At 40.8% G+C, this 57,671-nt stretch carries 55 protein-coding genes, 1 pseudogene and 3 riboswitches (1 of these 59 running past the window's edge); of the genes and pseudogenes, 49 read left to right on the forward strand and 7 right to left on the reverse strand.

Features of this window, described 5'->3' with window-relative positions:
* The 3 genes from AB8E63_RS04870 to AB8E63_RS04880 all read left to right on the forward strand — a co-directional run.
* On the forward strand, positions 1-1,471 hold a 1,471-nt coding region (locus tag AB8E63_RS04870; RefSeq protein ID WP_368910242.1), incomplete at its 5' end, for an Ltp family lipoprotein.
* Positions 1,472-1,602: 131 nt separating this feature from the next.
* Positions 1,603-2,562, forward strand: coding sequence for an ROK family glucokinase (locus AB8E63_RS04875; protein ID WP_368910243.1), 960 nt, complete (start codon positions 1,603-1,605; stop codon positions 2,560-2,562).
* A gap of 102 nt (positions 2,563-2,664) precedes the next feature.
* Positions 2,665-3,504: a thymidylate synthase gene (locus AB8E63_RS04880; protein WP_254724410.1), complete on the forward strand. Its 840-nt coding sequence runs from the start codon at positions 2,665-2,667 to the stop codon at positions 3,502-3,504.
* A 200-nt stretch (positions 3,505-3,704) separates the two neighbouring features.
* On the opposite strand, the gene AB8E63_RS04885 is transcribed toward AB8E63_RS04880, so the two are convergent.
* Complete coding sequence (locus AB8E63_RS04885; protein ID WP_001051780.1) at positions 3,705-3,875, reverse strand: DUF3042 family protein; 171 nt, start codon at positions 3,873-3,875, stop codon at positions 3,705-3,707.
* Between the two features lie 122 nt (positions 3,876-3,997).
* Here AB8E63_RS04885 and miaA point away from each other — a divergent pair, with 122 nt between their 5' ends.
* From miaA to thiE, 21 genes are all read left to right on the forward strand, one after another.
* On the forward strand, positions 3,998-4,882 hold the full coding sequence (miaA, locus tag AB8E63_RS04890; RefSeq protein WP_368910244.1) for a tRNA (adenosine(37)-N6)-dimethylallyltransferase MiaA: 885 nt from the start codon (positions 3,998-4,000) through the stop codon (positions 4,880-4,882).
* Positions 4,875-6,113, forward strand: a complete 1,239-nt coding sequence (gene hflX, locus AB8E63_RS04895) for a GTPase HflX (protein WP_368910245.1) — start codon at positions 4,875-4,877, stop codon at positions 6,111-6,113. Before miaA ends, hflX begins: the two co-directional genes overlap by 8 nt.
* Positions 6,106-6,729, forward strand: a complete 624-nt coding sequence (locus AB8E63_RS04900) for a cystathionine beta-lyase (RefSeq protein ID WP_368910246.1) — start codon at positions 6,106-6,108, stop codon at positions 6,727-6,729. The genes hflX and AB8E63_RS04900 overlap by 8 nt, the downstream gene beginning before the upstream one ends.
* 14 nt (positions 6,730-6,743) lie before the next feature.
* A complete protein-coding gene (gene rnz / locus AB8E63_RS04905) occupies positions 6,744-7,673 on the forward strand; it encodes a ribonuclease Z (RefSeq protein ID WP_368910247.1) in 930 nt (309 codons plus the stop codon).
* 20 nt (positions 7,674-7,693) lie between these two features.
* Positions 7,694-8,449, forward strand: a complete 756-nt coding sequence (locus AB8E63_RS04910) for an SDR family NAD(P)-dependent oxidoreductase (protein ID WP_368910248.1) — start codon at positions 7,694-7,696, stop codon at positions 8,447-8,449.
* A gap of 166 nt (positions 8,450-8,615) precedes the next feature.
* Positions 8,616-10,364, forward strand: a complete 1,749-nt coding sequence (locus AB8E63_RS04915; RefSeq protein ID WP_368910331.1) for a glycoside hydrolase family 13 protein — start codon at positions 8,616-8,618, stop codon at positions 10,362-10,364.
* A gap of 296 nt (positions 10,365-10,660) precedes the next feature.
* Entirely contained in the window at positions 10,661-17,584 is a 6,924-nt protein-coding gene (bgaA, locus tag AB8E63_RS04920; RefSeq protein ID WP_368910249.1) for an LPXTG-anchored adhesin/beta-galactosidase BgaA, read from the forward strand.
* Between the two features lie 260 nt (positions 17,585-17,844).
* Positions 17,845-19,197 carry a UDP-N-acetylmuramoyl-L-alanine--D-glutamate ligase gene (gene murD / locus AB8E63_RS04925; protein ID WP_368910250.1) on the forward strand — a complete coding sequence of 451 codons (1,353 nt, stop codon included), beginning with the start codon at positions 17,845-17,847 and terminating at the stop codon, positions 19,195-19,197.
* 1 nt (position 19,198) lies between these two features.
* Positions 19,199-20,257 (forward strand): UDP-N-acetylglucosamine--N-acetylmuramyl-(pentapeptide) pyrophosphoryl-undecaprenol N-acetylglucosamine transferase, encoded by a 1,059-nt coding sequence (locus AB8E63_RS04930; RefSeq protein WP_368910251.1) that lies wholly within the window; start codon positions 19,199-19,201, stop codon positions 20,255-20,257.
* A gap of 9 nt (positions 20,258-20,266) precedes the next feature.
* Positions 20,267-21,535 carry a cell division protein FtsQ/DivIB gene (locus AB8E63_RS04935; RefSeq protein WP_368910252.1) on the forward strand — a complete coding sequence of 423 codons (1,269 nt, stop codon included), beginning with the start codon at positions 20,267-20,269 and terminating at the stop codon, positions 21,533-21,535.
* Positions 21,536-21,742: 207 nt separating this feature from the next.
* On the forward strand, positions 21,743-22,444 hold the full coding sequence (gene pyrF, locus AB8E63_RS04940; RefSeq protein ID WP_368910253.1) for an orotidine-5'-phosphate decarboxylase: 702 nt from the start codon (positions 21,743-21,745) through the stop codon (positions 22,442-22,444).
* 31 nt (positions 22,445-22,475) lie between these two features.
* Positions 22,476-23,108, forward strand: a complete 633-nt coding sequence (gene pyrE, locus AB8E63_RS04945; RefSeq protein WP_036755409.1) for an orotate phosphoribosyltransferase — start codon at positions 22,476-22,478, stop codon at positions 23,106-23,108.
* A 125-nt stretch (positions 23,109-23,233) separates the two neighbouring features.
* Entirely contained in the window at positions 23,234-24,370 is a 1,137-nt protein-coding gene (gene lctO, locus AB8E63_RS04950) for an L-lactate oxidase (RefSeq protein ID WP_368910254.1), read from the forward strand.
* Between the two features lie 152 nt (positions 24,371-24,522).
* Positions 24,523-24,611, forward strand: a riboswitch (TPP riboswitch).
* A gap of 218 nt (positions 24,612-24,829) precedes the next feature.
* Positions 24,830-25,498, forward strand: a complete 669-nt coding sequence (locus tag AB8E63_RS04955; protein WP_368910255.1) for a TenA family protein — start codon at positions 24,830-24,832, stop codon at positions 25,496-25,498.
* Positions 25,499-25,621: 123 nt separating this feature from the next.
* A riboswitch (TPP riboswitch) is annotated at positions 25,622-25,710 on the forward strand.
* A 157-nt stretch (positions 25,711-25,867) separates the two neighbouring features.
* On the forward strand, positions 25,868-26,428 hold the full coding sequence (locus AB8E63_RS04960; protein WP_368910256.1) for an ECF transporter S component: 561 nt from the start codon (positions 25,868-25,870) through the stop codon (positions 26,426-26,428).
* Positions 26,429-27,814, forward strand: a complete 1,386-nt coding sequence (locus AB8E63_RS04965; protein ID WP_368910257.1) for an ATP-binding cassette domain-containing protein — start codon at positions 26,429-26,431, stop codon at positions 27,812-27,814.
* A 1-nt stretch (position 27,815) separates the two neighbouring features.
* On the forward strand, positions 27,816-28,466 hold the full coding sequence (locus tag AB8E63_RS04970; protein WP_368910258.1) for an energy-coupling factor transporter transmembrane component T: 651 nt from the start codon (positions 27,816-27,818) through the stop codon (positions 28,464-28,466).
* Between the two features lie 10 nt (positions 28,467-28,476).
* Positions 28,477-29,169 carry a thiaminase II gene (tenA, locus tag AB8E63_RS04975; protein ID WP_368910259.1) on the forward strand — a complete coding sequence of 231 codons (693 nt, stop codon included), beginning with the start codon at positions 28,477-28,479 and terminating at the stop codon, positions 29,167-29,169.
* Between the two features lie 3 nt (positions 29,170-29,172).
* Positions 29,173-29,682, forward strand: coding sequence for an energy coupling factor transporter S component ThiW (thiW, locus tag AB8E63_RS04980; protein WP_223333325.1), 510 nt, complete (start codon positions 29,173-29,175; stop codon positions 29,680-29,682).
* Between the two features lie 14 nt (positions 29,683-29,696).
* Entirely contained in the window at positions 29,697-30,500 is an 804-nt protein-coding gene (locus tag AB8E63_RS04985; protein WP_223333323.1) for a hydroxyethylthiazole kinase, read from the forward strand.
* Entirely contained in the window at positions 30,493-31,125 is a 633-nt protein-coding gene (thiE, locus tag AB8E63_RS04990; protein ID WP_223333321.1) for a thiamine phosphate synthase, read from the forward strand. Before AB8E63_RS04985 ends, thiE begins: the two co-directional genes overlap by 8 nt.
* 46 nt (positions 31,126-31,171) lie before the next feature.
* On the opposite strand, the gene thiD is transcribed toward thiE, so the two are convergent.
* On the reverse strand, positions 31,172-31,963 hold the full coding sequence (thiD, locus tag AB8E63_RS04995) for a bifunctional hydroxymethylpyrimidine kinase/phosphomethylpyrimidine kinase (RefSeq protein ID WP_223333319.1): 792 nt from the start codon (positions 31,961-31,963) through the stop codon (positions 31,172-31,174).
* An 83-nt stretch (positions 31,964-32,046) separates the two neighbouring features.
* Positions 32,047-32,145, reverse strand: a riboswitch (TPP riboswitch).
* Positions 32,146-32,328: 183 nt separating this feature from the next.
* On the opposite strand from thiD, the gene AB8E63_RS05000 reads away from it, so the two are divergent.
* The 6 genes from AB8E63_RS05000 (at position 32,329) to manA (ending at position 39,107) form a co-directional block, all read left to right on the forward strand.
* Positions 32,329-32,724, forward strand: a complete 396-nt coding sequence (locus AB8E63_RS05000) for a CopY/TcrY family copper transport repressor (protein WP_368910260.1) — start codon at positions 32,329-32,331, stop codon at positions 32,722-32,724.
* Between the two features lie 10 nt (positions 32,725-32,734).
* Positions 32,735-33,106, forward strand: coding sequence for a cupredoxin domain-containing protein (locus tag AB8E63_RS05005; protein WP_368910261.1), 372 nt, complete (start codon positions 32,735-32,737; stop codon positions 33,104-33,106).
* A gap of 9 nt (positions 33,107-33,115) precedes the next feature.
* Complete coding sequence (locus AB8E63_RS05010) at positions 33,116-35,338, forward strand: heavy metal translocating P-type ATPase (RefSeq protein WP_368910262.1); 2,223 nt, start codon at positions 33,116-33,118, stop codon at positions 35,336-35,338.
* A gap of 217 nt (positions 35,339-35,555) precedes the next feature.
* Entirely contained in the window at positions 35,556-37,331 is a 1,776-nt protein-coding gene (spxB, locus tag AB8E63_RS05015; RefSeq protein WP_368910263.1) for a pyruvate oxidase, read from the forward strand.
* Positions 37,332-37,433: 102 nt separating this feature from the next.
* Positions 37,434-38,012 (forward strand): DUF3592 domain-containing protein, encoded by a 579-nt coding sequence (locus AB8E63_RS05020; protein WP_368910264.1) that lies wholly within the window; start codon positions 37,434-37,436, stop codon positions 38,010-38,012.
* Between the two features lie 150 nt (positions 38,013-38,162).
* The gene (gene manA / locus AB8E63_RS05025) at positions 38,163-39,107 is read left to right on the forward strand and encodes a mannose-6-phosphate isomerase, class I (RefSeq protein ID WP_368910265.1); all 945 of its coding nucleotides are present in this window, start codon (positions 38,163-38,165) and stop codon (positions 39,105-39,107) included.
* Between the two features lie 192 nt (positions 39,108-39,299).
* On the opposite strand, the gene AB8E63_RS05030 is transcribed toward manA, so the two are convergent.
* Positions 39,300-40,640: a sodium-dependent transporter gene (locus tag AB8E63_RS05030; RefSeq protein WP_368910266.1), complete on the reverse strand. Its 1,341-nt coding sequence runs from the start codon at positions 40,638-40,640 to the stop codon at positions 39,300-39,302.
* Between the two features lie 231 nt (positions 40,641-40,871).
* On the opposite strand from AB8E63_RS05030, the gene AB8E63_RS05035 reads away from it, so the two are divergent.
* The gene (locus tag AB8E63_RS05035; protein WP_368910267.1) at positions 40,872-41,612 is read left to right on the forward strand and encodes a MerR family transcriptional regulator; all 741 of its coding nucleotides are present in this window, start codon (positions 40,872-40,874) and stop codon (positions 41,610-41,612) included.
* 115 nt (positions 41,613-41,727) lie between these two features.
* On the opposite strand, the pseudogene AB8E63_RS05040 reads toward AB8E63_RS05035, so the two are convergent.
* From AB8E63_RS05040 to AB8E63_RS05055, 4 genes and pseudogenes are all read right to left on the reverse strand, one after another.
* Positions 41,728-42,182 (reverse strand): annotated as a pseudogene (locus AB8E63_RS05040) (8-oxo-dGTP diphosphatase).
* Between the two features lie 10 nt (positions 42,183-42,192).
* Entirely contained in the window at positions 42,193-42,714 is a 522-nt protein-coding gene (locus AB8E63_RS05045) for a DUF1697 domain-containing protein (RefSeq protein WP_368910332.1), read from the reverse strand.
* A gap of 38 nt (positions 42,715-42,752) precedes the next feature.
* Positions 42,753-43,931 (reverse strand): NAD(P)/FAD-dependent oxidoreductase, encoded by a 1,179-nt coding sequence (locus AB8E63_RS05050; protein WP_368910268.1) that lies wholly within the window; start codon positions 43,929-43,931, stop codon positions 42,753-42,755.
* Positions 43,932-43,987: 56 nt separating this feature from the next.
* Complete coding sequence (locus AB8E63_RS05055; RefSeq protein WP_368910269.1) at positions 43,988-44,833, reverse strand: DegV family protein; 846 nt, start codon at positions 44,831-44,833, stop codon at positions 43,988-43,990.
* Between the two features lie 124 nt (positions 44,834-44,957).
* Between AB8E63_RS05055 and AB8E63_RS05060 the strand changes: the two genes are divergently transcribed.
* From AB8E63_RS05060 to AB8E63_RS05145, 18 genes are all read left to right on the forward strand, one after another.
* Positions 44,958-45,515, forward strand: a complete 558-nt coding sequence (locus AB8E63_RS05060) for a TetR/AcrR family transcriptional regulator (RefSeq protein ID WP_004252362.1) — start codon at positions 44,958-44,960, stop codon at positions 45,513-45,515.
* Between the two features lie 18 nt (positions 45,516-45,533).
* Complete coding sequence (locus AB8E63_RS05065; protein ID WP_368910270.1) at positions 45,534-46,001, forward strand: cytidine/deoxycytidylate deaminase family protein; 468 nt, start codon at positions 45,534-45,536, stop codon at positions 45,999-46,001.
* Between the two features lie 89 nt (positions 46,002-46,090).
* The gene (upp, locus tag AB8E63_RS05070; RefSeq protein ID WP_004252365.1) at positions 46,091-46,720 is read left to right on the forward strand and encodes a uracil phosphoribosyltransferase; all 630 of its coding nucleotides are present in this window, start codon (positions 46,091-46,093) and stop codon (positions 46,718-46,720) included.
* A 160-nt stretch (positions 46,721-46,880) separates the two neighbouring features.
* Complete coding sequence (clpP, locus tag AB8E63_RS05075) at positions 46,881-47,471, forward strand: ATP-dependent Clp protease proteolytic subunit ClpP (RefSeq protein WP_254733533.1); 591 nt, start codon at positions 46,881-46,883, stop codon at positions 47,469-47,471.
* A gap of 75 nt (positions 47,472-47,546) precedes the next feature.
* Complete coding sequence (locus AB8E63_RS05080; protein WP_368910271.1) at positions 47,547-47,816, forward strand: YlbG family protein; 270 nt, start codon at positions 47,547-47,549, stop codon at positions 47,814-47,816.
* Between the two features lie 89 nt (positions 47,817-47,905).
* Positions 47,906-49,066 carry an ABC transporter substrate-binding protein gene (locus AB8E63_RS05085; protein ID WP_368910272.1) on the forward strand — a complete coding sequence of 387 codons (1,161 nt, stop codon included), beginning with the start codon at positions 47,906-47,908 and terminating at the stop codon, positions 49,064-49,066.
* A 113-nt stretch (positions 49,067-49,179) separates the two neighbouring features.
* Positions 49,180-50,049, forward strand: coding sequence for a branched-chain amino acid ABC transporter permease (locus AB8E63_RS05090; RefSeq protein WP_004252371.1), 870 nt, complete (start codon positions 49,180-49,182; stop codon positions 50,047-50,049).
* Between the two features lie 3 nt (positions 50,050-50,052).
* The gene (locus AB8E63_RS05095; RefSeq protein WP_368910273.1) at positions 50,053-51,009 is read left to right on the forward strand and encodes a branched-chain amino acid ABC transporter permease; all 957 of its coding nucleotides are present in this window, start codon (positions 50,053-50,055) and stop codon (positions 51,007-51,009) included.
* Complete coding sequence (locus tag AB8E63_RS05100) at positions 51,009-51,773, forward strand: ABC transporter ATP-binding protein (RefSeq protein ID WP_368910274.1); 765 nt, start codon at positions 51,009-51,011, stop codon at positions 51,771-51,773. Before AB8E63_RS05095 ends, AB8E63_RS05100 begins: the two co-directional genes overlap by 1 nt.
* Complete coding sequence (locus AB8E63_RS05105; RefSeq protein WP_247912635.1) at positions 51,773-52,483, forward strand: ABC transporter ATP-binding protein; 711 nt, start codon at positions 51,773-51,775, stop codon at positions 52,481-52,483. The genes AB8E63_RS05100 and AB8E63_RS05105 overlap by 1 nt, the downstream gene beginning before the upstream one ends.
* Positions 52,484-52,798: 315 nt before the next feature.
* On the forward strand, positions 52,799-53,455 hold the full coding sequence (locus AB8E63_RS05110) for a CBS domain-containing protein (protein WP_006148127.1): 657 nt from the start codon (positions 52,799-52,801) through the stop codon (positions 53,453-53,455).
* Between the two features lie 129 nt (positions 53,456-53,584).
* Positions 53,585-53,875: a 30S ribosomal protein S6 gene (gene rpsF / locus AB8E63_RS05115; RefSeq protein WP_368910275.1), complete on the forward strand. Its 291-nt coding sequence runs from the start codon at positions 53,585-53,587 to the stop codon at positions 53,873-53,875.
* A gap of 11 nt (positions 53,876-53,886) precedes the next feature.
* Positions 53,887-54,357, forward strand: a complete 471-nt coding sequence (locus tag AB8E63_RS05120; protein ID WP_036755226.1) for a single-stranded DNA-binding protein — start codon at positions 53,887-53,889, stop codon at positions 54,355-54,357.
* Positions 54,358-54,388: 31 nt separating this feature from the next.
* A complete protein-coding gene (gene rpsR / locus AB8E63_RS05125) occupies positions 54,389-54,628 on the forward strand; it encodes a 30S ribosomal protein S18 (protein ID WP_000068664.1) in 240 nt (79 codons plus the stop codon).
* 175 nt (positions 54,629-54,803) lie between these two features.
* Positions 54,804-55,313 carry a GNAT family N-acetyltransferase gene (locus AB8E63_RS05130; RefSeq protein WP_368910276.1) on the forward strand — a complete coding sequence of 170 codons (510 nt, stop codon included), beginning with the start codon at positions 54,804-54,806 and terminating at the stop codon, positions 55,311-55,313.
* An 80-nt stretch (positions 55,314-55,393) separates the two neighbouring features.
* The gene (locus tag AB8E63_RS05135) at positions 55,394-56,794 is read left to right on the forward strand and encodes a bifunctional Cof-type HAD-IIB family hydrolase/peptidylprolyl isomerase (protein ID WP_368910277.1); all 1,401 of its coding nucleotides are present in this window, start codon (positions 55,394-55,396) and stop codon (positions 56,792-56,794) included.
* 1 nt (position 56,795) lies between these two features.
* The gene (locus tag AB8E63_RS05140; RefSeq protein WP_368910278.1) at positions 56,796-57,158 is read left to right on the forward strand and encodes a S1 RNA-binding domain-containing protein; all 363 of its coding nucleotides are present in this window, start codon (positions 56,796-56,798) and stop codon (positions 57,156-57,158) included.
* Positions 57,159-57,206: 48 nt separating this feature from the next.
* Positions 57,207-57,671, forward strand: partial view of a tRNA1(Val) (adenine(37)-N6)-methyltransferase gene (locus AB8E63_RS05145; protein WP_368910279.1) — the 5' portion only. It continues 285 nt past the right edge of the window; only the first 465 of its 750 coding nucleotides appear in the window; the start codon lies at positions 57,207-57,209; its stop codon lies beyond the right edge, outside the window.

Here is a 57,671-nt window from a genome sequence, read left to right on the forward strand (position 1 = left end):
GCCTAAATCTAGCGCTCCAAAACAAACAGAGAAGCCTAAATCTAGCGCTCCAAAGCAAACAGAGAAGCCTAAATCTAGCGCTCCAAAACAATCAGAAAAGCCAAAAACTAGCACTCCAAAACAAACAGAGAAGCCTAAATCTAGCACTCCAAAGCAATCAGAGAAATCCAAAGGTACTGCACCAAAGCAATCTGATAAACAAAAAAATACGACACCTAAACAGGATAAGCCAAAGTCTACAGTCCAATCTGGCTGGGTAGGGTCTTCGTACTATGAAAATGGTGTTAAAGTCACTAATAAGTGGATTTTTGATAAAAAAGCTAATTCTTATTTCTACCTAAATGCTTCGGGAAACGCTGTCCGAAATGCTTGGGTAGGGAATTACTATCTTAAATCAGATGGTAAGAGGGCAAAAAGCGATTGGATCTATGATAAAAATTCTGGTTCTTATTACTATTTGACAGCTGAAGGAAGTTCTGCCCGTAATAAATGGATAGGAAATTACTATCTAAAATCAGACGGTAAGATGGCCAAGAATGAATGGGTAGATGGTGGCCGTTACTATGTTGAATCAGATGGTAAAATGGCTAGGGATAAATGGGTAGATGGTAGCCGTTACTATGTGGGAAACAATGGTGTCCGGCAACCAAAACCAGCAGTCGGGAATCAAAACAATGCTGCTTTAACTAAAGCGAAAAGCTATAATTCGGCTTTACATATGTCAAAAAAAGCTCTTTATGAACAGTTAACATCACAAGTTACTCATGGTTTTTCAAGCTCAGCAGCACAGTATGCCATCGATCACTTGAACGCGGATTACAAAGCAAATGCCTTAGTTAAAGCAAGAGAATACCGAAAATACAGCAATTTATCAAAGAAAGAAATTTATGAGAGGCTAACTTCTCCTTGGATTGGAAAATTTACAAAAGAAGAAGCAAACTATGCCATTCAAAAACTAGATTTAACACCAGAAGGAAGCCCTGCCCGCAATAAATGGGTAGGATACTATTATTATAAATCAGATGGTAAGATGGCCAAGAATGAATGGGTAGATGGTGGCCGTTACTATGTTGAATCAGATGGTAAAATGGCTAGGGATAAATGGGTAGATGGTGGCCGTTACTATGTGGGATACAATGGTGTATGGCAACCAAAACCAGCAGTCGGGAATCAGTACAATGCTGCTTTAACTAAAGCAAAAAGCTATAATTCGGCTTTACATATGTCAAAAAAAGCTCTTTATGAACAGTTAACATCACAAGTTACACATGGTTTTTCAAGCTCAGCAGCACAGTATGCCATTGATCACTTGAACGCAGATTACAAAGCAAATGCCTTAGTTAAAGCAAGAGAATACCGAAAATACAGTAATTTATCAAAAACAGAAATTTATAACAGGCTAACTTCTCCTTGGATTGGAAAATTTACAAAAGAAGAAGCAAACTATGCCATTCAACATTTAGGTGACTAATTTTTACAAATAGTGAAGCAAATGAGATGTTTTAATATTGGCTTTTAACACGCAAACCTTTGCACAAATCTGACGATTTTGTTATACTATGTCTGTAAGCATTTCCATTAATAAATATAAAGGAGAAAAAGATGAGTCAAAAGATTATTGGGATTGACCTAGGTGGAACATCTGTCAAGTTCGCAATTTTAACTCAAGAAGGAGAAATCCAAGAAAAATGGTCTATCAAGACTAACATTTTGGATGAAGGGAGCCATATCGTAGACGATATGATTGAATCAATTCAACATCGTTTTGAATTGCTTGGATTGGCTGCGGCAGATTTCCAAGGGATTGGTATGGGTTCACCTGGTGTGGTTGATCGTGAAAATGGAACTGTTATCGGAGCCTATAATCTCAACTGGAAAACTCTTCAACCGATCAAAGAGAAAATGGAAAAAGCCTTGGGAATTCCATTCTTCATCGATAATGATGCCAACGTGGCGGCTCTTGGTGAGCGCTGGATGGGTGCTGGTGAAAACCAACCAGACGTTGTTTTTATGACTCTGGGTACAGGTGTTGGTGGCGGTATCGTGGCAGAAGGTAAATTGCTTCACGGTGTTGCTGGTGCTGCTGGTGAGCTTGGTCACATCACTGTTGACTTTGACCAACCAATCGCATGTACTTGTGGTAAAAAAGGCTGTCTTGAGACAGTAGCTTCTGCAACAGGGATTGTCAACTTGACTCGTCGTTATGCAGATGAATACGAAGGCGATGCAGCCTTGAAACGCTTGATCGACGACGGTGAAGAAGTAACAGCTAAAACTGTCTTTGACTTGGCAAAAGAAGGGGACGATCTTGCCTTGATTGTTTACCGTAACTTCTCACGTTACTTGGGTATTGCATGTGCCAACATTGGTTCTATCCTAAATCCATCAACAATCGTTATCGGTGGTGGAGTATCCGCTGCTGGGGAATTCCTTCTCCAAGGTGTGCAAAAGGTTTATGACGAAAATACCTTCCCGCAAGTTCGTACAACAACGAAATTAGCTCTTGCGACTCTAGGAAATGACGCTGGAGTTATCGGAGCAGCATCACTTGTATTGCAATAAAAAAACAAAAGAAGGAGAAAATCACTATCTCGAAGCGAGTGATTTTCCTCCTTTCTTTTTTTATGCTATACTAGTTAAGAATAAACGTTGAGGAGAGAGTAAATGACAAAAGCAGATAAGATTTTTAAAGAAAATATTGAGCGAATTCTCAATGAAGGAGTCTTTTCAGAACAAGCTCGTCCCAAGTATAAGGATGGAACAGTGGCTAACTCCAAGTACATCACAGGTACTTTTGCGGAGTATGATTTGTCCAAGGGTGAATTTCCCATCACAACCCTACGTCCAATTGCTATCAAATCAGCTATTAAGGAAGTTCTTTGGATTTACCAAGACCAGACAAATAGCCTAGAAGTTCTCAATGACAAGTACAATGTTCACTACTGGAATGACTGGGAAGTAGGAGATACAGGGACAATCGGTGAGCGTTACGGGGCTGTTGTTAAGAAGCATGACATCATTAACAAGATTCTCAAACAGTTGGAAGCTAATCCTTGGAACCGTCGCAATATCATCTCTCTCTGGGATTACCAAGCTTTTGAGGAAACAGACGGCCTTCTTCCATGTGCCTTCCAGACCATGTTTGATGTCCGTCGTGTAGATGGGGACATCTATCTGGATGCAACCTTGACCCAGCGTTCTAACGATATGCTTGTAGCTCATCACATCAATGCCATGCAGTATGTGGCGCTTCAAATGATGATTGCCAAACACTTTGGTTGGAAGGTAGGGAAATTCTTCTACTTTATCAATAACCTTCATATCTATGATAATCAATTTGAACAAGCTCGGGAATTGCTCCGTCGTGAGCCTTCAAATTGCCAACCACGTTTGGTCTTGAATGTACCAGACAAGACCAACTTCTTTGATATTAAAGCAGAAGATTTTGAGTTGGTTGACTATGATCCAGTGAAGCCGCAGTTGAAGTTTGACCTAGCTATTTAATACTCTTCGAAAATCTCTTCAAACCACGTCAGCGTCGCCTTACCGTAGATATATGTAACTGATTTCGTCAGTCATATCTACAACCTCAAAGCAGTGCTTTGAGCAACCTACGGCTAGCTTCCTAGTTTGCTCTTTGATTTTCATTGAGTATAAAAGAATAGAAAAAAAGAAGTTGGAAATTCCAACTTCTTTTTTATTAATTAGCGTGATACGCGACGGCGAGCTGCTTTTTTACGGTTTTCTTCGATGAAAGCTGCTTTTTGTTCTTCTGGTTCAATCACTTTCTTTTTGAATGCGTATACTGCACCTGCAACAGCAGCAACAGTTCCTGCAACACCTGTTACGAGACCTTTAGCAAATCCTTTAGCCATGAGTCTTCCTCCTTTTATTTATAAATCAGACGGAAATAGCTTAAGATATAGCATTTTTCTGCCTGTCTATTTTGTGATATAATAATAGTAACGAAAAAATGGGAATTTTTCAAGGAAAAACGATGAAAAGCAAAATAATTGTGATTGTTGGTCCAACTGCAGTTGGAAAGACTGCCCTAGCCATTGAAGTTGCTCAGCGATTCAATGGTGAAGTAGTCAGTGGGGATAGCCAACAAGTATACCGAGGCCTGGATATTGGAACAGCCAAGGCAAGTCCGGAGGAGCAGTCAACTGTCCCTCATCACTTGATTGATGTGAGAGATGTAACCGAGTCTTACTCGGCTTTTGATTTTGTTTCAGAAGCAAAGGCAGCCATCGAGGATATTCAAAATCGTGGTAAACTTGCTATTATCGCTGGTGGAACAGGGCTTTATATCCAGAGTCTACTAGAGGGATATCATCTAGGTGGAGAGACACCACACGAGGAGATTTTAACCTATCGAGCTAGTTTAGAACCTGTTTCGGATGAGGAGTTAGTTCATCTCGTAGAGAAAGCAGGTCTTGAAATTCCCCAATTTAATCGTCGTCGTGCTATGCGTGCCTTGGAGATTGCTCATTTTGGTCAAGATTTGGAAAATCAAGAAAGTTTATATGATCCGCTGATTATTTGCTTGGATGATGAGCGTAGTCAGCTTTATGAGCGTATCAACCACAGAGTGGACCTGATGTTTGAAGCTGGACTTCTAGACGAAGCCAAGTGGTTGTTTGACCATTATCCAGATGTGCAGGCTGCTAAAGGGATAGGTTACAAGGAACTCTTCCCCTATTTTCGTGGAGAGCAGAGTTTGGAGGAGGTTAGCGATAGTCTCAAGCAGGCGACTCGTCGATTTGCCAAGCGCCAGCTAACCTGGTTCCGCAATCGCATGCAGGTGACCTTTTATCAGATAGGAGAATCTGGTGTTAAAGAGCGTATTTTAAGTCAGATTGAGGAGTTTTTAAATGATTGAAACGGAGAAAAAAGAGGAGCGAGTCCTGCTCATTGGTGTTGAACTCCAGGGCATGGATAATTTTGACCTCTCCATGGAAGAGCTGGCTAGTCTGGCTAAGACAGCTGGAGCTGTTGTAGTTGATAGCTACAGACAGAAGCGTGAAAAATACGACTCTAAGACCTTTGTCGGTTCTGGTAAGTTGGAAGAAGTAGCGAAAATCGTGGACGCAGAAGAAATCACGACTGTCATTGTCAATAACCGTTTGACACCTCGACAAAATGTCAATTTAGAGGAAGTCTTGGGTGTCAAGGTCATTGACCGTATGCAGTTGATTTTGGATATCTTTGCCATGAGAGCTCGAAGCCATGAAGGTAAACTCCAAGTGCATCTAGCTCAGCTTAAGTACCTCTTGCCTCGTTTGGTTGGTCAAGGGATTATGCTCAGCCGTCAGGCAGGGGGAATTGGTTCCCGTGGTCCAGGTGAAAGTCAGCTGGAGCTTAACCGTCGTAGTGTTCGCAACCAGATTACAGATATCGAACGTCAACTCAAGGTGGTTGAGAAAAACCGAGCGACAGTTCGAGAAAAACGTTTGGAGTCAAGTACCTTTAAGATTGGTTTGATTGGTTACACCAATGCTGGGAAGTCAACTATTATGAATACTTTGACCAGCAAGACCCAGTATGAAGCGGATGAGCTTTTTGCAACTCTAGATGCAACAACTAAAAGCATCCATCTGGGGGGCAATCTACAGGTAACCTTGACAGATACCGTTGGGTTTATCCAAGACCTACCGACAGAGTTGGTGTCTAGTTTTAAATCAACCTTAGAAGAAAGCAAGCATGTAGATCTCCTGGTCCATGTCATCGATGCCAGCAATCCCTACCATGAGGAACATGAAAAAACGGTCCTCTCTATCATGAAAGACTTGGACATGGAGGATATTCCTCGCTTGACCCTTTATAATAAAGCAGATTTGGTGGAGGACTTTACGCCTACCCAAACGCCGTATGCACTGATTTCTGCCAAGTCTGAGAATAGTCGCGAACAGTTGCAGGTTTTATTGCTGGATAAGATTAAGGAAATTTTTGAACCCTTTACTTTGCGCGTGCCTTTTGCTAAGTCCTACAAGATTCATGATTTAGAAAGTGTTGCGGTTCTGGAAGAACGTGATTACCAAGATGACGGCGAAGTCATTACAGGTTACATTTCTGAGAAAAATAAATGGAGATTAGAGGAATTTTATGACTGATATCAAAACGTTAGCCTTCAAGTATGGTGGATATACGAGTCTAGACAAGGTCTATCTGGACCAACTTTTAGCTGGTAGGTCTGAAGAGGAGCAACTAGCCCTCATTACACCTCCACCCAGCGTAGTGAATGCCTACTTTGCCGAGCTCTACCAGAAAAAGAGTCCTCAAGCTGCGACCGATTATTTTGCAGAAGTCAGCCAAGAACTGAACCTCTATAATGCTGAGCCAAGTTTCGCTTTGGAAAGCAAGCCCTTTATTCGCCTCAATCTATCTGGTAAATCCTTTGGATTTTGCTACGAGAAAGAAGGACTAGGTCGCATTTTCTCAGAGAACGAGGAAGCAATTACGGATGAATTACTCTTTGAGATAGCGCAAATTTTTCACCATCAGCTAGTTTTTGAGGAGTCTGGGAAAATTTACATGAAGGCAATCGGAGAAGAGGAAGTTGTTAGCGTGGAAAATCTTACAGCTTTGACAGATTTGGAAACCTTAGCAGATGGAAGAAAGCGACTTAAGGGATATAGCCAAGAGGATTTACTACAAGAAGCTAGAGCTTTTTCTGGCAAGCTTTATTACCGCTCAGAAAACCGCACCGCTATGTTATATATTGATTAATTAGAAAGTAGCAAATGGATATTCAATTTTTAGGAACGGGGGCTGGTCAGCCCTCTAAAGCCCGCAACGTTTCAAGTCTCGCCCTGAAACTCTTGGACGAGATTAACGAAGTCTGGCTCTTTGACTGTGGAGAAGGAACGCAAAATCGCATTCTGGAAACTACGATTCGACCACGAAAGATCAGCAAAATCTTTATCACCCACTTGCATGGAGATCATATCTTTGGTTTGCCAGGATTCCTTTCTAGCCGCGCTTTTCAGGCCAATGAAGAGCAGACAGATTTGGAAATCTATGGTCCCCAAGGCATTAAATCTTTTGTCTTGACCAGTCTACGAGTGTCAGGTTCACGCTTGCCCTATAAGATTCATTTTCATGAGTTCGACAAAGATTCTCTAGGGAAAATTCTTGAAACTGATAAATTTACAGTTTATGCGGAAGAGTTGGATCACACTATTTTCTGTGTGGGCTACCGTGTCATGCAAAAGGATCTAGAAGGCACTCTGGATGCTGAAAAACTCAAGGCTGCCGGCGTACCATTTGGACCACTCTTTGGAAAAATCAAAAACGGGCAGGATGTAGTCCTAGAAGACGGCACCGAGATTAAGGCAGCAGACTATATCTCAGCCCCACGTCCTGGTAAGATTATCACTATCTTAGGCGACACTCGAAAAACCAATGCCAGTGCGCGTCTGGCTGTCAATGCAGATGTCCTTGTCCATGAGTCCACTTATGGCAAGGGTGATGAGAAGATTGCCCGCAATCATGGTCACTCAACCAATATGCAGGCTGCACAAGTAGCAACAGAAGCGGGAGCCAAACGACTCTTGCTCAACCATATCAGCGCCCGTTTTCTTTCAAAAGATATCAGCCAGCTTAAGAAAGATGCTGCAACGATTTTTGAAAACGTCCATGTGGTCAAAGACTTGGAAGAAGTGGAAATCTAGAAGATTGAGAAAGGAAAAGTATGTCTACTATTCTCATTACAGGTGCTAGCGGGGGTCTAGCCCAAGAAATAGTCAAACTCTTGCATCAAGACCAACTCATTTTGCTAGGTAGAAATAAGGAAAAATTAGCTCAACTATACGGAAATCATCCTCAGGCAGAATTGATTGAAATTGATATTACCGACGCTCAAGCCCTAGAAGAACTAGTTGCTGAACTCTATCAGCGTTATGGCAAGATTGATGTTTTAATTAACAACGCTGGTTACGGAATTTTTGAAGATTTTGACAAAATTTCTGATCAAGACATTCATCAAATGTTTGAGGTTAATACCTTTGCTTTGATGAATCTGTCTCGTTTGGTTGCTTCTCGTATGAAGAAAATCCGAAAAGGGCATATCATCAATATCGTCAGCATGGCAGGATTGATTGCGACTGCTAAGTCTAGTCTATACTCTGCGACCAAGTTTGCGGCTATCGGTTTTTCAAATGCTCTTCGCCTTGAGCTCATGCCCTATGGTGTCTATGTGACGACTGTTAATCCAGGACCGATTCGTACGGCATTTTTCGACCAGGCAGACCCAGATGGGACCTACCTCAAATCGGTCGACCGCTTCCTACTCGAGCCAGATGCAGTAGCTAAAAAAATTGTTAAGACCATAGGCAAAAACAAACGCGAGCTCAATCTCCCAGCCTTGCTCAATCTAGCTCATAAATTTTATACCCTCTTTCCTAAGTTAGCAGATAAGTTGGCAGGAGAAACTTTTAATTATAAGTAAAATCTTAGTCACACCTCGAAAGTTAAATCAAAAGCTTGACTTTTGGGGTGTTTTATTGTCGACTTTATTAAAGTATTGCAATTTAAGTCTTAAAATAGTATACTAGTTCTGTTAGTTATGAAAACGTTTGCGTTTTTATTGATGATGATTATTTAGGAGACAAATGATGGAATTGACAGCCATTTACCATAGACCAGAATCAGAGTATGCTTATCTTTACAAAGAAGGTCAGCTACATATCCGAATCAGAACCAAGAAAAATGATGTCCAGAAGGTTATCTTACACTATGGAGATCCTTTTATTTTCATTGAGGATAAGTATGAAGCTAAGAAAGAAATGACCAAAGTAACCTCAGATGCACTATTTGACTATTGGCAGGTTACGGTATCGGTTGATTTTGCACGGATTCAGTATCTCTTTGAGCTCCTTGATGAGGAAGGTCAGGGTGTTTTTTATGGTGATAAGGGTTGTGTAGAACATACTCAAGAAAACTTGGATGCTGATGGAAACGGCTTTAAACTTCCTTATATTCATGAAATTGACGGTTGTCAGGTTCCTGACTGGGTTTCAAATACCGTTTGGTATCAGATTTTCCCAGAACGCTTTTCCAATGGAAACCCTAATTTGACTCCAGATGGAGCTCGAGAGTGGGATGCTGCCATTGCACCTAATATTGATGATTTTTTTGGTGGAGATTTACAAGGGATTATTGACCACTTAGACTATCTTAAAGATTTGGGAATCACAGGACTTTACCTATGTCCGATTTTTGAAGCAACAACCAATCACAAGTACGATACGACGGATTATTTTGAAATTGACCGTCACTTTGGAGACAAGGAAGTCTTCGCTAATCTTGTCGAGGAAGCCCACAAATGGGGCATCAAGATTATGCTAGATGCTGTTTTCAATCATATCGGCTACCAGTCTGCCCAATGGCAGGATGTTCTAAAGAACGGCGAAAAGTCACCTTATAAAGATTGGTTCCATATCCAAGAATTTCCAGTTACTGAGGATAAACTTCAGAATCCAAGAGAACTCCCTTATCATACCTTTGCCTTTGCTAGCTATATGCCTAAGTTGAATACAGCTAATCCGGAGGTTAGGGACTATCTTCTCAGTGTTGCGACCTACTGGATTGAGAATTTTGATATCGATGCTTGGCGCTTGGACGTTGCCAATGAAATTGACCATCAGTTCTGGAAAGATTTTAGAAAGGCAGTGCTCGCTAAAAAACCTGATTTGTATATCTTAGGTGAAATCTGGCATACCTCACAACCTTGGCTACAAGGGGATGAGTTCCATGCGGTTATGAACTATCCACTCTCTGAAAGTATCAAGGATTATTTCTTGCGTCAGCGTAAAAAGACAGAGCAGTTTATTTCAGAAATCAATAGCGAGTCGATGTACTACAAGCAACAAATCTCAGAGGTGATGTTTAACCTTTTAGATTCTCATGATACAGAGCGTATCCTTACAACTGCCAAAGGAAATATCCAGCATGTCAAGGCTGCCCTAACTTTCCTCTATCTTCAAAAAGGGACCCCTTGTATCTATTATGGAACAGAGCTAGCACTAATTGGTGGACCAGACCCTGATTGCCGTCGTGTCATGCCTTGGGACCGTGTTTCTGAAGACAATGACATGCTGAATTTCATGAAGAAATTAATCAAGGTTCGTAAGGCAGTGGCAAGTATTATTCAGCATGGAAATTATTGCTTGGAAGAAGTGAAACCAGATGTCCTATCTTTGAAGTGGAACTACCAAGGGAAAGAAGTTCAAGCAATCTTTAATCAGTCTTCTGAGAATTTTATCTTAGAAAGAGACTCTGTTGATTTATCTAGTCATTGCCAGTTTGAAGATGGTCAGCAAGTCATCTTGCCAGATGGATTTATCATTACTGTTTCGAAATAAAGCAATCAACTGCAACAAGTATCTAGTTACAAAAAATGAAGGGATTATGTGACTTTAGATGCATAAAAAACAAGAAGCTGTCCTCTAGTAGGACAGTTTTTTGGTAAATTTCATTAAATGTACATTCAGGTTTTTATGATTTTCTACAAAATATAGAAAAAACAATCAAAAGTATGATTTTTACAGTCATAGTATTGAAGTTTCCTATATTATTTTATAAAATAGAAGTAATCATTACAAAAAAAGTATAGCGCTTTCAATAAAAATGGAAGCGGTTACTTAACAAGGAGAACCCTATGGGAAAAGATTATTGGAATCGCAAAAGTATCTATAGCATCCGTAAATTTACGGTCGGAACGTGCTCGGTACTTATCGGGACTTGCTCTGTTTTATTTGGAGCAAATCTAGCAGCTGTAAATTCTGTATCTGCAGATGAGACACCAGTCGCTGTTGCTACAGAAAAAGTGGAGAAAGAAACTCCTAAAGGGGAAGCTGTAGATTCAAAAGCTTCTGAACAACCTGTAACAACAGAAACTGTTAACAGTGAAGCAGTAGAAACTAAGCATGAAGTAGAGAAAAAAGTGGAAGCCCCAACTACTGAGACTACTCCTGAGAAAAAAGAAACCTCTGATGTAGAAAAGCAAGCTCCAGCTGTGACTCAGGATCAATCTGCTCAAACAGAAAAACCAGAGCTCAAACCTGCAACTAATGATGAGGTAAAACAGTTGATTGAGGATAGAAAAGTAGAATTCAACCAAAACTGGCATTTCAAGCTCAATGCCAATGCTAAAGATGCGGTCAAGCCAGATGCCGATGTTTCTAGTTGGAAGAAATTAGACCTTCCTCATGACTGGAGTATCTACAATGACTTTGACCATGACTCACCTGCCCAAAACGAAGGTGGGCAACTCAATGGTGGTGATGCTTGGTATCGTAAGACCTTTAAACTCGATGAAGAAGACCTCAATAAGAATGTTCGTATCACATTTGATGGTGTTTACATGGATTCTCAAGTTTATGTAAATGGTCAGCTAGTTGGTCACTATCCAAATGGTTACAACCAATTCTCATATGACATCACTGACTATCTCCATAAAGACGGTCGCGAGAATGTCGTAGCAGTGCATGCCATCAACAAACAACCAAGTAGCCGTTGGTACTCAGGAAGCGGGATTTACCGTGATGTTACCCTTCAAGTCACAGATAAGGTCCATACTGAGAAAAATGGAACAACTATCTTAACTCCAGACCTTGAAAAACAACAAAATGGTAAGGTAGATACTCATGTAACAAGTAAGATCGTCAATACTGATGATAAAGATCATGAAATTCTTGCTGAGTATCAAATCATTGAACGTAATGGTCAAGCTGTAACTGATCTAGTTCGTACCGCTAGTCAAGTATTGAAAGCTCATCAATCAGCCAGCTTGAATGCTATTTTACAAGTTGATAAACCAAAACTTTGGACAGTTAATAGCGACAAGCCAGCTCTTTACGAATTAGTGACTCGTGTTTATCGTGATGGTCAATTGGTCGATGCTAAGAAGGACTTGTTTGGTTACCGTTACTACAACTGGACACCAAATGAAGGCTTCTCTTTGAATGGTGAACGCATTAAATTCCATGGGGTTTCTCTTCACCATGACCATGGAGCTCTTGGAGCTGAAGAAAACTATAAGGCAGAATACCGTCGTCTGAAACAAATGAAGGATATGGGTGTGAACTCTATCCGTACAACCCACAACCCAGCTAGTGAGCAAACTTTACAAATCGCTGCTGAGCTTGGTTTGTTGGTCCAAGAAGAAGCTTTCGATACTTGGTATGGTGGTAAGAAACAGTATGACTATGGTCGCTTCTTTGATAAAGATGCTACTCACCCAGATGCTAAGAAAGGTGAAAAATGGTCTGATTTTGACCTTCGTACCATGGTTGAACGAGGAAAGAATAACCCTGCTATCGTTATGTGGTCTATCGGTAATGAAATCGGTGAAGCAGACGGAAAACCTCGTTCTTTAGCAACAGTTAAACGCTTGGTTCAAGTTATCAAAGCTGTTGATAAGACACGCTATGTCACTATGGGAGCAGATAAGTTCCGCTTTGGTGATGGTAGTGGTGACCATGAAAAGATTGCCAATGAACTTGATGCCGTTGGATTTAACTACTCAGAAGATAACTACAAGAAACTTCGTGCGAAACATCCAAATTGGTTGATTTACGGATCTGAAACTTCCTCAGCTACTCGTACACGTGGAAGTTATTTCCGTCCAGAACGTGAATTGGTCCACAGCAATCAGGCTTACCGTCATTATGAGCAATCAGACTACGGTAATGACCGTGTTGGTTGGGGTAAAACAGCTACTGCATCTTGGACTTTTGACCGTGACAATGCGGGTTACGCAGGTCAGTTCATCTGGACAGGTACGGACTATATCGGTGAACCTACTCCATGGCATAACCAAAACCACACACCGGTTAAAAGCTCGTACTTTGGTATCGTAGATACAGCTGGTATTCCAAAACATGACTACTTCTTGTATCAAAGCCAATGGGTTTCTGCTGAGAAGAAACCAATGGTTCACTTGCTTCCTCACTGGAACTGGGAAAATCCTACCCTAAAAGAAAATGTAGCGGATGCAGATGGTAATATTCCAGTCCGTGCCTATTCTAATGCGGCAAGTGTAGAACTATTCTTGAATGGTAATACTCTAGGCAAGAAGACATTTACTAAAAAACAAACAAGCGATGGCCGTACTTACCAAGAAGGTGCTAAACCAAATGAACTTTACCTTGAATGGAAGGTTGCTTTTGAACCAGGTACATTAGAAGCAGTAGCTCGTGACGAAGCTGGTAACATCGTTGCTCGTGATAAGATTGTGACCGCTGGAGAACCTGCAGGGGTTCGTTTGGTCAAAGAAGAACATGCTATCGCAGCTGACGGAAAAGACCTCACTTATATCTATTACGAAATTGTTGACAGTAAAGGTAACGTAGTTCCTACAGCCAATAATCTTGTTCGCTTCCAGTTGCATGGACAAGGTCAGATTGTCGGTGTGGATAACGGGGAACAAGCCAGCCGTGAACGTTACAAAGAACAAGCAGATGGTTCATGGATTCGCAAAGCCTTTAATGGTAAGGGTGTTGTGATTGTCAAATCAACTGAGCAAGCAGGTAAATTCACCTTGACTGCTCACTCTGATTTCTTGAAATCTGGTCAAACAACTATCTTCACAGGTAAGAAAGACCAAGAGGAAAAAACTGTTTTAGGTACAGAGGTTCCTAAAGTTCGTACAGTAATCGGTCAAGCAGCGAAAATGCCTTCAAAAGTAGGATTTATCTACAGTGATGGTAGCCGTGCAAAACTTCCAGTAGAATGGTCTGCAGTTGATGTCAACCAACCTGGTATTTTTACTATTAAAGGTGTGGCAGAAGGAAGAGATGTAGAAGCGCGTGTTGAAGTCTTGGCACTCGAAGCAGAATTACCTGTAGTTAAGAGAATTGCACCAAGTACAGATCTGAGTACGGTTGATCCATCTGTTAGCTATGTATTGTCAGATGGTACTCTAGGAAGCTATGACGTTGATAGGTGGGAAGTTGCAGCTGAAGATCAAGCTAAATTAACTATCCCAGGCTCTCGTATCCAAGCTAAAGGAATTTCAGGTGATAATGAAATCGCTGCTACATTCGTAGTCGCCGAAGGTCAAGCGGCTTCACCAGTAGTACCGACTGTAACTGTTGCAGACCAGCCTGTAGAAGGGCTCTCAACTGACCAACCGGTTCTATATCATAAACTTACTTATGGAGCTACTTTGCCTGAAGTTAAAGCTTTAGCTGAAAATGCGCAAGTTACTGTTATTCAAGCTAACGAAGCAAATGGTATGCGTGCTAGTATTTATGTTCAACCAAATGATGGTGGAGCACTTCAGACTTATGCTATCCAATTCTTACAAGAAGCTCCTCAGATTGAACGTTTAAGCCTAGAAGTTGAAAATGCAGACGCACTGAAAGAAGACCAAACAGTTGGTATCAAAGTCTTGGCTCATTATCAAGATGGAACTCAGGCCGTATTAAAAGCTGATAAGGTAACCTTCTCAACATCAGGTGAAGGAGACGTAGCTGTTCGTAAAGGTATGCTTGAATTGCATAAACCTGGTCAAGTAACTTTGAAAGCTCAATTTGAAGGAGCTGAAGGTCAGATTGACTTGAACATTCAGGCAAATACTGAAAATAAAGTTGTCCAGGCCATTCGTCCAGTAAGTGTTGTGACAGGTTTGAACCAAGAACCAAGTCTACCTGATACAGTAACGGTAGAGTACGATAAAGGATTTCCAAAAGTTCACAAGGTAACTTGGCAAGCAGTTGCTAAGGAAGACCTTGCTAAATACCACAGCTTTGATGTTCTAGGTAAAGTAGCAGGAATTGAAAACAAAGCTCATGCTAAAGTTTCTGTAGAAGGTATCATTGCAGTCGAAGAAGTGACTACAACAACTCCAGTTTCAGAAGCTCCTCAATTACCAGAAAGTGTTCGTACTTACCACTCAAACGGCCAAGTATCTTCAGCTAAAGTGACTTGGGATGCTATTGACCCAAGCCAATATGCAACTGAAGGTAGCTTTACAGTGACAGGGCATGTGGAAGGTACTCAGTTACCAACGAAACTTCATGTTCGTGTATCTGCTCAAACTGAAACTGGTGCAAATATTTCTGATCAGTGGACAGGTTCAGAGTTACCACTTGCCTTTGCATCAGACTCAAATCCAAGTGACTCAGTAGCCAATGTCAATGACAAACTAATCTCATTTAATGATCAACCGGCAAACCGCTGGACAAACTGGAAACGTACAAGTGAAGCATCAGTGGGAATCCTCTTTGGTGATTCTGGTATCCTGTCTAAACGTTCGGTTGACAATCTCAATGTTGCCTTCCACGAAGACCACGGTGTTGGTGCACCTAAGTCTTATGTCATCGAATACTATGTAGGAAAAGATGTTCCAACAGTTCCTAAGAACCCAAGCTTTGTAGCTAGTGAAGACCACGTTTTTAACGATGACAATAACTGGAAACAAGTGACAAATCTTAAAGCTCCAGACCAAGTGAGAGCTGGAGAAATGACTCACTTTAGCTTTGATAAAGTCAATACCTATGCGGTTCGTATCCGTATGGTTAGACCAGATGGTAAATGGGGTACTTCCATTACAGAAATTCAAATCTTCTCTAAACAAGTAGCTGCAGCTAAGAAAGCTCAAGCTCAAATCCAAGTAGATGGAAAAGATTTGCCAAACTTTAACCCTGGCTTGACTGACTATTATCTAGAAGCTAAAGAAGACCAAGCACCAACTGTAACAGCAAGTGTATCAGATAATGGTATTGCTACAGTGATTCCAAGCGTTCGTGAAGGGGATCCAGTTCGTGTTGTCGTTAAGGCTGAAAACGGAGATATCCTAGGCGAATACCGCCTACACTTCACAAATGATAAAGACTTGCTCGCAAGTAAACCTGTTGTTGCTGTTAAGTCATCACGTTTAGTTGCTAAGGGTCATACTCTTGAGTTACCAGCAAAAGTTCCTGTTTACTTCACAGGTAAAGATGGCTATGAAGTCAAAGACTTGGCAGTTGAATGGGATGAAGTTCCAGCTGAAAATCTAGCGAATGCAGGTGAATTTACAGTTCGTGGTCGCGTTTTAGGTACTGATTTAACGGCTGAAGTAGCAGTACGTGTGACTGATAAACTCGGTGAAAACCTATCAGACAACCCTAATTTTGATGACGACAGCAACCGTTCATTTGCTTCTGCAACCAATGATATTGATCCAAATTCTCATGACCGTGTGGACTATGTTAACGATGGTTCTGATGATGAAACCCGTCGTTGGACCAACTGGTCTCCAACTCCATCTGATAATCCAGAAGTTTCAGTAGGGGTTATCTTTAGAGAAGCTGGCAAGATTGTTGAACGTACAGTCGCTGAAGGAAGCATTCGATTCTTCTCAGATGGCGGAACTGATGCACCTTCTAAACTAGTCTTAGAACGCTATGTGGGACCAGAATTTGATTCACCAGAATACTACTCTAACTACCAACCATACGATCCTGAACATCCATTTAACACTCCTTCTAACTGGGAGAAAGTTGAATACCGTGCGGATCAAGAGATTCAAGCAGGTACTGATATCCATGTAACCTTTGCCCCAGTTAAAGCTAAGGCTATGAGATGGCGCATGGATAGAAAAGCTGATACCAAGGGTGTAGCTATTACAGAAATGGCCTTCATTGCTCCAAGTGAGGAACCTAAGGATAGTACAGCTGCAAAACTTCTTGTGGATGGTAAAGAGCTTGCTGACTTCTCTGAAAATCGTGTGGATTACCAAGTAACCTACAGTGGAAATCGTCCTCAAGTAACAGTTGAAGCTGGCGAAAACGTAGCAGCAACTATTGTTGATAGTGGTGATGATAAACTTCCAGTCTTGATTCATCTTGTTTCAGAAAGTGGTAAACATATTAAGGAATACCGCATTCAATTGACTAAGGCAGATGCTGAAAGCGCTAAGACAGAACCGGCTGTACACGAAGTTCCAGAGTTCACAGGTGGTGTGAATGGAGAAGAACCAGCTATACATGAAGTTCCAGAGTTCACAGGCGGTGTGAATGGAGAAGAACCAGCAGTTCACGAAATTCCAGAATACACAGGAGGCGTGAATGGAGTTGAAGCAGCAGTTCACGAAGTACCAGAACATACTTTAGGAGCGAATGTAGTCGAACCAGCAGTTCACGAAGTTCCAGAATACACTGGTGGTGTGAATGCAGTCGAGGCAGCGGTTAACGATGTGCCAGAGTACAAAGGTGGTGCCAATGCAGTCTTTGCAACGGTGAACGAAGTACCAGAATATACTGGTGGCGTGAACGCAGCCGAAGCAACGGTTAACGATGTGCCAGAATACAAAGGTGGTGCCAATGCAGTCTTTGCAGCGGTGAACGAAGTTCCAGAATATACTGGTGGCGTGAACGCAGCCGAAGCAGCGATCAATGAAGTACCGGAGTACAAAGATGAGCAGTCGATTGTAGCCCTTGCTATGTCACAAGACAAGACTTATCAGGCACCTGCAAGCCGTCAACATATTCTCCCTGAAACAGGTACTAAGGAAAATGCAACCCTTGCAACAGCAGGTGTTGTGGGAGCGCTTCTTGGACTCTTTGCAATGGGAAAGAAGAAAGACGAAGAATAAAATAATCTGACAGTATTTAGATTATAGAGATTGGACAAGAAAACAATCTCAACTATAAAAAGTGGACAAACTAGTTTCAAGAAACAGAACTAGAACTTGTCCGCTTTTTTATGTTTCTTGGTAGCAAAAAATCCTTAACAAAGATGCTAAACTTGATAATTGAGTTTCCAAATAACAAAAAACAAATAAGAAAGCCCTTTGTGGCTTTTTTATTTTCATAAAAATGGTAAAATAGTAAGAGTAGAAATGGAGTTCTAGATATGAAACGAATTAATCAATTTGAAAATAAGAAAGTATTAGTCCTTGGTTTGGCCAAATCTGGTGAGTCTGCGGCTCGTCTTTTGGACAAGCTTGGTGCCATTGTGACGGTTAATGATGGTAAACCTTTTGAGGAAAATCCAGCGGCTCAAAGCCTTTTAGAAGATGGCATCAAGGTTGTAACTGGTGGTCATCCCTTGGAATTGCTAGATGAAGATTTTGCTCTCATGGTGAAGAATCCAGGAATCCCTTATAGCAACCCTATGATTGAAAAAGCTCTAGAAAAAGGCATTCCAGTCTTGACTGAGGTTGAGTTAGCCTACTTGATTTCTGATGCACCAATCGTCGGTATTACTGGTTCAAATGGTAAGACTACGACCACAACCATGATTGGAGAAGTTCTGACTGCTGCAGGACAAAATGGCCTCTTATCAGGTAACATCGGTTATCCTGCAAGCCAAGTAGCTCAGACAGCAACAGATAAGGATACCCTTGTCATGGAACTTTCTTCTTTCCAATTAATGGGAATCCAGGAATTCCATCCTGAAATTGCTGTTATCACCAACCTGATGCCAACGCATATTGACTATCACGGTTCTTTTGAAGACTATGTGGCAGCTAAGTGGAATATCCAAAACAATATGACAGCAGCTGATTACCTAGTATTGAACTTCAACCAGGAATTAGCTAAAGAACTTGCGACAAAGACAAATGCGACTGTAGTACCGTTCTCAACACTAGAAAAGGTTGACGGAGCTTACCTCGAAGATGGTCTTCTCTACTTCCGTGGTGAAAAAGTAATGGCAGCTGATGAAATCGGTGTTCCAGGTAGCCACAATGTGGAAAATGCTCTTGCAACCATTGCCGTTGCTAAACTTCGTGGTGTTGACAATGAAACCATCAAGGAAACCTTGTCAGCCTTTGGTGGAGTTAAACACCGTCTCCAATTCGTAGACCAAATCAATGGGGTGAAATTCTATAACGATAGTAAGTCAACTAACATCTTGGCAACTCAAAAAGCCTTATCTGGATTTGACAATAGCAAGGTTATCTTGATAGCTGGTGGTTTGGACCGTGGCAATGAGTTTGACGAATTGGTGCCAGATATTACTGGACTTAAGAAAATGGTCATTCTCGGTCAATCTGCAGAACGTGTCAAGCGTGCAGCAGATAAAGCTGGTGTGACTTATGTCGATGCGACAGATATTGCAGATGCGACTCGTAAGGCTTCTGAACTTGCGGAAGAGGGAGATGTGGTTCTCCTCAGTCCTGCTAATGCTAGCTGGGATATGTATGCTAACTTTGAAGTACGTGGAGATCTTTTCATCGACACTGTAGCGGAGTTAAAGGGATAATATGAAAAAAATAGTATTTACAGGTGGGGGAACGGTTGGACACGTTACCCTCAACCTTTTGTTAATGCCTAAGTTCATCGAAGATGGCTGGGAAGTCCACTATATTGGAGATAAAAATGGGATTGAGCATCATGAAATCCTCAAGTCAGGTTTAGATGTCACCTTCCATTCGATTGCAACGGGGAAATTACGTCGATATTTCTCATGGCAAAATATGGTTGACGTCTTTAAGGTTGCTTTTGGAATTCTTCAATCGCTCTTTATCATGCTTCGAGTTCGTCCACAAGCCCTCTTTTCTAAGGGTGGATTTGTATCTGTTCCGCCTGTTATCGCAGCGCGAGTATGCAGAGTACCAGTCTTCATCCACGAGTCTGACCTCTCTATGGGATTGGCCAATAAAATTGCCTATAAGTTTGCGACTAAGATGTACTCTACTTTCGAGCAAGCGTCTAGTCTCACTAAGGTAGAACATGTAGGAGCTGTGACCAAGGTTTCTGGTCCAGTTATGGAAGAGCCTGAAGAAATGGTGGATATCCGAACTTCTTTCAACGACAAGTTACCAACTCTTCTCTTTGTTGGTGGTTCTGCTGGAGCGAGAGTCTTTAACCAATTAGTTACAGACCACAAGGAAGAGCTGACTAGTCGCTATAATATCATCAACCTGACAGGTGATGCTAGTTTAAATGAACTAAGTTCAAACCTCTACCGTGTTGACTATGCGACGGAACTCTATCAACCACTCATGAATCTGGCTGATGTGGTCATCACTCGTGGTGGTGCCAATACTATTTTTGAGCTCCTTGCCATGGCTAAATTGCATGTCATCGTGCCTTTGGGGCGTGAAGCTAGCCGTGGAGACCAGATTGAAAATGCAGCCTATTTTGTGAAGAAAGGCTATGCAGAGGAGTTGCAAGAGAGTGACTTGACCTTGTCTACTTTGGAAGAAAAAGTAAATCAACTTTTGACTAACAAAGAAATCTATCAAAACACGATGAAGAATTCTCAGGAATTAAAATCTGTGGCAGATTTTTATGAGCTATTAAAAAAAGATTTATCATAAGGAAAATTGATGTCAAAGGATAAAAAGAATCAGGGCACTCAAGGCAAGGAATTGTCAGAGTGGCAAAAACGAAATCAAGAATATCTTCAAAAAAAAGCTGAAGAAGAGGCGAAACGTGCCGAAGAAGAAGCTCGTGAAAAAGAAGAACAAGCAGCAAAGTCTGCTTCCGAAAATACTCAAGAATTGTCAGAATGGCAAAAACAACACCACGAGTATTTAAATAAAAAAGCAGAAGAGGAATCGACAGATTCTGAGGAAGTGGACCAAGAAACCGAAAAATCTGAAGAAAAGGATTCAGATACTAGTGATGAAGCTTCAAATGAAGCGAAAGATTCGGAGGAAACTCCTCAAGAAGATTCTAAGAGTCAGGATCAAGTAGAGAAAGAAAAAGCTGACAAAAAGGTTAAGAAAGAGAAAAAGGTAAAAACCAAGAATAAACCTCCAAAACCGGCTATTCCTTCTATACATATCTGGCGAGCAGTTACGATCCTCGTCCCTAGCTTTCTAATCTTATTCTTGTCTATTTATCTTCTAAGCCCTCTAGCTACAATGAAACATATTGAGGTTACGGGTACTGTTCAGACAAGTGCAGACCAAGTTAGAGAAGCATCTGGCATTCGTGACAGTGACTATACGCTTAGCTTGCTCTTAAATAAAGATAAGCATGCGGAAATGGTCAAATCGAATCACTGGATTGAATCTGCTAAGATAGTTTATCAATTCCCAGTTCACTTCACAATTGAAGTGAAGGAATTTGGGATTGTAGCCTACTCTGTTTCTGGTGATAGCTATTATCCAATCTTATCAAGCGGAAGTATTGAATCAACGGCCGTTACCCCTGATAACTTACCTGAGAAATACATATCTGTTCTCTTTAACGATGAGGAACAGATTAAAACCCTAATTTCTCAGCTAAATGAAGTTAGTCCAGAAATTAAGCAAGAGATTGAGAAGATTGAACTTGCACCAAGTAAGGTAACAAGTGACCTTCTAAAGATTACCATGTATGATACAGACGAGATTTTGGTGCCATTATCAGAACTAGGGAAGAAATTACCTTACTATAGTAAGATAAAACCACAGTTGACAGTTCCTAGCGGTATTGACATGGAGGTCGGTATTTATAGCTATAGTCTAGTGGATAAGGCTCTGGATGACGAAAGAGTCAAAGCCAAAGAAGAGGAAAAGAAGAAGCAGGAAGAAGAGAAGAAAAAACAAGCTGAACAAGGAAATCAAGATCAAACAACACAGACGACTCAAACCACACAAAGCCGCTAAGTTTCAGATGATTCGTTCAGTTACTTGTTTTTACTTGACAAGTATTGCTTTAAATAATAGAATAGTAAAAAACCTTTAAAGCAGTCCAGAGAGGCAGCTAAGGTTAGACGGTGAAAGGGTGGAGACTACCCATTTTTCGTGGAACCTTGCTGTAGGCAGGTTCCTTTTTTCATGCTCTCTAGCTAACAAAGGTAAAAGGAGAAAAGTATGCGTGAAGCTCGTCCAGTCATTGCTCTTGATTTTCCAAGTTTTGAGGCAGTCAAGCAATTTTTAGCTCTTTTTCCAGCAAGAGAGAGCCTCTATCTAAAGGTAGGTATGGAACTCTATTATGCTACAGGCCCTGAGATTATTTTTTATCTTAAAGGCTTGGGACATAGTGTATTTCTAGATCTTAAACTTCATGATATTCCTAATACAGTCAAATCAGCCATGAAGGTCTTGTCTCATCTGGGCGTTGATATGACCAATGTTCATGCGGCAGGTGGAGTAGAGATGATGAAGGCTGCGCGTGAAGGTCTTGGAAAAGAAGCTAAGTTGATTGCTGTTACACAGTTGACTTCAACTTCTGAAGAGCAAATGAGAGACTTTCAAAATATCCAAACCAGTCTTCAAGAATCGGTTATTCACTATGCCAAGAAAACTGCTGAAGCAGGTTTGGATGGTGTGGTTTGCTCAGCTCAAGAAGTCAAGCTTATCAAAGAAGCAACAAGCAAAGATTTTATCTGCCTGACACCGGGTATTCGACCAGCAGGGGCTGCAGTTGGAGACCAAAAACGAGTCATGACACCAGCAGATGCTTATCAAATTGGTAGTGACTATATCGTTGTCGGTCGCCCAATCACTCAAGATGCCGATCCAGTAGCAGCTTATCATGCTATCAAGGATGAGTGGAACCAAGACTGGAAATAAGAATATAGTTTAAAATACAAAGGAGAATCCCATGACACTTGCTAAAGACATTGCTAGCCATCTATTGAAAATTCAAGCTGTTTACCTCAAACCAGAAGAGCCCTTCACTTGGGCATCAGGTATCAAGTCACCAATTTATACGGACAACCGTGTAACACTTGCCTACCCAGAGACACGTACCTTGATTGAGAATGGTTTTGTGGAAGCCATCAAGGCAGAATTCCCAGAGGTAGAAGTGATTGCAGGAACAGCGACTGCAGGTATCCCACATGGTGCTATCATCGCTGATAAGATGAATCTGCCATTTGCTTATATCCGTAGCAAACCAAAAGACCACGGAGCAGGAAACCAAATCGAAGGCCGTGTAGCTCAAGGTCAAAAAATGGTCGTTGTTGAAGACCTTATTTCAACTGGTGGTTCAGTTCTTGAAGCCGTTGCTGCTGCCAAACGTGAGGGAGCAGATGTTCTTGGTGTTGTGGCTATCTTCAGCTATCAATTGCCAAAAGCAGATAAGAACTTTGCAGATGCTGGTGTCAAACTAGTAACCCTTTCAAACTACAGCGAACTGATTCATCTAGCTCAAGAAGAAGGTTATATCACACCAGAAGGACTCGACCTCCTAAAACGTTTTAAAGAAGACCAAGAGAATTGGCAAAATGCTTAAGGTATATAAAAATCAGGTAATCAGTTTGAAATTCCCAGACAAAATTTTTGAAAGGATTCTGAAAAAGAGGTAAGATGTATGTGTAAAGAAAAAAGAAAACGCTTACTTAAATAGGAGGAAATTTTATGTCATTTAAAACAAGCAATGCAGAAGGACCTGTAGATTTTATTAACACTTATGATTTGGAGCCAATGGCTCAACAAGTTATTCCTAAAGCTGCCTTTGGTTATATCGCTAGTGGAGCAGAGGATACTTTCACTTTACGCGAGAACATCCGTGCCTTTAACCACAAACTCATCGTTCCACATACGCTTTGTGATGTGGAAAATCCAAGTACAGAGATTGAATTTGCAGGTGAAAAATTGTCTTCGCCAATCATTATGGCGCCTGTTGCGGCTCATAAATTAGCAAATGAACAGGGGGAAGTAGCTACTGCACGTGGTGTGCATGAGTTTGGTTCTCTCTATACAACTAGTTCTTACTCTACTGTAGATCTTCCAAAAATTACAGAAGCCCTTCAAGGGACACCTCACTGGTTCCAATTTTACTTTAGTAAGGATGACGGTATCAACCGCCACATCATGGACCGTGTGAAGGCTGAGGGCTACAAAGCAATTGTCTTGACAGCAGATGCTACTGTAGGGGGCAATCGTGAGGTCGACAAGCGCAATGGTTTTGTCTTCCCCGTTGGTATGCCAATTGTTGAAGAATACCTGCCAGAAGGTGCTGGTAAATCAATGGACTTTGTTTACAAGTCAGCCAAACAACGCTTGTCTCCACGTGATGTAGAATTTATCGCTACATACTCAGGACTTCCTGTTTATGTCAAGGGACCACAATGCCGTGAGGATGTTGAACGCTCACTCGCTGCTGGAGCTTCTGGTATCTGGGTAACCAACCACGGTGGCCGTCAAATCGACGGTGGACCAGCTGCCTTTGACTCACTTCAAGAAGTAGCAGAAGCAGTTGACAAACGTGTGCCAATTGTCTTTGACTCTGGTGTTCGTCGGGGTCAGCATGTCTTTAAAGCCTTGGCTTCAGGAGCAGACTTAGTAGCCATTGGACGACCTGTCATTTATGGCTTAGCTCTTGGTGGTAGTGTGGGTGTACGTCAAGTCTTTGAACACTTGAATGCGGAATTGAAGACAGTCATGCAGTTATCTGGAACTCAGACTATTGAAGATGTTAAACGCTTCAAACTGCGTCACAATCCATACAATCCATCCTTCCCAGTTGATTCACGTGATTTGAAGTTGTATTGATAAAGTAGGAAGTCTCCATTTGATGTGGAGGTTTTTCTCATCTTGAGGAAGATTGACATGTCATAACAAAGGATGATAAGAAACTATATAAATATATTTTCCAGTCAAATATCTTGCTAGGGCTTTCAATTTCTGTTATACTGATCCAGTAATAAAGACATTTGGGGTGCTTTAGGCTGAGATGATACCCATTGAACCTGATACAGTTAAGACTGGCGAAGGGAAATGTGAAAAGGTTTTTTTCGTATGTCGAAAAGAACTGTCTAATCTTGTAAGGTAAACTCTGATTCTTAATTGTAATTGGAGTTTTTTTGTTTATACAAACTGGATAGGCTTGTTTAGGTAGCTCTCTGCAAGTGCCCTCGACGTTCTTTAAAAGTATCAAGTGGAATTACGATTTTGCTTGGTATCTCTTGGTGTTTTATTGATTACTAAGGAGTAAAGAAAGGAAAAATAAATATGGAAACACAAGACTATGCATTTCAGCCAGGTTTGACCGTTGGAGAATTATTAAAAAGCAGTCAGGAGGATTGGCAGGCTGCAATCAATCATCGCTTTGTTAACGAACTTTTTGCGGGGATAATTGAGAATAAGGTCTTAAAAGACTACCTGATTCAAGATTATCATTTCTTTGATGCCTTCTTATCCATGCTGGGTGCCTGTGTAGCTCACGCAGACCAGCTTGAATCCAAACTTCGTTTTGCCAAGCAACTAGGCTTTCTTGAAGCAGATGAAGATGGTTATTTCCAAAAGGCTTTCAAAGAGTTAAAAGTAGTAGAGAATGACTATCTAGAAGTGACCTTGCACCCTGTAACAAAAGCGTTTCAGGAGCTAATGTATTCTGCTGTGGCTTCATCAGACTATGCTCATCTTTTGGTCATGCTGGTTATTGCAGAAGGTCTCTATTTAGACTGGGGTTCTAAAGATTTGGCTCTACCTGAAGCCTATATTCATTCGGAATGGATTAATCTCCATAGAGGTCCTTTCTTTACAGAGTGGGTTCAATTTCTGGTTGACGAACTCAATCGTGTCGGGAAAGGTAGAGAAGATTTTACAGAACTTCAGCAACGCTGGAATCAAGCAGTTGCTTTAGAATTAGCCTTTTTTGATATTGGTTATGAATTATAGGACAGATTCAATACTTTTATGTAGATTGAAAGAATTAACAAACAAACTATATAAATATATTTTCCAGTCAAATATCTTGCTAGGGCTTTCAAATTCTGTTATACTGGTCCAGTAATAAAATAATAAAGACATTTGGGGTGCTTTAGGCTGAGATGATACCCATTGAACCTGATACAGTTAATACTGGCGAAGGGAAATGTGAAAAGTTTTTTTCGTATGTCGAAAAGAACTGTCTAATCTGGTAAGGTAAACTCTAATTCTCGTTTGTAATTGGAGTTTTTTTGTTTATCAGAAGAGGATGGGCTTGCCGTCAAGCCTTTTGGTAGCTCTCCTTGAATGCCCCACTTTTCTTTAAAAAAGGAGTTTTTTATGTTAAAAAAATGGCAGTTAAAAGATGTTATCTTGCTTGCTTTCTTGTCTATCTTTTTTGGTGGCGTTTTTGTGGGTTCGGGCTATCTGTTTGATATCCTCACCCTGATCTTGGCCCCTCTTGGTTTGCAGGCCTTTGCCAATGAAATCCTCTTTGGTCTCTGGTGTATGGCTGCGCCCATTGCAGCTATCTTTGTTCCAAGAGTCGGAAGTGCAACGATTGGAGAAGTGCTCGCTGCGCTTGCTGAAGTCCTTTATGGTAGCCAATTCGGTCTAGGCGCTCTTTTGTCTGGCTTGGTTCAAGGTTTGGGAAGTGAATTTGGCTTTCTTGTGACCAAGAATCGCTATGATAGTTGGCTCTCTCTAATTGCTAATAGTATTGGGATTACCCTTTTTAGCTTTGTCTATGAATACTTTAAATTAGGCTACTATGCATTCTCCCTTCCTTTTGTCCTTTCCTTGCTGGTGGTGCGTTTTATTTCCGTCTTTTTCTTCTGTACCATCTTGGTTCGTGCCATTGTTAAACTCTATCATCAGTTTGCAGCTGGAGGAAAGGCATAGATGGGCCTGGAATTAAGAGGGATTCAATCCCCAATCTTTTCGGAACCGATTGATTTTACTTTTCATGCGCAAGCCTTTACCTTGTTAGTTGGGAGCAGTGGTTCAGGAAAATCCAGTCTCTTTCAAGTCATTGCTCAAGTCAGTTCTCTTCCCTATAGTGGTCAAGTTCTGATAGATGGGAGTGAGGTCAGTCAGCTTTCTATCGTCGAACGTGTCCAGACGGTTGGCATTCTCTTTCAAAATCCCAATCATCAATTTACCATGGAGAACTTGTTTGAGGAACTGATTTTTACCTTGGAGAATATCGGCCATCCTGTTCAAGAGATTGATTTTAAAATAGCAGAGGTGGTTCGGCAATGTCGTTGCGAGCCAATCTTGCACCGTCCCATTCATCATCTATCAGGTGGGGAAAAGCAAAAGGCTGCACTGGCTGTCCTTTTTGCTATGAATCCTAGGGTCTATCTCTTGGATGAACCCTTCGCTTCCATTGACCGCAAGAGCAGAATCGAGATATTGGAGATTCTAAAAGAGTTGGTCTCTAATGGGAAGACAGTCATTCTGTGTGACCATGATTTAACAGACTATGAAGCCTATATCGACCATATGGTGGAGCTAAGAGACGGCCAGTTAAGGGAGGTGTTTCAAATCCCTTGCTCTGAAATGACACGGGTTGCTTCAAAGGAATTTGCTTCTAGTCCAGAACTATTCCATATGAATCGTGTGACTTGTGAGCTAGATCATCGCCCTCTCTTTTCGATTGCGGATTTCACTATCTACCAAGGAATTTCCTGTATCTTGGGTGATAATGGTGTCGGGAAATCAACCCTATTTCGGTCTATTCTTCAATTTCAAAAGTATAAGGGGTGCATTACTTGGAAGAGATCGATTCTCAAAAAGAAAAAGAGTTTGTATCGTGATCTGACGGGTGTTGTTCAGGAAGCTGAGAAGCAATTTATCCGAGTCAGTCTGAGAGAGGAACTGCAATTAGATAGTCCAGACTCGGAAAGAAATCAGCGGATTCTCCAAGCTTTACGATATTTTAGTTTGGAGCAGGCACTTGATAAGAGTCCCTATCAATTAAGTGGTGGCCAGCAAAAGATTCTTCAGCTATTGACTATCTTGACCAGCAAGGCGTCTGTGATTTTGCTAGATGAGCCATTTGCTGGTTTGGATGATAGAGCTTGCCATTATTTTTGTCAGTGGATGTTGGAGGATAGAAATCAGGGAAGAAGTTTTTTGATTATTAGCCATCGTTTAGATCCCTTAATCTCTGTGGTTGATTATTGGATTGAGATGACTAGTCAAGGTTTCAGTCATGTGAAAGAAGTGACAATTACCAAACCTCTCCCATCTCTAAACAATGATACTCTAGGGGAGGTGAGGTAGTATGGTCAAAGTAGCAACCAAGACACCAGTTATCAGTCTCTTCTTGCTAATTTTATCCTTGGAAACATCTTTCATTCCTTCGATTGCTCTTAATCTTTCTGTAACCGCATTTTGCATCCTCTTCATGCTCTACCACCGTCGATTTAAAATGTTGGCTTGGATGATTGTGCTAGCAATTTTGCCATCTTTTGCCAACTATTGGGCAGTTCAGTTACATGGTGATGCTTCGCAGGCAGTCATGCTCGGAACGAGGGCTTTCGTTACAGTTTGTATCGGCCTTGTCTTTGTTTCCTCTATTTCCTTAAAAGAGCTTCTCTTGTACTTGGTTCAAAAGGGCCTGTCGCGTTCTTGGGCCTATGCCTTAATTGTAGTATTCAATGCCTTTCCCCTCATTCAGCAGGAAATCAAGTCTCTCAAGGAAGCTTGCTTACTGCGTGGTCAAAAACTGTATGTTTGGTCGCCCTTGATTTACAGCAAGGTTCTGATGACAGTTTTTAGATGGCGCCATCTTTACCTGAGAGCCCTGTCGGCGCACGGATATGACGAACATGCGCAGGTGGAGAATAGCTATCGGACTTTTTATATTCCTAAAAAAACAAAATTAATCTACCTGCTTTTCTTTTTATTGCTTCAAACCAGTCTATTTCTATAAAGGAGTTATTATGGAATTTACAGAAATTGCGATGGAATTATCTAAGGAAGCTTGGCAGGCTTCCTTTCATCACCCATTTGTATTACAGTTACAAGAGGGAACGTTAGAACCTTCTATTTTCCGCTATTACCTGATTCAGGATGCCTACTATCTGAAGTCTTTTTCGGAAGCCTATCACCTCTTGGCTGATAAGACTTCAAACCAAGAGATGAAAAGACTCTTGAAGCAAAATGCTCAGAGTCTAGTGGATGGTGAGTTGTTTATCCGTCAACAATTTTTCAAGGAATTAGGAATCAGCGACCAGGAAATGGACGAGCAACCGATTGCTCCAACCTGTTATCACTACATTTCGCATATTTATCGACAGTTTGCAGAGCCAAACTTGGGCATTGCTTTTGCTAGTTTACTCCCATGTCCTTGGTTATACCATGATTTGGGCAAGGCACTTAATCGCAAACCATCCCCGAATCCTCTTTATCAACAGTGGATTGAAACCTATATCACCGATGAATTAGAACAGCAGGTTAAAGAGGAAGAAGCGCTGATCAATCAGCTCTATCGAGAAAGCGACGAGACGGACAAACAAAAAATGCTAGAGGCCTTCCACAGAAGTGTCCACATGGAAGCCAAGTTTTGGGAGATGGCTTACCAACACCAAACATGGACGAGTGATTTACAGTCCTTAGAAAAAGAGAAGAAATAGAAAATGAGAAACCACCAACTTCAAGTTCACAAATTAACCGTTTTATCCATGATGATTGCCCTTGATGTTGTTCTTACACCCATCTTTCGAATTGAAGGGATGGCACCGATGTCTAGTGTGGTCAACATTCTTGCAGGAATCTTGATGGGGCCTGTTTATGCCTTGGTCATGGCTACAGTCACAGCCTTTATCCGTATGTCTACTCAAGGCATTCCGCCCTTGGCCCTCACAGGAGCTACTTTTGGAGCCCTCCTTGCAGGTCTCTTTTATAAGTACGGTCGAAAATTTCATTATTCTGCCCTAGGAGAAATATTGGGAACAGGGATTATCGGTTCCATTGTTTCCTATCCTGTCATGGTTCTCTTTACGGGATCTGCGGCCAAGCTCAGCTGGTTTATCTATACTCCGCGATTTTTCGGAGCGACCTTGATCGGTACAGCCATAGCTTTTCTTGCCTTTCGATTTTTGATCAAGCTGGAATTCTTTAAAAAAGTGCAGGGATATTTCTTTTGAGAAAGGATAGAATGATGCAGAAATTGACAAATCCTTTCCCTCTGGCAACTAGTTCCTTGATTCACTGTATTACCAATGAGATTTCTTGTGAGATGCTGGCTAATGGCATTTTGGCTCTGGGATGCAAACCAGTCATGGCAGATGATCTTCGTGAGGTTCTTGATTTTACTAAGCAAAGCCAGGCTCTCTTCATCAATTTGGGGCATTTGTCAGCTGAGAAGGAGAAAGCAATCCGTATGGCAGCTACTTATGCAAACCAAGCTTGTCTCCCAATGGTAGTAGATGCGGTTGGTGTATCAGCGTCACCCATTCGTAAGGATCTAGTCAGAAATCTTTTAGAATACAATCCCACAGTCCTTAAAGGAAATATGTCGGAAATCCGAAGTCTTGTTGGCTTAAAACACCACGGAGTCGGGGTCGATGCTAGTGCTAAAGATCAAGAAACTAAGGATTTACTTCAAGTTTTGAAAGACTGGTGTCAGACCTATCCTGGTATGTCGTTCCTAGTCACTGGCCCAAAGGATCTCATCGTTTCGGAGACCCAGGTTGCTATATTGGGGAATGGCTGCGACGAATTAGACTGGATAACAGGGACAGGAGACCTGGTGGGAGCCTTGACAACCGTTTTTCTCAGCCAAGGAAAGACCGCCTTTGAAGCTTCTTGCCTAGCGGTCTCTTATCTCAATATCGCTGCTGAGAGAATACTTGTTCAAGGAATGGGATTGGAAGATTTTCGTTACCAAGTTCTCAATCAACTCTCTCTCCTAAAAAGAGATGAAAACTGGCTAAAAGCAATCAAAGGAGACTTTTATGAATAGAGAAGCACTTAGACTGTATCTAGTAACCAATCGCTACCAAGATTCCTTGGAAAACTTTCTTGAAAAAGTCGAAACGGCCTGCCGTTTAGGTGTTACCATCATCCAACTACGAGAAAAAAATCTCACAACCAATCAATACTATCAACTGGCAAAACAAGTCAAGGAAATAACAGATGCTTACCAAGTCCCCTTAATTATCGATGATCGATTGGATATCTGTCTAGCAGTCGATGCTGCAGGTTTGCATATTGGCGATGATGAACTGCCAGTTTCGGTTGCCCGCAAAGTCTTGGGTCCTGAAAAAATCCTCGGTGTCACTGCTAAAACGGTTAAAAGAGCTCTAGAAGCAGAAACATCGGGTGCGGATTACTTGGGAACAGGAGCCATTTTCCCGACTACGACCAAAGAAAATGCACCCATCACTCTGATTTCAACCTTGAAAACAATTTGCCAAACGGTCGCCATTCCAGTAGTTGCTATCGGAGGCTTGACGTCAGAGAATATTGACCAACTTATCGGCACGGGTATAGTTGGAGTAGCTGTCGTACGTGATTTGATGCAGGCAGAAGATATTGAAGCAAAAACGCAAGCCTTTTTAACAAAGCTAAATGACATTGTTTCCTAATCAAAAACTCTCTAATTCCTTATAGCGGGAACTAGAGAGTTTTTTCTTAATCTTTAAAAGTTGTATGGTTGACTGGGCCAGAACCATGTCCGAGTTGAGGAGCGTCTTGGATGGCTTTTGTGATAAAGGCCTTGGCCTTATCAACTGCCTGATAAAGACTTCTGCCCTTGGCTAGTTCAGCCGTAATCACAGCAGCAAAGGTACATCCAGTACCATGGGTGTGACAGGTTTGAATTCTTGGACTTTCCCAGACAAATTGCTCCCCCTTGGTAAAGAGGAAATCCTTGGCACCACCTTCAAGATGGCCACCTTTGATAACAACGGACTGAGGACCAAATTCTTTTATAATCAGGCGACCAGCACGCTGCATGTCTTCTGGATCATGAATCGAAAAACCAACAATCTCTTCTGCCTCAGGAAGATTGGGTGTGATAATGGTTGCAAGGGGAAGCAGATTAGTTTTTAGGTAGTCTCTGGCACTAGAATCAATCAGGGTGTCCCCGCTCGTAGCGACCATAACAGGGTCAAGGACGTAGGGACAATCCAGTTTTTTAAGATAGGGTTGGATGATCTCCATAATCTCAGTAGTTGCCAACATCCCAGTTTTTACAGCCTGAGGCTTGATATCCGAAAAGACACTCTCCAATTGAACTTCCAGCATTTGGCTGGAGACGTGCTCTATTAGCTGAACGCCTCTGGTATTTTGAGCGACAAGGCTGGTCACAACGGCCATTCCATAGACATCTCTAGCTTGGAATGATTTTAAATCAGCCATAATGCCAGCACCGCCACTAGGGTCAGTCCCTGCAATGGTTAGAGCAACGGGTAAATAAGTCATCTAAAACCTCCCAACCAACTGAAGTTTGTATTCTTAAGAACAAGCTAGTCTGTTTGAGGAAAGCAATAGAAGACTGCTAGTCCTCATTATCATTTCCACTTCCATCAGCTAGCATTACCTAGATTGAGTCAAAGGGATCTAACAGTCGTTAATCTCAGCTTCACGCACCCCTAGTGGTTGTTTTCTTTTTTTCTTCAGTATAGCATATTTTTATAGTTTATATAGTAAAATTTGACTGCAAATCTCTCGTTACAGGATTAGAATTCTATTTTCGAAAAAATAATAAAAATTATAGTTGACAAATGTAGATTTTTGGAATATACTAATAACTGTAATCGACAAATGTAGATTTAGGAGGTGTGATTATGCAGATTTCAGATGCAGAATGGCAGGTCATGAAGATTATTTGGATGCAAGGAGAGCAGACCAGTACGGATTTGATCATGGTTTTGGCGGAGCGGTTCGACTGGTCCAAGTCGACCATTCAAACTCTTTTGGCTCGTTTGGTGGAGAAAGAATGTTTGACTCGGGAAAAGCAGGGCAAGTCCTTTATCTATTCAGCCCTTTTAACTCTAGACGACAGTAGAGGTTTATTGGTTCAGGATATCAAAGACAAGCTTTGTTCCCGCAGGATGAAGCAGTTACTTGCCGATTTGATTGAAGAATGTGACTTTACCCTAGCTGACTTGAAAGGCTTGGAAGAAGTCATTTCTAAGAAAAAAGCAAGTGCTGTAACAGAAGTAAAATGTAATTGTATGTAAAGGAGACGCTATGTTAAATCTATTTGTATCTATTATTGTTCTAGGAATGATTGCTTTTATCTTCTTTTGGTTTCTCAAAAAACCGCAAGAAGATGCTAAGAGAGCTCAACAAAAGAATGGCTATCAAGAAATTCGAGTGGAAGTCATGGGGGGATACACTCCAGGAACTATTATCCTCAAAAAATCGCAACCAGCTCGTATTATTTTTGATCGAAAAGATCCTTCACCTTGCTTGGACCAAATCGTTTTTCCAGACTTTGGAGTGCATGCTGATCTGCCTATGGGAGACCAATATGTGGTTGAAATCACTCCTGAAGAAGCAGGTGAGTATGGTTTCTCTTGTGGCATGAATATGATGCACGGTAAGATGATTGTAGAATAGGAGAAGACTATGACCGAAATTGTAAAGGCAAGCCTTGAAAATGGTGTGCAAAAAATTCGTATTACAGCAGAAAAAGGCTATCATCCAGCCCACATTCAACTGCAAAAAGGGATTCCTGCTGAGATTACCTTTCATCGTGTGACACCTTCAAACTGTTATAAGGAAATTCTCTTCGAAGAAGAAGGGATCCTAGAACCAATCGCTCAAGATGAGGAAAAAGTCATTCGCTTTACGCCTCAAGACTTGGGTGAGCATGAATTTTCATGCGGCATGAAGATGCAAAAGGGGTCCTACACCGTTGTTGAAAAAACTAAAAAGTCTCTCAGTCTTTTACAACGTTTTTGGATTACTAGTATCTTTACTGTGCCTCTTGTGATTCTCATGATTGGGATGTCTACAGGAGGAGTTAGTCACCAAGTCATGCGTTGGGGCACCTTTTTAGCCACAACACCCATTATGCTGGTAGCTGGAGTTCCATATATCAGAAGCGCCTGGGCTAGTTTTAAAAAGCACAATTCCAACATGGATACCTTGGTTGCTCTGGGAACCCTAGTGGCCTATTTCTATAGCTTAGTTGCCCTCTTCACTGGTCTGCCCGTTTACTTTGAAAGTGCTGCATTTATCCTCTTCTTCATTCTTTTGGGAGCAGTTTTTGAGGAAAAAATGCGAAAAAATACTTCGCAGGCAGTCGAAAAATTATTAGACCTACAAGCAAAAACAGCAGAGGTTTTGCGTGATGATGTTTATGTTCAAATACCTCTAGAACAAGTCAAAGTTGGGGATCTCATTCGCGTTCGACCAGGTGAAAAAATTGCCGTTGATGGTATTGTCTTAGAAGGTGAAACGAGTATTGATGAGTCAATGGTAACTGGGGAAAGTATTCCAGTCGATAAATCAGTTGGAGATGCTGTCATTGGTTCAACCATCAATAATAGTGGTACGATCATCTTTAGAGCTGAAAAAGTTGGTTCTGAGACTATGCTGGCTCAGATTGTAGACTTTGTGAAGAAAGCGCAAACGAGTCGTGCTCCTATTCAAGATTTGACAGACAAGATTTCTGGGATTTTTGTACCAGCAGTTGTCATTTTAGGACTTCTTACTTTTTGGATCTGGTTTGTTTTCCTAGGAGAAAGCTTTGTGACGTCACTTCTCTACGGAGTTGCTGTTTTGATAATTGCCTGTCCTTGTGCACTAGGACTCGCGACACCGACAGCACTCATGGTTGGAACAGGACGAAGTGCCAAGATGGGGATTCTTCTCAAAAATGGTACAGTTCTACAGGAAATCCAAAAAGTCCAAACGGTTGTTTTTGATAAGACAGGAACCTTGACCGAAGGCAAACCAGTAGTGACAGATGTTATCGGCGATGAAAGAGAAGTGCTAAGTTTGGCTGCTTCACTGGAAGATGTATCTCAACACCCGCTAGCTCAAGCTATTGTCAATCGTGCATCTGAACTAGGAATTAGCCTTTACCCAGTGGAAAACTTCCAAGCCTTGCATGGAAAAGGTGTGACTGGGATTATTAATGGTAAACAAGTCTTGCTGGGGAATGCCAAACTTTTAGCTGACCTTGCTATTCCAAGTGACTATCAAAAACAATTTGATTTGCTTGAGAAAGAAGCAAAAACAGTTGTTTTCCTATCCGTAGATGGTCAGTTAAAAGGCTTAATTGCCTTGCAGGATGTCCCTAAGGAAAATGCTAAAGAAGCAATTGCTAAATTGAAAAAACGCGGCCTCAGAACGGTTATGCTTACCGGAGATAATGCTGGAGTAGCCCATGCGATTGCAGAGCAAATTGGGATCGAAGAAGTGATCGCAAATGTCTTGCCAGAGGAAAAGGCGCATGAGATTCACAAGCTTCAAAAGAATGGCAAACTGGCCTTTGTTGGAGATGGAATCAATGATGCGCCAGCCCTCAGTGTAGCTGATGTCGGAATTGCCATGGGCTCTGGGACAGATATTGCCATTGAATCAGCAGATCTTGTCCTTACAACCAACAATTTACTAGGATTGGCACGTGCCTTTGACATGAGTAAGAAGACCTTTAATCGTATTCTACTCAATCTTTTCTGGGCTTCTATCTATAACCTCATTGGCATTCCGATTGCAGCAGGAGTCTTTTCAGGACTTGGTTTGGTGCTCAATCCAGAACTTGCAGGATTAGCCATGGCCTTTAGTTCAGTTTCTGTCCTAATCAGTTCTCTCATGCTTAATTTTACTAAAGTCGATTAAAAAGGCGGTCTTAACCGCTTTTTTCTATTCTAAAACAGATTTTCAAAACGCTTTCAAACTGTACTGTAATAGAGAATGAAAGTTTCTGAGCACATTCTTATGAATCTGAAAATAAATGTGATAAATTAGGATTGTAAATTTACTGAATCGTTTTCAAATAACATATAAAAGCGTTTTTTGTAAATATATGAAATTATTTTGAAGGAGAGTTATCATTATGACTCAAGGGAAAATTACTGCATCTGCAGCAATGCTCAACGTATTGAAAACATGGGGCGTAGACACTATCTACGGTATCCCATCAGGAACACTCAGCTCATTGATGGACGCTTTGGCTGAAGACAAAGATATCCGTTTCTTGCAAGTTCGTCACGAAGAAACAGGTGCTCTTGCAGCGGTTATGCAGGCTAAATTTGGCGGATCTATCGGTGTTGCAGTTGGTTCAGGTGGACCTGGTGCGACTCACTTGATTAACGGTGTTTACGATGCAGCTATGGATAACACTCCATTCCTTGCTATCCTTGGATCACGTCCAGTTAACGAATTGAACATGGATGCCTTCCAAGAATTGAACCAAAACCCAATGTACAACGGTATCGCTGTTTACAACAAACGTGTAGCTTACGCAGAGCAATTGCCAAAAGTGATTGACGAAGCTTGCCGTGCTGCCGTTTCTAAAAAAGGTCCAGCTGTCGTTGAAATTCCAGTAAACTTTGGTTTCCAAGAAATCGACGAAAACTCATACTACGGTTCAGGTTCATACGAGCGTTCATTCATCGCTCCTGCTTTGAACGAAGTTGAAATCGACAAAGCAGTTGAAATCTTGAACAATGCTGAACGCCCAGTAATCTACGCTGGTTACGGTGGTGTGAAAGCTGGTGAAGTGATCACTGAATTGTCACGTAAAATCAAAGCACCAATCATCACAACTGGTAAAAACTTCGAAGCTTTCGAATGGAACTACGAAGGTTTGACAGGTTCTGCTTACCGTGTTGGTTGGAAACCAGCCAACGAAGTGGTCTTTGAAGCAGACACAGTTCTTTTCCTTGGTTCAAACTTCCCATTTGCTGAAGTTTACCAAGCATTCAAAAACACTGAAAAATTCATCCAAGTGGATATCGACCCTTACAAACTTGGTAAACGCCACGCCCTTGACGCTTCTATTCTAGGTGATGCAGGTCAAGCAGCTAAAGCTATCCTTGATAAAGTAAACCCAGTTGAGTCTACTCCATGGTGGCGTGCAAACGTGAAGAACAACCAAAACTGGCGTGATTACATGAACAAACTCGAAGGTAAAACTGAGGGTGAATTGCAATTGTATCAAGTTTACAATGCAATCAACAAACATGCTAATCAAGACGCTATCTACTCAATCGACGTAGGTGACACTACTCAAACATCTACTCGTCACCTTCACATGACACCTAAGAACATGTGGCGTACATCTCCACTCTTTGCGACAATGGGTATTGCCCTTCCTGGTGGTATCGCTGCTAAGAAAGACAATCCAGATCGCCAAGTATGGAACATCATGGGTGACGGTGCATTCAACATGTGCTACCCAGACGTTATCACAAACGTTCAATACGACCTTCCAGTTATCAACGTTGTCTTCTCAAATGGTAAATATGCCTTCATCAAGGACAAATACGAAGACACAAACAAACACTTGTTTGGTTGTGACTTCCCTAATGCTGACTATGCGAAAATCGCTGAAGCGCAAGGAGCTGTTGGATTTACAGTTGACCGTATCGAAGACATCGATGCAGTCGTTGCAGAAGCTGTTAAATTGAACAAAGAAGGTAAAACTGTTGTTATCGATGCTCACATCACTCCACATCGTCCACTTCCAGTAGAAGTACTTGAGTTGGATCCAAAACAACACTCAGAAGAAGCAATCAAAGCCTTCAAGGAAAAATACGAAGCAGAAGAACTCGTACCATTCCGTCTCTTCTTGGAAGAAGAAGGATTGCAATCACGCGCAATTAAATAATTCCTCTCGTGGAACTTAAAAAGATCGGAGCAATCCGGTCTTTTTCTTTTTATGTATTTTCTGTTAAAATAGATGCATCATGATATTTTAAGGAGAAAAAAGATGCCAACAACTTTCTTTCTATTATTTGGCTTAATGTCGTTAGGCTTTGCTGCCTTCACCTATTTCATGTTCGACATTTTTATCTTTAGTAATTACAGAAATGCCAAGAGATGCACCGAAAGAACGGAAGGAGTTATTATCCGATATTCCTATGCTCTTTATAACGGAATTAGTCTCCCAGTGGTTGAGTACACTGTTGATGGGAACCGATACAAGGTTTTGGGACCGAAATTTCTATATGCGATTTCAAATACAATCAGTACTCCCTTAGGTTCAATCGTATCTGATGTCAAAATGGATAATTTTGAAGATGGGGAAATTCCTCAGGTTTTAAGATACAAGATTTATAGGAATAGTTTCATCTCTTTAACAAAATCACCTTTAATGGAACGATTTCCAATTGGAGGAAAGGTAACTGTTTATTATGATCCTAAGAAACCAAAACATTCCTATGTAGAAAGACCTTTAAAACCAGGTCGTTATGCATGGCTGACTAAATGTTTAGCTTATTTCCTCGTTTTTCTGATGGTTGCTCTAGCTTTCTTTATGGTGTTTATTCTTCCAAATTTTGTGAACTAATAGTTTCTGGTAGATTTCTTAAAAGTATGAAATCCATATCGTTACTATTTTTATAAAATCTTCTCCCTACTTTATAAGATATGAAAAAGAGTTCAACTGGAACTCTTTTTTTGCTATAATGAAGGGAGAAAAATCAGACAGGAGATCAAGATGTCAGAACCGTTATTTTTAAATTCTGTAATGCAAGAAAAAATCTGGGGTGGGACTAAACTACGTGATGAGTTTGGCTACGACATACCAAATGAAAAGATTGGTGAGTATTGGGCGATCTCAGCTCACCCAAATGGTGTGTCTAAGGTAGCCAATGGTCGCTTTGAAGGAACAGACCTCGCTACTTTGTATGCGGAACACCGTGAGTTGTTTGGCAACCGTCCAGAACCAGTATTTCCACTCTTGACTAAAATCCTAGATGCCAATGACTGGCTCAGTGTTCAAGTTCACCCAGATGATGCTTATGGACTAGAGCATGAAGGCGAACTTGGAAAGACAGAGTGCTGGTATATCATCGCTGCAGATGAAGGTTCAGAGATTATTTACGGTCACAATGCTAAGTCTAAAGAAGAACTCCGCCAGCAAATCGAAGACAAAAACTGGGATGCCTTGCTGACAAAGGTTCCTGTTAAGGCTGGAGATTTCTTCTATGTACCAAGTGGGACCATGCACGCTATTGGGGCAGGCATCTTGATTCTTGAAACGCAACAGTCTAGTGATACAACTTACCGTGTCTATGACTTTGACCGCAAGGATGATAATGGCAACTTGCGTGAACTTCATCTTGAAAAATCAATCGACGTTTTGAATATTGGTGAGCCTGCAAATAGTCGTCCTGTGACTGTCAAAGCAGATGATTTGCGTTCAACTATACTTGTTTCTAATGATTTCTTTGCTGTTTACAAGTGGGAAATCACAGGAAAAGTTGAATTTGAGAAGACGGCTGATTACAGCTTGTTGAGTATCTTGGCTGGTCAAGGGAAACTGACTGTAGACGGAAAAGATTATCCAATTCAAAAAGGTAGCCACTTTATCTTACCAAGTGATGTTGAAGCTTGGACCTTGGAAGGGCAAGGTCTAGAATTGATTGTCAGCCATCCATAAAAAGAAAGAGAGTGGGACAGAAATCGGTAATTCGTTAGAATTCGATTTCGTCGTCCCACCTCCGCACAGTTGAGTAGGGCTGTAAAAGCTGATGAAATCAGAGTATTAGAGCCCACTCAACCACTGCGTCTTGCTCGACAATCCAAAGACAATTGAGAGGCTAGGACTTTTGTCCCAACCTCTTTTTTGTATTTACATAAATTGGGCGATAAAGACCACGATGATGATAATTGGAATGATGAAACGAAGAAGGAAAAGCCAGACTTGGAAAAGTCCTTGTTTCCAAGGTGTTTCATCAAGATGCAATTCCTCCATAGCGAGTGCTTTTTTAAAGATAAAGCCTGTAAAAAGAGACAAGCAGAGAGCACCGAAAGGCATGAGGAGGTTGGAAACCAAGAAATCCATGGCATCAAAGAAGGTCTTTTCAAAGATATGGACATCAGCCATAAGACCATAGGATAGGGCCGAAGGGATACCAAAGACAAAAGTCAATACCCCTAAAATCATACTCCACTTAGCACGCTTACGATTGTCTTGGTTGGTGATGTTACCAACATTGATTTCAAGCATAACGACTGAGGAAGTTATCGTCGCAAAGAGGAAAAGCAAGAGAAAGAGAATATAGAAAATAGTACCAAAAGGCATATTGTCAAAGAGTTGTGGCAAAACAATAAAGAGGAGACTTGGTCCACCTTCAGATTGGATATTAAAGGCTGACATCGCAGGGAAAATCGCAAGTCCAGCCATGATCGATACAGAGATGTTCAAGGCTACGATGGAAATTCCTGATTGGACCAGCTTGGTCTTCTTGTCGAGGTAGGAAGCGTAGGTCAGCATGGCTGTAACTCCAAGGGATAGGGCAAAGAAAGATTGACCTAGTGCATAGAGAAGTCCAGCACTTGTTAGTTTTGAAAAGTCAGGTTTGAGGAAGTAAACGACACCTTCCATAGCATTTGGCAAGCTAAGAGAGCGCCCGATAATAATGACAAAGATGATAAAAAGTAGGGGCATCATAACCTTAGATGCTCTTTCAATCCCTTTTTGAACGCCGTGTGATACGATGAAAATATTCAAGAAGATAAAGGCTGCTTGGGCTCCTAGAGCGATAACTGGATTAGAAATGATTGAAGAGAATTGCTGGGCATAATCTCCATTTCCGATTAGGTGGAATAATCTTCCAATCTCGATACCAAGGTATACCAGAATCCAACCCCCAATGACACTATAAAATGAGAGAAGGATAAAAAGAGCAAAGGCACCAATCCAACCAATAAAGTTGTACTTTTGATTGTTTCCAAGCTTGCCAAAGGTTTTGATTGCCGACACGCCAGCGCTTCGACCAAGGGCAAACTCAGCCAGTAGAAGAGGGAAACCAATCAATAGTGTCGAGATTAGAAAGACTAGTAAAAAGCCTCCCCCACCGTTGGCAGCAGTCATGTAAGGGAACTTCCAAACTACTCCAAGGCCAATAGCAGAACCAGCAGATGCAAGGATGAAGCCCAGTTTTGATCCCCATTGCGATTTTTCAGACATAGTTTAACTCCGATCTCCTTTTTTAAAATAAGAAAAGGCTACTTGAGTTGTCAAATAGCCCTCTCTCAATTGCTCTTTTGAGCTTTATCTTTGATTGATAGACTTGATTATCCTATCATGATTTTTCAAGTCTGTCAAGAAAGCGATTTTCATGTTTTCATAAAAAATATGATAAAATACTTGACTCTACCCTAAGGTAAGGGGATATACTATTCATGTGAGGAGGAAATCATGTACCATATTAAAGAAGCTGCGCAACTTTCAGGTGTCTCCGTCAAGACCCTCTACCATTATGACAAGATTGGACTTTTGGTTCCATTAAAGTCAGAAAATGGCTATCGAATCTATAGTCAAGAGGATTTAGAACGACTACAGATTATCCTCTATTACAAGTATCTAGGTTTTTCTTTAGAAAAAATAGCAGAGCTATTGAAGGAAGAAAGGACAGATTTATTGCCCCATTTGACCAGGCAGTTGGACTATTTGACCCAAGAAAGGCAACATCTAGATACCTTGATTTCCACCTTGCAAAAAACCATTCAAGAACAAAAAGGAGAAATAAAAATGACTATTGAGGAAAAATTCACTGGATTTAGCTATCAAGACCATAAAAAATACCACCAAGAGGCGGCAGATAAGTATGGTCAAGAAGTCATGGACCAAGCTCTCGAACGCCAAAAAGGTCACGAAGACGAGGCTACGGCTGCCTTCAATCAAGTCTTTCGAGCCTTGTCACAAAATCTTCAAGCTGGTCTACCTGTAACAGCAGACGAAAATCAAGAAGAAGCTGCTAAACTCTTGCAAGCCATTCGTACTTATGGATTTGACTGCTCCGTTGAAGTCTTCGGTCATATTGGTAAAGGCTACGTCTATAACCCAGAGTTTAAGGAAAACATTGACAAATTTGGAATTGGAACAGCTCAGTACACATCAGATGTGATTGCCCACTATGTAAGCACACAAACTCGATAAAACTCGATAAAACTCAAAGCCTAAGGTAGTAACAGACTTTTAATTGGAGGACACAGACCTAGCTTGAAGATTAGACAAGATAAAAATCGTCGGAGTGACCTCTGCCGATTTACTGTTATTTGAGTTGGTAAGACCAGTCCTCCCCATCCTTGTAGTAAAAGAATTCACTGAGGTCCTCTTCGAGAAAAACACGAAGCATGTCAGACATATCCTCAGTAGCTAGTTTGAGATAAGATAGATTTTCAAAATCCTCCCACCAGACTTTTCCTTCGTCTGAAGATTGGAGCTCACCAGTAAAGTGTTCTGTTTTGTAAAAGAGGACAACATAACGATAGTCCTCGTCATCATACCAATCTTTGATACCACAGAGTTGAGGCTTAGAAATGGTCAGACCAGTTCTTCCTTCACTTCGCGAATGACAGCATCGACAAAGGATTCGCCGCGTTCAACATGGCCACCAGGAAAAGTAATGCCAGGCCAGTTAGGACTAACTCGGTCTTGGACAAGAACCTTGTCTCCGTTTTTAATCATACACATGTTGACAAATTCGACTGATTCTCTTCTGCTCATATTATTTTTCCTATTTTGTTAGTAATTTTTCTACCACGTTTAACTTTCGCATGGTCAGATCAACGCCGAACAGCTTTTCAAGATAGTTGGTATTAAGTTTTTTTCGTTTTGCAGTTCTAGGGAGATAGAGGTAAAGACAATGATTGCCGATACAAATTTCTTCTTCACCATAGTCACTATCCAATTTTTCTAATGGTAGACTTTGGATATCATTTTGAAAAAGGATCACATGTATTCGGTCAAAAAGATAGTGTTTTCCAAATGGGTTTTCTTGGACAATTTTTGCAAAATCATTTTTGTTCTTGATTACCATTTTTAAATCAGCACCAATTTTTTCTTTTATTAGAGTATGGACTTGTTCTCGTATTTCTTCTATGGCTAAGTCGCTTTCAAGAATAATATTTCCACTTTGAATATAAGTTCGAACGTGTTGAAAATCGGCCTCTATCAAGATATCTACTAGATAAGACATTTTAGGGATAGCATTTTTTCCATTAGGAGTAACTCCCCTTAGTAAGATAATATGTTCCAAAGTAGTTCCTTTCTTATCTAACATCCTTAGATACTAAATCATTTATAGATTAAGTTTGAGCCCGCCACCCAGCCAGTACAGAGGGCAGAAGTGATGTTAAAGCCACCTGTGTGGGCATTGATATCTAGTACCTCGCCAGCAAAGTGGAGTCCAGGAACCAGTTTGCTTTCCAGCGTTTTAGGATTGATTTCCTTGAGGCTGACCCCTCCCTTAGTCACAAAGGACTTGGCAAGAGACATCTTCCCTGTTACAGGAATCTTGAGGGATTTGATAGACTGGATAAGTTGGTCGCGTTCTTTTTCTGTTAGTTGTTTTACCTTTTCTGGGTAGCCTTGCACCAAGAATTCTACCAAGCGTTCTGGCAACAAAGTCTTCAAGGCATTTTTCAAGGATTTTTCCCGGTTTTCTTCTAAAAAGTCAACTAATTCTCTCTCAGAAAGCTGAGGCAAAGTTTCTAAGGAAAGTATCTCACCACCCTTGACAAAGCTTGACATACGCAGAGCAGCGGGACCAGATAAACCAAAGTGGGTAAAGAGCAGATCATGAGTAATGACGTGCTTGCCATAACTGAGGGTCACATCATCTAGGGAAATTCCCTGCAAAGTCTTGTGTGGAAAATCTGTCAATAAGGGACTTTCAGCAGCCTCAAGTTCGGTAATGGTGTGTTTGAAATGACGGGCAATCTCGTGACCAAAACCAGTCGAACCAGTCGAAGGATAAGACTTACCACCTGTTGTGACGATGAGTTTATCACAAGTGAAGGTCTGGTCTGCGGACTTAAGGACAAACTGGTCGTCTATCTTTTTAACCGAAACAATCTCTGTTTGAGTTGCAATTTGCCCGCCTAGTTCCGTAATTTTCTTCTCCAGAGCCTCGATTATGGTACGAGATTTATCGCTGGCTGGGAAGACACGTCCGTGGTCTTCAACCTTGAGTTTAACACCATTTTCTGTGAAAAAGTTGATGATATCATGGTTGTCAAACTGGGAGAAGACACTGTATAGAAAACGTCCATTTCCAGGTATTCCAGCTAGTAGATCATCTAGAGTTCCGTTGTTAGTTACATTACAACGACCACCACCAGTTCCAGCTAATTTCTTTCCGAGTTTCCGATTTTTTTCAATGAGAAGGGTTTTCTGCCCGTAAAAGCTACTGGAAATCGTAGCCATCATACCAGCAGGGCCACCTCCGATGACAATAGTATCAAAATGTTTCATAAGAGTATTGTACCATAAAAAAACAAGAGATGATTAGACATCTCTTGTCAGATTTATTAGTTGATTTCGTATCCCATGAGGAGCCCACCTTCTTCCGCATAGAAACTGCAGAGTCCAGAAGTTGGGATGATTTTAATGTCAGCTTGTGGGTATTTTTCTCGTAAGAGCTCTGAAAGCTGTTGACAGAATTTTTCATTGCTGCGGTGAGCCATGACGATACGTCCACCAGCATAGCCAGCTTTGATTAACTCTTCATAGGCAGCTTGAAGAGATTTTTTAGCACCACGAGCCTTTTGAAGCAATTCTAAGGTTCCAGTTTCACTTGCTTCCCCAACCATACGGATATTGAGGAGCCCAACAACTGTACCAATAAGCTTACTCAAGCGACCGTTTTTAACCAGGTTATCAACCTTAGCAAGAACGAACAACAACTTCGTTTTTTCTTGGTAAGTAGTAATCACTTCAACGACTTCTTCAAAAGAAAGTCCTTGGTTGATCAAATCATTGATCTTTTCGACGATTAAGTCAACTTCCCCACCAGCTGATAAGCTATCGATGACATGAATCTGAGTATCAGGGTGTTCTTCGAGATAGATATTCTTAGCTAATTGAGCACTATTGTGGCTACCAGAGAGAGTTCCAGTGATAGTCACTACAAAAATATGTTTGGCACCTTCGAATGCTCGTAAGTAATCATCAGGACTAGGGCAGGCTGATTTTGAAGCTTCAGAAGTCGCATACATAGTTTCCATCATCTTATCGATATCCAGATTGGTATCATCAACAAAGACTTGATCTGCTACCTGAATCTTTAAGGGAACACTGACAAATTCAGTATCAAAAGCAAGGTTTTCCAGCTGGCGATAATCACAACCAGAGTCAGCTACAATCTTCCAAGTCATAGAAATTCTCCATCTTTATCACTTATACATTGACAAAGGTTCTGTCTTTTTTTACAATTATATCATGAAAGCCCTTGAAACAAAAGTAGTACCTCTCTGTTGTCACAAGTAGAAAGAAATTGTTATGTCTGAACGTAAAATATCTGAAAAATCGCTTGAAAACCTTAGAAAATCAAATCAAGAATCTAATTTGCTAACCAGAGAAGCGATTGAAACAGCTCTTTTGCAACTCTTGGAGAAAAAGGAGTTGGCTAAGATTAGCATTTCTGAGTTAGTCAAGCGTGCTGGCGTTTCTCGTGCAGCTTTTTATCGAAACTATGATTCAAAAGAAGAGATTTTAGAAAGTGTCTTTAAACGTAGCGTCCATAACATCATGGAGCAATTGAGTCATTACGATGTTAAAACAGACCTTTATCTTGTATGGGTTCACCTCTTTAGAGAAGCCAAGAAAGAGGCTAAGGTTATTCAGCTTGCCTTGGACTATCACTTAGAAAAAATCTTTGTGCAAGCCATGCAAGAATTTCTAGAAAAATACTATGGAAAATCAAAAGGTGTCAGTTCTTACCTGCATTCTTTTTGGAGTTCGGCCATCGTATCGGTCTTGCTTAAATGGATCAAGGATGGGATGAAGGTTCCTGCTGAAAAAATCGCAGATTTACGCCTGCCATTTTTCAAAAAATAAAACATGAGGAGAAATGCTATGACAGAAAAAAGACTAGCTTGGGATGAGTATTTTGCTGCTCAAGCCTTATTGATTGCCAATCGCTCAACCTGTAAACGTGCCAAGGTAGGGGCTGTTTTAGTCAAGGATAACAAGGTGATTTCAACAGGCTATAATGGTTCTGTATCAGGAACAGAGCATTGTATAGATCATGACTGTCTGGTGATTGAAGGCCACTGTGTCCGCACTCTTCATGCAGAGGTAAATGCTATACTGCAAGGAGCCGAACGTGGAGTTCCTAAAGGCTTTACAGCTTACGTTACTCATTTTCCATGCCTCAACTGTACAAAACAACTGCTTCAGGTAGGTTGTGAGCGTGTTGTTTATATCAACCAATACCGTATGGATGACTATGCCCAACACCTTTATCAAGAAAAGGGAACAGAATTAACTCACCTACCACTTGAAACAGTGCAGGTAGCTCTCCAAGAGGCTCACCTAATCTAGAAATTATAAAAAAATAAATGGTTTAGAAAGCTTTTTAAACCATTTTTTGATATAATAAGAAGAATAAATTGAAAGAAGGAATTCTGAAAATGGGAAAACTTGAAGTTATTAATCATCCACTGATTCAACACAAATTATCAATCTTGCGTCGCACTGACACTTCTACAAAAGCTTTTCGTGAACTAGTAGACGAGATTGCAATGTTGATGGGATATGAAGTGCTTCGTGATCTTCCACTTGAAGATGTAGAAATCGAAACACCGATCACAAAAACAGTTCAAAAACAGTTGGCTGGTAAAAAATTGGCGATTGTCCCAATCTTGCGTGCAGGTATTGGTATGGTTGATGGACTATTGAGTTTGGTTCCAGCAGCAAAAGTTGGTCACATTGGTATGTACCGTGACGAAGAAACCCTTCAACCAGTAGAATACTTGGTAAAATTACCTGAAGATATTGACCAACGTCAAATTTTTGTAGTTGATCCTATGCTTGCAACAGGTGGATCAGCGATTTTGGCTGTTGACTCCCTCAAAAAACGTGGAGCTTCAAACATCAAGTTTGTCTGCCTTGTATCAGCTCCAGAAGGTGTGAAGGCACTTCAAGCAGCACACCCTGATGTAGAAATCTTTACAGCAGCTTTGGATGAACGCTTGAACGAACATGGTTACATCGTTCCAGGTCTTGGAGATGCTGGAGACCGCTTGTTCGGAACAAAATAAGATTCTAAAGTGATATTGAGACTATAGCCTAGTCTTAGTTTTGAAAGGAGGTTGAATTTTTGTATCTGTCTTTAGAATAGAGCAAAAATTTGACCTTTTTTGACCAAAGATATATAATAATCCTATTAACAAAGAAATTAGAAATCAAAAGGAGAAATGAATGATTCCTGTAGTTATTGAACAAACAAGTCGTGGAGAACGCTCGTATGACATTTACTCACGTCTTCTTAAGGACCGCATTATCATGTTGACTGGGCCAGTCGAAGACAATATGGCAAACTCAGTTATCGCCCAATTACTTTTCTTGGATGCCCAAGATAGTACAAAAGATATTTACCTTTATGTAAACACTCCTGGAGGTTCTGTATCAGCTGGTTTGGCAATCGTTGATACTATGAACTTTATCAAGGCAGATGTCCAAACTATCGTTATGGGAATGGCAGCCTCAATGGGGACTGTTATTGCATCAAGTGGAGCAAAGGGTAAACGTTTCATGCTTCCAAATGCAGAATACATGATTCACCAACCAATGGGTGGTACAGGTGGTGGTACTCAGCAGACTGATATGGCCATCGCTGCTGAACACTTACTTAAAACTCGTAAGACTTTGGAGCAAATCCTAGCAGATAATTCTGGCAAATCTGTTGAGCAAATTCATAGAGATGCTGAACGTGATTACTGGATGAGCGCTCAAGAAACTCTTGACTACGGTTTTATTGACGAAATTATGGCTAATAATTCTTTGAATTAAACTACTAAAGCAAGCTCGACTGAGCTTGTTTTTTTTGATATAATAGAAGGAAGATTGTTAGAAGGAAGTTGAATTATGTTTCAAAAAGAGAATCGGTCTGGTATGATTATCTATTTATACTATAATCGCGATGCTAAAAAACTCGCAAATTATGGTGATATTTGTTACCACTCAAAAAAACATCGTTACCTACAACTTTATGTTCCAACAGAGGAAGTAGAAGCGCTGGTAAATCGTTTAGGAAAAGAGAAATTTATCAAGAAAGTGAGAGTTTGTCATATTCAAGAATTGGAAACTCCTTTCGTTGGAAACCTATATAAAACAAGCGAAAACGTTATCATTTAAAAAAGTGAGAGAAACTTGTTGACAATTTTCTGATAATTCGGTATATTCTTAACATGTAATTTAAATTGAACATTAATAAGGAGACAAATATGAAGAAAAAATTTGCATTGTCACTTGTAGCTCTTGCAAGTACAGCTCTTTTAGCAGCTTGTGGGGAAGTGAAGTCAGGAGCTTCAAACACAACTGGTAACCCAATTGATGAAAAAGTTGTAAAAATTGGTTTCAACTTCGAAGAAACTGGTGCTGCAGCATCTTACGGTACATCTGAGCAAAAGGGTGCTCAACTTGCAGTTGATCAAATCAATGCTGCAGGTGGTATCGATGGAAAACAAATCGAAGTAGTGGACAAAGATAACAAATCTGAAACTGCTGAAGCTGCTTCTATTTCAACAAACCTTGTTACTCAATCTAAAGTAGCTGCTATCGTAGGACCTGCGACTTCAGGTGCAACTGCAGCAGCAGTAGCAAATGCTACACAAGCTGGGGTTCCATTGATTTCTCCAAGTGCCACTCAAGATGGTTTGACTAAAGGTCAAGATTTCCTTTTCATCGGAACATTCCAAGATAGTTTCCAAGGAAAAATCATCTCAAACTACGTTTCAAACAAATTGAACGCTAAGAAAGTGGTCTTGTATACAGATAACTCAAGCGACTACGCTAAAGGTATTGCAAAATCATTCCGTGATTCATTCTCAGGCGAAATCGTAGCAGATGAAACGTTCGTAGCAGGTGATACAGACTTCCAAGCAGCTTTGACAAAAATCAAAGATAAAGACTTTGATGCAATCGTATTGCCAGGTTACTACACAGAAGCCGGTAAAATTGTAAACCAAGCTCGTGGTATGGGAATTGATAAACCAATCGTTGGTGCTGATGGGCTTAATGGTGCAGAGTTTGTTCAACAAGCAACTGCTGAACGCGCATCAAATATCTACTTCATCTCAGGATTCTCAACTACTGTTGATGTTTCAGATAAAGCAAAAGCCTTCCTTGAAGCTTATCGTGCAAAATACAACGAAGATCCTTCAACATTTGCGGCTCTTGCTTATGATTCAGTTTACCTTGTAGCTAACGCAGCAAAAGGTGCAAAAACTTCAGTTGATATCAAGAACAATCTTGCTAAAACACAAAACTTCGAAGGTGTTACAGGTCAAACAAGCTTTGATGCAGATCACAACACTGTGAAAACAGCCTACATGATGACCATGAATAATGGTAAAGTAGAAGCGGCAGAAGTCGCTAAACCATAATTATAGATATTGGAAATGGGGAATGAGCTTTTACTCACTCCCTGTTTCGGTGTTTATAAAGGGATTATTTTTTTATAAAATCCTAAAAATAAAACTTAGAAAGAGTGAACCATATGCTTCAACAACTTGTCAATGGTTTAATCTTGGGTAGTGTCTATGCCTTGCTAGCCCTGGGTTATACTATGGTTTATGGAATTATCAAGCTTATTAACTTTGCCCATGGTGATATCTATATGATGGGTGCTTTCATGGGTTATTTCTTGATTAATGCCCTCCATTTAAATTTCTTTTTAGCCTTAATTTTGTCCATGATTGGTTCAGCTATTCTCGGTGTTATCATCGAGTTTCTAGCCTACCGTCCACTCCGTCATTCAACTCGTATCTCTGTATTGATTACTGCTATCGGGGTATCCTTCTTGCTTGAGTATGGAATGGTCTATCTAGTAGGTGCCAATACACGCGCCTTCCCTCAAGCAATCCAAACAGTTCGTTATGACTTGGGTCCAATCAGTCTAACAAATATTCAATTGTTGATTTTGACAGTTTCGATTGTCTTGATGATTCTTTTGCAACTCATCGTGCAAAAAACAAAAATGGGGAAAGCTATGCGTGCCGTATCTGTAGATAGTGATGCAGCTCAATTGATGGGGATCAACGTAAACCGTACAATCAGTTTCACCTTTGCCTTAGGTTCAGCTCTTGCTGGTGCTGCTGGTGTCCTTATCGCCCTTTACTATAATTCATTGGAACCATTGATGGGAATGACTCCGGGTATTAAATCATTCGTGGCTGCCGTTCTAGGTGGTATCGGTATTATTCCTGGTGCAGCTCTTGGAGGTTTTGTAATCGGACTATTGGAAACTTTTGCAACAGCCTTCGGAATGTCAGATTTCCGTGATGCTATCGTGTACGGAATCTTGCTATTGATCTTGATTGTTCGTCCAGCTGGTATCCTTGGTAAGAATGTGAAAGAGAAGGTGTAAACAATGAAAGAAAATTTAAAAGTTAATATTCTCTGGTTGCTCCTTTTGTTGCTTGGATATGGTGTGATTAGCTTATTAGTTTCGTTTGGCATTTTAAACCTTTTCCATATTCAGATTCTAGAACAAATCGGTATCAATATTATTCTTGCAGTAGGACTTAACCTTATCGTTGGTTTCTCTGGTCAATTTTCTCTTGGACATGCTGGGTTCATGGCTATCGGTGCCTATGCAGCAGCCATTATTGGTTCTAAATCTCCAACTTATGGTGCCTTTTTTGGAGCTATGTTGCTTGGTGCTATCATTGCTGGTTTGGTTGCTTTGGTCGTTGGAATTCCTACCCTTCGTTTGAAGGGGGACTACCTTGCAGTTGCGACACTTGGGGTTGCTGAAATTATCCGTATCCTAATCGTCAATGGTGGTGATTTAACAAACGGAGCTGCTGGGATCCTTGGTATTCCAAACTTTACTAATTGGCAAATGGTATACATTTTTGCCGTGATTACGACAATTGCAACGCTGAATTTCCTTCGTAGTCCAATCGGTCGTTTAACCTTGTCTGTTCGTGAAGATGAAATTGCAGCTGAATCTGTCGGGGTCAATACAACAAAAATCAAAATTATCGCATTTGTATTTGGAGCTATGACTGCAAGTATTGCAGGTTCCCTTCAAGCAGGATTTATCGGTTCTGTTGTGCCTAAGGATTATAGCTTTATCAACTCTATCAACGTTTTAATTATCGTTGTATTTGGTGGTTTGGGATCAATTACAGGAGCAATTGTCGCTGCGATTGTTCTTGGTATTTTGAATATGTTCCTTCAAGATGTGGCTAGCGTTCGTATGATTATCTATGCTTTGGCCTTGGTACTTGTTATGATCTTCAGACCAGGAGGCCTTCTAGGAACATGGGAATTGAACCTATCAAGACTCTTTAAAAAAGGTAAGAAGGAGGGGCAAAACTAATGGCATTACTTGAAGTAAAACAGTTAACCAAGCATTTTGGTGGTCTGACTGCTGTTGGAGATGTAACTCTAGAATTGAATGAAGGTGAACTTGTTGGTTTAATTGGACCAAATGGAGCTGGAAAAACAACTCTTTTCAACCTTTTAACAGGTGTTTATGAGCCAAGTGAAGGAACAATTACATTAGATGGTCACTTATTAAATGGCAAGCAACCCTATAAAATTGCTGCTCTTGGTTTAGGTCGTACTTTCCAAAATATTCGCCTTTTTAAAGATTTAACTGTCTTAGACAATGTTCTCATTGCTTTTAGCAATCATCATAAAAAACATGTTTTTGCTAGTTTCTTACGCTTGCCAGCTTTTTATAAGAATGAAAAAGAATTAAAAGCCAAAGCCTTAGAATTACTAAAAATCTTTGATTTAGATGGTGATGCTGAAACCTTAGCTAAAAACTTAGCCTATGGTCAACAACGTCGTTTGGAAATTGTTCGTGCCCTTGCCACAGAACCTAAAATCCTCTTCTTAGATGAGCCTGCAGCAGGTATGAACCCACAAGAAACTGCAGAATTGACTGAGTTGATCCGTCGCATCAAGGATGAATTCAAGATCACCATCATGCTGATTGAACATGATATGAACTTGGTTATGGAAGTTACGGAGCGTATCTATGTTCTTGAGTACGGTCGTTTGATTGCTCACGGGACACCAGATGAAATCAAGAGTAATAAACGTGTTATCGAAGCATATCTTGGAGGTGAAGCCTAATGTCTATGTTAAAAGTTGAAAACCTCTCAGTACACTATGGTATGATTCAAGCTGTACGTGATGTGAGCTTTGAAGTTAATGAAGGAGAAGTTGTTTCACTTATCGGTGCTAACGGTGCTGGTAAAACAACCATCCTTCGTACTCTTTCAGGACTTGTGCGTCCAAGTGCTGGTAAGATTGAATTTTTGGGACAAGAAATCCAAAAGATGCCTGCACAAAAAATTGTGGCATCAGGACTTTCTCAAGTACCAGAAGGACGTCATGTCTTCCCTGGTTTGACTGTTTTGGAAAACTTGGAGATGGGAGCCTTTCTTAAGAAAAATCGTGAAGAAAATCAAGCAAATTTGAAGAAAGTCTTCTCTCGTTTCCCTCGTTTGGAAGAACGTAAAAATCAAGATGCGGCTACTCTATCTGGTGGTGAACAGCAGATGCTTGCCATGGGACGTGCACTCATGTCAACGCCTAAACTACTTTTATTAGATGAACCATCAATGGGGCTTGCGCCAATCTTTATCCAAGAAATTTTTGATATCATCCAAGATATTCAAAAACAAGGAACAACAGTTCTCTTGATTGAGCAAAATGCTAATAAAGCACTAGCTATCGCTGACCGAGGATATGTTCTTGAGACAGGAAAGATTGTCCTATCAGGAACAGGAAAAGAACTCGCAGCATCAGATGAAGTCAGAAAAGCATATCTAGGTGGCTAAACTAGTCTGGGAGACTAGTTTAGGTTGTGGATGGAGATTGCGCACGCAATCCCACTATAGTCTGGGGGACCTTTTTAGTCGGCAGATAAAGATTGCCAAGCAATCCACATCTAGTCTTAGAGATTGTTTTAGTCGGCGGATAAAGATTGCAAAGCAATCATACAATCTACATGAGTATAAGATTAAGGGCTCTAAGTTGAGCTCTTTTTCGTAAAGTCCTTCAGATTTTTCTGAATCTTGAAAAAGAAATGAAAGCGTTTGATAGCTTTCCGTAAAAAGTGTATAATAAAACTATAAACATAAAGGAGATTTCCTATGGCAGTTAAAGATTTTATGACACGCAAGGTCGTTTATATCAGTCCTGATACAACTGTTGCACACGCAGCAGATTTGATGCGCGAGCAAGGCTTGCACCGTCTCCCTGTTATTGAGAATGATAAATTAGTAGGCTTGGTAACAGAAGGGACAATCGCTGAAGCTAGTCCTTCAAAAGCGACTAGTCTTTCAATCTTCGAGATGAATTATTTGCTTAATAAGACCAAAGTAAAAGACGTCATGATTAGAGATGTTGTTACTGTCTCAGGCTATGCAAGTTTAGAAGATGCAACTTATCTCATGCTTAAAAATAAGATTGGTATTTTGCCAGTTGTTGATAATGGACAATTGTATGGAGTCATTACAGATCGCGATGTATTCAGTGCCTTTCTTGAAATCGCTGGTTATGGTGAAGAGGGAATCCGTGTTCGTTTTATCACAGAAAATGAAGTTGGGGTCTTAGGTAAGATTGTTTCTTTAATTGTTGAAGAAAATCTTAATATCTCTCACACTGTTAACATTCCGCGTAAGGATGGTAAAATTGTTATTGAAGTACAAATTGAGGGAAGCATTGACCTTTCTTCATTGAAAAAGAAATTCGAGGATGAAAATATTCTCGTTGATGAAATTACAAAAACTTCTGCAAAAAAACTCTAAAAAGAAAAATATAACTTACTTTAAGCTTGCGAAAAAAATTTTTTTCTAGTATAATAGTTTATTGTGAGCAAACCTCACTTACCCCTTGCAAAGGCTTGGGGTCATTAGACCAAAAGGAGGAACATATCAATGGCTAAATACGAAATTCTTTATATCATTCGTCCAAACATTGAAGAAGAAGCGAAAAACGCTTTGGTAGCACGTTTTGACTCTATCTTGACTGACAACTGTGCAACTGTTGTTGAATCAAAAGATTGGGAAAAACGTCGTCTTGCATACGAAATCCAAGATTTCCGTGAAGGACTTTACCACATCGTTAACGTTGAAGCAAACGACGACGCAGCTCTTAAAGAGTTTGACCGTCTTTCAAAAATCAACGCTGACATTCTTCGTCACATGATCGTCAAACTTGACGCGTAAGAAGGTAGATTATGATTAACAATGTTGTACTTGTAGGGCGTATGACACGTGACGCTGAGTTACGTTATACCCCATCAAATGTAGCAGTTGCGACTTTTACTCTTGCAGTAAACCGTACATTCAAGAGTCAAAATGGCGAACGTGAGGCTGATTTTATCAATGTCGTTATGTGGCGCCAACAGGCTGAAAATCTTGCTAACTGGGCTAAAAAAGGCTCTCTTGTCGGGATTACAGGTCGTATTCAGACTCGTAGTTACGATAACCAGCAAGGACAACGTGTCTACGTGACAGAAGTCGTAGCTGAAAATTTCCAAATGTTGGAAAGCCGTAGTGCTCGTGAAGGACAAAGTGGTGGAGCTTATTCTGCACCAACTGCTAGTCATGCAGCACCTACAAATTCAGTACCTGACTTTTCACGTGATGAAAATCCATTTGGATCAACCAATCCTTTGGATATTTCAGATGATGATTTACCATTCTAATGGACAATTAATACTATAAAGGAGAAAAAACATGGCTCAACAACGTCGTGGCGGATTCAAACGCCGTAAAAAAGTTGATTACATCGCAGCAAACAAAATTGAATATGTTGATTACAAAGATACTGAGCTTCTTAGCCGTTTCGTTTCAGAACGTGGGAAAATCCTTCCACGTCGTGTAACTGGAACTTCAGCTAAAAACCAACGTAAAGTAACAACAGCTATCAAACGCGCGCGCGTAATGGCTTTGATGCCTTTCGTAAACGAAGATTAAAGAAAAGACCCTTACGGGTCTTTTTTTCACGAGCATTGAAATGTGAGAGCGAGTTGAGGTCCAGTGGACCTCTTTTTCTGAGTTCGAAAAGAAGAGAGCGAGTCAAGACCCGGCTGGTTTTTTTCTTTCTCTAAAACGTGCTATAATGATAGTAGTGATTCTAAAGGAGTATCTTATGAAGGGAAACGCTATTATTAGAAAAATGATTGAATCGGATATCAAACACCTATCCCAAGGTTTTATCAATCAAGGTTGGCCTGGTAGAGAGGAAATTTTGGCTAGATATTTTCTGGAACAGGAAAGTGGGGAGAGAGAAGTCTTAGTTGCAGAGGTCGAGAGTGCTGTAGCGGGCTACGTTACCATTTTGCCCTCTGCTAAACATGGTCCTTTTGCAGAAGTCTATCCAGAATTATCAGATTTTAATGTGTTTGAGCCTTTTCGAAATCAAGGGATTGGGAATCAACTGCTAGAAGAAGCAGAAAAACGAGTCAAGTTTGTTTCGAGTAAGGTCACTCTTGGTGTAGGTTTGCACTTAGGCTATGGCCCTGCCCAGAGATTGTATATCAGACGGGGCTACATTCCAGATGGGACAGGTGTCTGGTATCGAAATCAACCCTTGGAAATGAATGCAACTAGCCAAAATAATGATGATTTGGTTTTGTATCTAGTAAAGGAATTCGGATAAGAGACAAGGATTTTATTGGGGATGTGGGATTTCTCTACTTTATGGTATAATGGAAGGAGTGAATTGAAGGAGGTATTATAATGGATGCCAAGTTAAGATACAAGGCTAAGAAGATTAAGATTATCTTTTTTGATATAGATGATACTTTACGAAATTCAAAGACTGGCTTTATTCCAAGCACTATTCCAACAGCCTTTAAACAATTACGTGATAAAGGAATTTTGACAGGAATTGCGACTGGTCGAGGTATTTTTGGTGTCGTCCCAGAGATTAAAGCCCTCAAACCTGATTTCTTTGTAACCTTGAATGGTGCTTATATTGAGGACAAAAAGGGCAATGTCATTTATAGTAACAAAATTGCTAAAGATAAGGTTGAAGAGTATATTACTTGGACAAAAGAAGTTGGGATTGACTATGGTTTGGTGGGAAGTCATGCTGCTAAACTATCAAGGCGAACAGAGATGATTAGCCAGGCGATTGACCCGATTTATCCTGATTTAGAGGTGGACCCTGATTTTTACCAAAAAGAAGATATTTATCAGATGTGGACCTTTGAGGAGCAGGGTGATGACCTTGTCTTGCCTGATACTTTGGCATCGACTTTACGTATGGTACGTTGGCATGAACATTCGTCAGATGTGGTGCCTATTTCTGGTTCTAAGGCAGCTGGAGTTGCCAAAGTAGTAGACCAATTAGGTCTTAAACCTGAAAATGTGATGGTTTTTGGGGACGGACTTAACGATTTAGAGCTCTTTGATTATGCAGGTATTAGTGTCGCTATGGGTGTTTCTCATGAAAAAATCAAAGAAAAAGCAGATTATATTACAAAAACATTAGAAGAAGATGGCATCTTTGATGCCTTAGAAGGATTTGGTATGGTAGAAAAAGAATTACATTTTCCACAAGTAGACATTGAAACAGTAGAAGGTCCAATTGCGACTATTAAGACCAATCACGGAGACTTGCGTATTAAGCTCTTCCCTGAACATGCTCCTAAAACAGTAGCCAACTTTATTGCTCTGTCAAAAGATGGTTACTATGACGGTGTGATTTTCCACCGTATTATTAAAGATTTTATGATTCAAGGTGGAGACCCAACTGGAACCGGTATGGGTGGAGAGTCTATCTATGGAGAATCTTTTGAGGATGAGTTTTCAGAAGAACTTTACAATGTCCGCGGAGCCCTTTCTATGGCTAATGCTGGGCCAAATACAAATGGCAGCCAGTTCTTTATCGTGCAGAATCAACACTTGCCATATTCTAAGAAAGAAATTGCTCGTGGTGGTTGGCCAGAGCCAATTGCGGAGATTTATGCAGAACAAGGTGGAACTCCTCACCTAGACCGTCGTCATACTGTATTCGGTCAACTTGCGGATGAAGCTTCTTATGAAGTTCTGGATGCAATTGCAGGTGTCGAAACAGGTGCAATGGACAAGCCAGTTGAAGATGTCGTAATTGAAACTATTGAAATTGAGGACTAAAATGAAAATCGGTGATAAGCTAAATGGCCGTATTACTGGGATTCAGCCCTATGGAGCTTTTGTTGAGTTAGAAACAGGAGTGACAGGCCTGATTCATATCTCGGAGATTCGGACAGGATTTATCGAAAATATTTACGAGGTTTTAAAAATCGGTGATGAAGTCCAGGTACAGGTAGTAGATTTTGATGAATATACTGGGAAAGCTAGCCTTTCCATTCGTACCTTGGAAGAAGAAAAGCATCAACTTCCTAGACGGAGACGTTTTTCGAATGATCGCATCAAACATGGTTTTTCGCCGCTTGGCCGCATGATGCCTGTTTGGACTCGAGAAGCCTTGGAGCATTTAAAGAAAAACAGTAATTGATATCCCTCAAATCATTGTGATGTTATTATATTTTGCTATAATAGAAGTATGAACGAAGAACAATTATTAAAATCAGGAGAGCGCATTAATCAACTCTTCTCTACAGATATCAAGATTATTCAAAATAGAGAGGTTTTCAGCTATTCAGTGGATAGTGTACTTTTGTCACGCTTTCCTCGTTTTCCGAAAAATGGTTTGATAGTAGATTTCTGTGCGGGCAATGGAGCTGTTGGATTGTTTGCCAGTAGCCGGACCAAGGCTAAAATTCTATCTGTAGAAATTCAGGAACGTCTTGCTGATATGGCCGAACGCTCAGTACGTTTAAATGGGCTGGACGGACAGATGCAGGTCATCTGTGATGATTTGAAGAATATGCCTAGTCACATTCAGGGGAGCAAGGTTGATTTAATTTTATGCAATCCGCCTTATTTTAAAGTGGATCCAAATTCTAATCTGAATGAAAGTGAGCATTACCTTTTAGCTCGGCATGAAATTACAACCAATCTTAAGGAA

The sequence above is a fragment of the Streptococcus sp. oral taxon 061 genome, from assembly GCF_964211575.1.
Classification (GTDB): domain Bacteria; phylum Bacillota; class Bacilli; order Lactobacillales; family Streptococcaceae; genus Streptococcus.

What these genes read in the sequence shown, in the direction of transcription:
- AB8E63_RS05105 (WP_247912635.1), top strand. Translation starts at nt 51,773, where the DNA reads ATGTCTATGTTAAAAGTTGAAAACCTCTCAGTACACTATGGTATGATT.
- rpsR (WP_000068664.1), top strand. Translation starts at nt 54,389, where the DNA reads ATGGCTCAACAACGTCGTGGCGGATTCAAACGCCGTAAAAAAGTTGAT.
- AB8E63_RS05005 (WP_368910261.1), top strand. Translation starts at nt 32,735, where the DNA reads ATGTTAAATCTATTTGTATCTATTATTGTTCTAGGAATGATTGCTTTT.
- AB8E63_RS04880 (WP_254724410.1), top strand. Translation starts at nt 2,665, where the DNA reads ATGACAAAAGCAGATAAGATTTTTAAAGAAAATATTGAGCGAATTCTC.
- AB8E63_RS04970 (WP_368910258.1), top strand. Translation starts at nt 27,816, where the DNA reads ATGGTCAAAGTAGCAACCAAGACACCAGTTATCAGTCTCTTCTTGCTA.
- pyrF (WP_368910253.1), top strand. Translation starts at nt 21,743, where the DNA reads ATGCGTGAAGCTCGTCCAGTCATTGCTCTTGATTTTCCAAGTTTTGAG.
- AB8E63_RS05100 (WP_368910274.1), top strand. Translation starts at nt 51,009, where the DNA reads ATGGCATTACTTGAAGTAAAACAGTTAACCAAGCATTTTGGTGGTCTG.
- AB8E63_RS04885 (WP_001051780.1), bottom strand. Translation starts at nt 3,875, where the DNA reads ATGGCTAAAGGATTTGCTAAAGGTCTCGTAACAGGTGTTGCAGGAACT.
- AB8E63_RS05055 (WP_368910269.1), bottom strand. Translation starts at nt 44,833, where the DNA reads ATGACTTGGAAGATTGTAGCTGACTCTGGTTGTGATTATCGCCAGCTG.
- AB8E63_RS05120 (WP_036755226.1), top strand. Translation starts at nt 53,887, where the DNA reads ATGATTAACAATGTTGTACTTGTAGGGCGTATGACACGTGACGCTGAG.
- AB8E63_RS04900 (WP_368910246.1), top strand. Translation starts at nt 6,106, where the DNA reads ATGACTGATATCAAAACGTTAGCCTTCAAGTATGGTGGATATACGAGT.
- murD (WP_368910250.1), top strand. Translation starts at nt 17,845, where the DNA reads ATGAAACGAATTAATCAATTTGAAAATAAGAAAGTATTAGTCCTTGGT.
- manA (WP_368910265.1), top strand. Translation starts at nt 38,163, where the DNA reads ATGTCAGAACCGTTATTTTTAAATTCTGTAATGCAAGAAAAAATCTGG.
- AB8E63_RS05110 (WP_006148127.1), top strand. Translation starts at nt 52,799, where the DNA reads ATGGCAGTTAAAGATTTTATGACACGCAAGGTCGTTTATATCAGTCCT.
- AB8E63_RS05140 (WP_368910278.1), top strand. Translation starts at nt 56,796, where the DNA reads ATGAAAATCGGTGATAAGCTAAATGGCCGTATTACTGGGATTCAGCCC.
- AB8E63_RS05065 (WP_368910270.1), top strand. Translation starts at nt 45,534, where the DNA reads ATGACAGAAAAAAGACTAGCTTGGGATGAGTATTTTGCTGCTCAAGCC.
- AB8E63_RS05000 (WP_368910260.1), top strand. Translation starts at nt 32,329, where the DNA reads ATGCAGATTTCAGATGCAGAATGGCAGGTCATGAAGATTATTTGGATG.
- AB8E63_RS05085 (WP_368910272.1), top strand. Translation starts at nt 47,906, where the DNA reads ATGAAGAAAAAATTTGCATTGTCACTTGTAGCTCTTGCAAGTACAGCT.
- tenA (WP_368910259.1), top strand. Translation starts at nt 28,477, where the DNA reads ATGGAATTTACAGAAATTGCGATGGAATTATCTAAGGAAGCTTGGCAG.
- AB8E63_RS04935 (WP_368910252.1), top strand. Translation starts at nt 20,267, where the DNA reads ATGTCAAAGGATAAAAAGAATCAGGGCACTCAAGGCAAGGAATTGTCA.
- upp (WP_004252365.1), top strand. Translation starts at nt 46,091, where the DNA reads ATGGGAAAACTTGAAGTTATTAATCATCCACTGATTCAACACAAATTA.
- AB8E63_RS04985 (WP_223333323.1), top strand. Translation starts at nt 29,697, where the DNA reads ATGCAGAAATTGACAAATCCTTTCCCTCTGGCAACTAGTTCCTTGATT.
- miaA (WP_368910244.1), top strand. Translation starts at nt 3,998, where the DNA reads ATGAAAAGCAAAATAATTGTGATTGTTGGTCCAACTGCAGTTGGAAAG.
- rnz (WP_368910247.1), top strand. Translation starts at nt 6,744, where the DNA reads ATGGATATTCAATTTTTAGGAACGGGGGCTGGTCAGCCCTCTAAAGCC.
- lctO (WP_368910254.1), top strand. Translation starts at nt 23,234, where the DNA reads ATGTCATTTAAAACAAGCAATGCAGAAGGACCTGTAGATTTTATTAAC.
- AB8E63_RS04955 (WP_368910255.1), top strand. Translation starts at nt 24,830, where the DNA reads ATGGAAACACAAGACTATGCATTTCAGCCAGGTTTGACCGTTGGAGAA.
- clpP (WP_254733533.1), top strand. Translation starts at nt 46,881, where the DNA reads ATGATTCCTGTAGTTATTGAACAAACAAGTCGTGGAGAACGCTCGTAT.
- thiE (WP_223333321.1), top strand. Translation starts at nt 30,493, where the DNA reads ATGAATAGAGAAGCACTTAGACTGTATCTAGTAACCAATCGCTACCAA.
- AB8E63_RS05080 (WP_368910271.1), top strand. Translation starts at nt 47,547, where the DNA reads ATGTTTCAAAAAGAGAATCGGTCTGGTATGATTATCTATTTATACTAT.
- pyrE (WP_036755409.1), top strand. Translation starts at nt 22,476, where the DNA reads ATGACACTTGCTAAAGACATTGCTAGCCATCTATTGAAAATTCAAGCT.
- AB8E63_RS05010 (WP_368910262.1), top strand. Translation starts at nt 33,116, where the DNA reads ATGACCGAAATTGTAAAGGCAAGCCTTGAAAATGGTGTGCAAAAAATT.
- thiD (WP_223333319.1), bottom strand. Translation starts at nt 31,963, where the DNA reads ATGACTTATTTACCCGTTGCTCTAACCATTGCAGGGACTGACCCTAGT.
- AB8E63_RS04930 (WP_368910251.1), top strand. Translation starts at nt 19,199, where the DNA reads ATGAAAAAAATAGTATTTACAGGTGGGGGAACGGTTGGACACGTTACC.
- AB8E63_RS05135 (WP_368910277.1), top strand. Translation starts at nt 55,394, where the DNA reads ATGGATGCCAAGTTAAGATACAAGGCTAAGAAGATTAAGATTATCTTT.
- hflX (WP_368910245.1), top strand. Translation starts at nt 4,875, where the DNA reads ATGATTGAAACGGAGAAAAAAGAGGAGCGAGTCCTGCTCATTGGTGTT.
- AB8E63_RS04915 (WP_368910331.1), top strand. Translation starts at nt 8,616, where the DNA reads ATGGAATTGACAGCCATTTACCATAGACCAGAATCAGAGTATGCTTAT.
- AB8E63_RS05130 (WP_368910276.1), top strand. Translation starts at nt 54,804, where the DNA reads ATGAAGGGAAACGCTATTATTAGAAAAATGATTGAATCGGATATCAAA.
- AB8E63_RS05060 (WP_004252362.1), top strand. Translation starts at nt 44,958, where the DNA reads ATGTCTGAACGTAAAATATCTGAAAAATCGCTTGAAAACCTTAGAAAA.
- AB8E63_RS05090 (WP_004252371.1), top strand. Translation starts at nt 49,180, where the DNA reads ATGCTTCAACAACTTGTCAATGGTTTAATCTTGGGTAGTGTCTATGCC.
- AB8E63_RS05050 (WP_368910268.1), bottom strand. Translation starts at nt 43,931, where the DNA reads ATGAAACATTTTGATACTATTGTCATCGGAGGTGGCCCTGCTGGTATG.
- AB8E63_RS05030 (WP_368910266.1), bottom strand. Translation starts at nt 40,640, where the DNA reads ATGTCTGAAAAATCGCAATGGGGATCAAAACTGGGCTTCATCCTTGCA.
- AB8E63_RS04965 (WP_368910257.1), top strand. Translation starts at nt 26,429, where the DNA reads ATGGGCCTGGAATTAAGAGGGATTCAATCCCCAATCTTTTCGGAACCG.
- AB8E63_RS05035 (WP_368910267.1), top strand. Translation starts at nt 40,872, where the DNA reads ATGTACCATATTAAAGAAGCTGCGCAACTTTCAGGTGTCTCCGTCAAG.
- thiW (WP_223333325.1), top strand. Translation starts at nt 29,173, where the DNA reads ATGAGAAACCACCAACTTCAAGTTCACAAATTAACCGTTTTATCCATG.
- AB8E63_RS04875 (WP_368910243.1), top strand. Translation starts at nt 1,603, where the DNA reads ATGAGTCAAAAGATTATTGGGATTGACCTAGGTGGAACATCTGTCAAG.
- AB8E63_RS04910 (WP_368910248.1), top strand. Translation starts at nt 7,694, where the DNA reads ATGTCTACTATTCTCATTACAGGTGCTAGCGGGGGTCTAGCCCAAGAA.
- AB8E63_RS05095 (WP_368910273.1), top strand. Translation starts at nt 50,053, where the DNA reads ATGAAAGAAAATTTAAAAGTTAATATTCTCTGGTTGCTCCTTTTGTTG.
- bgaA (WP_368910249.1), top strand. Translation starts at nt 10,661, where the DNA reads ATGGGAAAAGATTATTGGAATCGCAAAAGTATCTATAGCATCCGTAAA.
- AB8E63_RS04960 (WP_368910256.1), top strand. Translation starts at nt 25,868, where the DNA reads ATGTTAAAAAAATGGCAGTTAAAAGATGTTATCTTGCTTGCTTTCTTG.
- spxB (WP_368910263.1), top strand. Translation starts at nt 35,556, where the DNA reads ATGACTCAAGGGAAAATTACTGCATCTGCAGCAATGCTCAACGTATTG.
- AB8E63_RS05020 (WP_368910264.1), top strand. Translation starts at nt 37,434, where the DNA reads ATGCCAACAACTTTCTTTCTATTATTTGGCTTAATGTCGTTAGGCTTT.
- rpsF (WP_368910275.1), top strand. Translation starts at nt 53,585, where the DNA reads ATGGCTAAATACGAAATTCTTTATATCATTCGTCCAAACATTGAAGAA.